This is a genomic window from Rhodococcus sp. Z6_132 (assembly GCF_058133635.1).
Genome location: NZ_JBYUNP010000002.1, coordinates 1,186,505 through 1,242,161 on the forward strand (window position 1 = coordinate 1,186,505; position 55,657 = coordinate 1,242,161).

A 55,657-nucleotide genomic window follows, 5' to 3' on the forward strand; every position below is an offset into this window, starting at 1 on the left:
CCCAGGACAGGTTGGCGTCGGAGAGCCGGATGGCGGGGTCGTCCTGCAGGTGCGGCAGCGCGATGTTCACGATGCTGCCGTCGAGCACGAGCATCAGCTGCACGGCGCCGAGGATGACGATGGCCAGGCCGAAGACCGAGGTGGCGAGCGGGCGCTGCGGCTGCTCCTCGGCGGCGACGGGGCCGGTGACCGGCGGGGCGGACTCAGACATCGCCGCCACCGCCCAGGCCCGCAACCGCACCGATCACAATTATCGCCGGGGGGCGGATGTCGCGAGCGTCGGTGGCCGCGCGGGCCAGGCTGGTGCACACCACCCGCTCGGTGCGGGTGGTGCCCTCCTGGATGATCCGCACCGGGGTGTCGCCGGCGCGGCCGTGGGCCATCAGCACCTCGGCGAACTGCGCCAGCCGCTTCACCGCCATGAGCAGCACCAGCGTGCCGCTCAGCCGGCCCAGCGCCGGCCAGTCCACCAGGCTGCGCGGATCGTCCGGCGCCACGTGCCCGGAGACCACCACCACCTCGTGCGCGACCCCCCGGTGGGTGACCGGCACGCCGGCGGCGGCAGGAACCGCGAACGCGCTGGTGAGGCCGGGCACCACCGTCACCGGCACGCCGGCCTCGGTGCACGCGAGCAGCTCCTCGTAGCCGCGGCCGAACAGGTAGGGATCGCCGCCCTTGAGCCGGACCACGAACTTGCCCGCCCGCGCCCGGTCGATCAGCACGGCGTTGATGTCCTCCTGGGCCATGGCCCGCCCGTAGGGCACCTTGGCCGCGTCGATCACCTCGACGTCCGCCCCCAGCTCCTGCAACAGGTCGGTGGCCCCGAGCCGGTCGGTGACCACCACGTCCGCCTGCCCCAGCAGCCGTCGGCCGCGCACGGTGAGCAGCTCGGGGTCGCCCGGACCGCTGCCCACCAGCGCCACGCCGACGGGGCGTTCCGGCGCGGTCTCGGTGAGCATGCCCCGCTGCAGCGCCCGCCGGATGGCCGACACCGCGGCCGAGGAGCGGCGCGGGTGCCCGCCGGAGAGCACCCCGACCATCAGCCCGTCGTGCTCGGTGGTCGCTGGGGTGACGGCGGAGCCACGGGCGGCGTCGTCCGCCCGGACGCAGAACACCCGCCGCCGCTCCGACTCCGCCACCACGGCCGCGTTCACCGCAGGCTCGTCGGTGCAGGCCAGCACGTACCAGGCGTCGTCCAGGTCGCTGACCTGGAAGCTCCTGCGCTCCCAGCGCAGCTGGCCGGTGTCGGCCATCGCCTGCACCGTCGGAGTGGCTGCCGGCGCCACCACCACCACGTCGGCGTCCACGGCCAGCAACCGGACGAGGCGACGCTGAGCCACCGTCCCGGCACCGACGACGACCACGCGGCGGCCGCGCAGGTCCAGACCGGCCAGGTAGTAGGTTCCGGCGGGCTCAGCCACGGGCTTCCGCGCTGCTCACAGTCGACTCCTCGGTCACGGACGGCGCGGTGAACCGTCGCAGTCTGGTCATCATTCCGGCTACCGACAGACCCGTCAAAGACCCGGGCGCCCAACGTGTCGAGGGCCACAGCCCTCAGTCCTGCAGCACCGCGCGCGGCTCGGCGAAGTGGCAGGCACTGGGGTGCCCGGTGCGGTCCACCAGGGCCGGCACCTCGGTGGCGCAGATGTCCTGGGCCTTCCAGCAGCGCGTGCGGAACCGACACCCCGACGGCGGGTTCACCGGGCTGGGTGGGTCGCCCACCAGCCGGATCACCGTCTTGCGCTCCCGCGCGGCGGGGTCGGGCACGGGCACGGCCGAGAGCAGCGCCTGGGTGTACGGGTGCGAGGCCTGCTCGTAGATCTCGGCGTCCGTGCCGACCTCGGCGATCTTGCCCAGGTACATCACCGCCACGCGGTCGGAGAGGTGCCGCACCACGGAGAGGTCGTGGGCGATGAACAGGTAGGACAGCCCGAAGTCGTGCTTGAGGTCGCCCAGCAGGTTCATCACCTGCGCCTGGATGGAGACGTCCAGCGCAGAGACCGGCTCGTCACAGATGATCAGGTCCGGCTTGAGCGCCAGCGAGCGGGCGATGCCGATGCGCTGGCGCTGGCCGCCGGAGAACTGGTGCGGGTAGCGGTTGATGTACTCCGGGTTGAGGCCCACCACGTCCAGCAGGTCCTGCACGGCCTTGCGGCGCGAGCTCTTCGGGGCCACCTCGGGGTGGATCTCGAAGGGCTCGCCGATGATGTCGCCCACCGTCATGCGGGGGTTGAGCGAGGTGTAGGGGTCCTGGAAGACCATCTGCACCTTGCGCCGCATCCGCCGCAGGCCGGCGCCGGAGAGCTTGAGGATGTCCTCGCCCTCGAAGAGCACCTCGCCGGCGGTGGCCGGCTCCAGCCGCATGAGCACCTTGGCCAGGGTGGACTTGCCGCAGCCGGACTCCCCCACCACGCCCAGGGTCTCGCCGTGGTCCAGGGTGAAGCTCACACCGTCGACGGCGTGCACCTGGCCCACCGCTCGCTTGAGCAGCACGCCCTGGGTGACCGGGTAGTGCTTGACGAGGTCGCGCACCTCCAGCAGCGGCGTGCCGGAGCTGGCGGGCTTGGTCAGGTCAGCCATGGTGGACCACGTCCTTGCCCTGGTAGAGGTCGTCGGCGAACAGGCACGCGCTCGAGCGCACCTCGCCCAGGGTGATCAGCGGGGGAACCTGCCGGGTGCACACGTCCTGCGCCATCGGGCAGCGCGGGTGGAACGCGCAGCCCGGCGGGACACGCATCAGGTTCGGTGGCAGCCCGGCGATGCTCCGCAGCTTCTGGCCCTTGAGGTCGACCCGCGGGATCGACTCCAGCAGCGACACGGTGTACGGGTGGCAGGGGTTGGCGTAGAGGTCGTGCACCTCCGCCTGCTCCACGATGCGCCCGGCGTACATCACCGCGATCTTGTCGGCGACGTCGGCGACCACGCCGAGGTCGTGGGTGATGAGGATGAGCCCCATCTGGCGCTCGGCCTGGATCTCCTTGAGCAGGTCCATGATCTGGGCCTGCACGGTGACGTCCAGGGCGGTGGTGGGCTCGTCGGCGATGAGCAGCTCGGGGTCCAGGGCCAGCGACATCGCGATCATCACCCGCTGGCGCATCCCGCCGGAGAACTGGTGCGGGTACTCCTTCACGCGCCCCTTGGCGTTGGGGATCTTCACCTGGTCCAGCAGCTCCACGGCGCGGGCCGTGGCGTCCTTGCGGCTCATCCCGCGCCGCACCCGGAACTGCTCGGCGATCTGGAAGCCGACGCTGAACACCGGGTTGAGGGCGGACAGGGCGTCCTGGAAGACCATCGCGATGCCCTCACCGCGGATGAGGCGGCGCTGCTCGTCGGTCATGGCCAGCAGGTCCTCGCCCTTGAACCGCACCTGGCCGCCGGTGATGGCACCCGGTGGCTGGTCCAGGATGCCCATCACCGTCTGTGCGGTGACGCTCTTGCCCGAGCCGGACTCGCCGAGCACCGCGAGGGTCTCCCCCGACCGGACGTCGTAGGACACGCCGTTGAGCACCTTGGCCACGCCGTCGCGGGTGCGGAACTCCACGTGCAGGTCGTCCACCTCCAGCAGGGCCGGGGAGCGGAAGGTGCCGTCGGGCAGGTACGGGTGCAGCGGGTCGGCAGCGGTCGAGCCGGGCACCGCGCTGGTGCCCGGGGCAGCCGTGGCCTTGCCGGAGGTGACCGAGGAGGTGCCTGCCGCGGTGGCGGCCGGCCCGGTGTTGGTCGGCTCGGTGGCAGTCGGGTCGGGGGTGCCCTGGTCGGGGCGCTTGCGGTGGAAGAACACGACTCTCCTAACGGAGCTTCGGGTCGAGGGCCTGGCGCACCGCGTCACCGAGCATCACGAAGGCGAGCACGGTGATGGACAGGAAGCCGGCCGGGAAGAGCAGGGCGAAGGGAGCCGTGCGCAGGTAGGTCTGGGCGTCGCTGATCATCACGCCCCAGGAGACGACGGGGGCGTGCAGGCCGATGCCCAGGTAGGACAGGGTGGCCTCCGCACCGATGAACGCACCCAGGGAGATGGTGGCGTACACCAGCGTCGGGGCCAGGCAGTTGGGCAGCAGGTGGCGGAAGATGATCCGCCTGGTGCCGGCGCCCATGGAGCGGGCGGCCACCACGTAGTCGGCCTGCTTGGCCTGCATCATCGACGAGCGCATCACGCGGGTGGGCACCGGCCAGCCGAGCAGGATCAACGACCCGATCACCAGCGCCACGATGCCCACGGTGGAGGACACCGTGAACGTGGTGAGCACCACGATGGCGCCGAGCACGAAGGGGATGCCCAGGAAGATGTCGGCGATCCGGGAGAGCAGGGCGTCGAGCCAGCCGCCGTAGTAGGCCGCCACGATGCCCACCGCCACGCCCACCAGGGTGGTCCCCAGGGTGGCCAGCACGCCCACGATCAGCGAGTACCGCGCACCGTAGATGCAGCGCGCCAGCACGTCGTGGCCCTGCACGTCGGTGCCGAACCAGTGCGCCGAGGACGGGCCCAGGTTGCTCTGGCTCAGGTCGGCCGCCTGCGGGTCGACGTTGGTGAACAACCCCGGCCACAGCGACATCAGCAGCATCACCAGGATGATCACCGCGGAGACCAGGAACAGCGGGCTGCGGCGCAGGTCGCGCCAGGCGTCGGAGCCCAGGCTGCCCACCCGTTCCACCGGCGCCGTGCCGGCCGCGTCCTTGCCCGTCGGCTGGGGGTCGGCGGGGGCGGCGCCCGTGCCCACCTGGCTGGCGCCGAGCTGGGGTTCACTCATAACGGATCCTTGGGTCGAGTAGTCCGTACAGCACGTCCACCAGCAGGCTCATCAGCAGGTACACCAGCACCAGCACCACCACCAGGCCGGTCACCGTGGCGCCCTCCTTGACCTGGATGGCGCGGTAGACCTGGCGGCCGATGCCGTTGATGTTGAAGATGCCCTCGGTGACGATGGCACCGCCCATCAGCGCGCCGAAATCGGTGCCGAAGAACGTCACCACCGGGATCAGCGAGTTGCGCAGCAGGTGCACGCCGATCACCCGGCGCTGGGGCAGGCCCTTGGCGACGGCGGTGCGCACGTAGTCCGCCCGGCGGTTCTCCACGATCGAGGTGCGGGTGATGCGGGTGGCGTAGGCCAGCGAGAGGCTCGCCAGCACGAAGGCCGGCATGATCAGCTCGTTCCACGGGGCCTTCGGCGAGACGGTCGGGTTGACCACGCCCCACTTGACGCCCAGCAGGTACTGCAGCACGAAGCCGGTGACGAACACCGGCAGCGAGATCAGCAGCAGGGTGGAGATGAGCACCAGGTTGTCGAAGAAGCCCTTGCGGCCCAGGCCGGTGAGCACGCCGGCCGCGATGCCGATCACGATCTCGATGACCAGCGCCAGCAGCGCCAGCCGGATGGTGATCGGGTACGAGGTCGAGATGATCTGGCTGATCGGCACGCCCGAGAAGGTGCTGCCGAAGTCACCCTGCAACAGGTTGCCCAGGTACTTGAAGTACTGGACGAAGATGTTGTCGTTCAGGTTGTACTTCTCGGTCATCTCGTTGATGAACGACTGCGGGCAGGCCCGCTGGCCGCACTTGCCGGCGAAGGGGTCACCGGGCACTGCGTAGACGAGGCAGTAGATGAGGAACGTCGTGCCCAGGAACACCGGGATCATCTGCAGCAGACGTCGAAGGATGTAGCGGCCCATGGGGATCTCCGAGTTGGCTCTGACTGGCCACGCGCACCACAGGCCGGCCACCCAGCAGGGTGAGCCGGCCTGTGGCGGGTGTCAGCTGTTGACCCTGACCTGCGTCAGGTCGAGCTCGAGGGTGTAGGACAGCTTGGCGTTGCTCAGGCGCTCAGAGTAGCCCGCCTTCTGCGTGACGCTCCACAGCGGGATCGCCGGCAGGTCCGCGACCAGCATCTTCTCGGCCTCGATGAACGCCTTGTTCGACTCCGCGGTGTCGCTGATGGCAGCCGCCTTCAGCAGGGCCGCGTCGAACTCGGGGTTGCTGTACTTCGAGTCGTTCGCCGAGCCGGTGGTGGAGTACAGCGGGCTGAGGCCGTTCTCCAGGTTCGGGAAGTCGTAGGACCACGCGGACCGGAACAGGCCGGACATCTGCTTGGCGTTGATGGACTGGCGCAGGACGCTGAAGGTCGGCGTCGGGGTGGCCACGCAGTCGATGCCGATGCTCGACTTGATGCTGTTGCACACCGCCTCGGACCAGTCCTTGTGCCCGCCGTCAGAGTTGTAGGTCAGCGTGAGCGGGCCGCTGAAGCCGCCGGCCTTGGCCAGCAGGTCCTTGGCCTTGGCCGGGTCGTACGTGCAGGCCTCCCCGCAGGTGTCCGCCTCGTAGCCGGTGATGGCCGGCGAGGAGAACGAGGTGGAGGGCACGTAGGTGTCGTTGAAGATGACCTTGGCGATCTGCTCGCGGTTGATCGACATGGAGATGGCCTTGCGCAGGTCGGCGTTGGCGAAGCGCTGGTCGTACATCGGCAGGCTCACCGTGGTCAGGCGCGGCGCGTCCTTGTCGAGCGTGCGGTCCATCAGGTCGGACTGGTACTTCTCACCGGCCAGTGCGGACGGCGGGAGCAGCTGCTGGAAGTCCAGGTTGCCCGAGACGAGGTCGGCGTAGGCCGCCTCCGAGCTCTGGTACAGCTTGATGGTGACGTCCTTGACCTGGGGCTTCTCGCCCTTGTAGTCGTCCCACCGGGTGATCTTGATGTCGGTGTTGTCGTTCCACGCGACGAACTTGAACGGACCGTTGCCCACCGGGTTGCGGCCGAAGGCGACCGGGTCGGCGTAGAAGCTCTGCGGCAGCGGCGCGAAGGCGTGGTAGCCCAGCTTCTGCTTGAACGGGCTGTACGGCGCGACCAGCTCGACCTTGATCTCGGTCGGGCTCACCACCGTGAGGCCGCTCATCGTCTTCGCCGTGGGCGCGGGTGCGTCCGTGCTGCCGGCGGGGGGCGTCGGGTTGACGTCCTGGTAGCCCTTGACCTGCTCGAAGAAGCTGGCGTTGAGCGCCGCGTTGGGGGCGTAGGCCGCCCAGTTCCACGCGTCCACGAAGCTCTTGGCGTCCACGGGGGTGCCGTCGTGGAAGGTGTAGCCGTCCTTGAGCTTGATGTCGTAGTGCTGCGCGTCGGTGGTGGTGATCGACTCGGCGATCTCCATCTTCAGGTCCGAGGTGTCGGTGTCGTAGCTGACGAGCCCGGTGAACATGACGTCGAGCGGGATGGACCCGCCCTCCTCGTTCGTGTTCGCCGGGACCAGCGGGTTCTCCGGCTGGGTGCCCTGGATCGAGATGGCGGCGTTCGGGTCGCTGCTTCCCCCACTTGAATCACTGCTGCTGCCGCCGCAGCCGGCGATCAACATCACCGCTGCCACGGGGAGCGCGACTGCCGCCGCGAACCGCTTTACCCGCATAGGTCGAGTCCTCTCGAAGTCAAGGCACGCCCGCTCGCCGATCGCGTTCCGGGCTCGCGCCCGAGCCATGTGCGGCTCAGACGGAGGGAACTTTAGTCCTCTGCTTACCCAGACTTTTTTCGCCGGCCTAACGAGATCGTGGCTGACGGTGCTCGGGTGACCACTACGGGTAGTGGTCAGAGCACCGGTTCCCGGCTCACGCTCCGGACCGGAGCATGGGCAGGTGCTTGATCCCATCTTCAACGAAAACTGAACCGTCCGAGGCGAATCCGTGCGTCTCGTAGAAGCCGACCATCGGCACCTGGGCGTTCAGCCGGCACGGCTGAGAACCCACCTCGGCCAGGGCCGCCTGCATCAGCCGACGGGCGTGACCGTGTCCCCGTGCGTGTCGAGCAACACACAGCCGACCGATCCGGAAGTCTCCCCCGTCACCGTCGGGCTGCATCAGCCGAACCGTGCCCAGCACGTTCTCGCCCTCCTGCAGCCACAGGTGGCGGGTCTGGGGCAGCAGGTCAGCGCCGTCCAGCTCGGGGTAGGGGCAGGCCTGCTCCACGACGAACACCTCGACGCGCAGGGCGAGGAGCCGGTAGAGCGTGGGGGTGTCCAGGTCGGCGGACCACGATCGGTGCACAGGAGTCATCCCCGATGGGTACCACACCTGCCCCTAGGATCGATCCCCATGACCGACTGGGAGCCCGACGTCCTCGGTGCCGACTACCAGCAGCTGGTGCTGCCGCTGGGCACGGATCCGGACGGGGAGTCCCCGGTCGTGGCCACCCTGGTGCGACACGCCACAACCGGGGCAGCACCGCGGGGTGCGTTCCTGCACGTGCACGGCTACACCGACTACTTCTTCCAGACCGGGCTGGCCGAGCACCTCACCGCGCTGGGCTACGCCTTCTACGCCCTCGACCTGCGCAAGTGCGGGCGGTCCATCCGGCCGGGACAGACGCCGCACTTCGTCAGCGACCTCGCCCTCTACGACGCCGAGCTGGACGAGGCGCTGCGGATCGTGCAGCAGGAGTCCGGCGGCGACCGCGTGGTGGTGGGCGGGCACTCCACCGGGGGTCTCGTCGTGCCGCTGTGGCTGGATCGCCGCCGACAGGCCGGGCTGCCCGCCCCGGACGGCCTGGTGCTCAACAGCCCGTGGTTCGACCTGCAGGGACCGGCGTACTACCGCAGCGCGGCGGGCACCGCCCTGATCGACACCGTGGGCCGGCTCGCGCCGAAGCGGGTGATCCCGGTGGGCAGCGCCGACGCCTACGGCACCAGCCTGCACCGCTCCGGTGGTGGCGAGTGGGACTACGACCTCTCCTGGAAGCCGCTGGTGGGCTTCCCCGCCCGCTTCGGCTGGATGCGCGCCGTGCGGCACGGCCAGGCCGCGCTGCACCGGGGCCTGGACGTGGGCTGCTCGTCGCTGCTGCTGCGCTCCACCCGCAGCCACTTCGCCGCGGCGTACTCCCCCGACGTCGACACCGCCGACGCAGTGCTCGACGTGCGCCAGATCGCCCGCTGGGCGGGGTGCCTGGGCGGCCGGACGCTGGTCGCCCCGATCGACGGCGCCCGCCACGACGTGTTCCTCTCGCAGGCCCCGGCGCGGGAGGCCGCCTACGCCGAGCTGGACGCCTGGCTGGCGGCGCTCCACGAGCAGGTCGACCTCGCGCGGTAGCGTTCACCGGGTGAAGCACTTCGACCTGGCAGTCATCGGCAGCGGCTCGGGCAACACGATCCTGGACCACCGCTTCGACGATCTCGACGTCGCGGTGCTCGAGCGGGGGATCTTCGGCGGCACCTGCCTCAACGTGGGGTGCATCCCCACCAAGATGTACGTCTACGCCGCGGACGTGGCCCGCACGGTGCAGCACGCCGAGCGCTACGGCATCGACGCCCACGTGGACCAGGTGCGCTGGCCGGACATCGTGGACCGGGTGTTCGGCCGGGTCGACCCCATCTCCGCCGGCGGACGGCGCTACCGCAGCGAGGGCACCCCCCGCACCACCGTCTACACCGGCGAGGCGCGCTTCACCGGTCCGCACACCATCGACACCGGTACCGGGGAGACCATCACCGCCGACCGCATCGTGATCGCCGCCGGGTCCCGGGCGATCGTGCCCGACGAGGTCCTCGACAGCGGGGTCACCTTCCACACCAACGACGACGTGATGCGGCTGCCCCGGCTGCCGGAGCGCCTGGTGATCGTGGGAGCCGGCTACATCGCCACCGAGTTCGCGCACGTCTTCTCCGCCTTCGGCAGCGCCGTCTCGCTGATCGGGCGCAGCGACGTCCTGCTGCGCCAGCTCGACCGCGGCATCGCCGAGCGCTTCACCGCCCTGGCCCAGGAGAAGTGGGACGTGCACCTGGGGCACGGCCTGGCCAAGGTGCGCCAGGGCAGCGACGTCGACGGCCACCCCGACATCGAGGTGGAGCTGACCAACGGCGACGTGGTCAGCGGCGACGCACTGCTGGTCGCGGCCGGGCGGCGCCCCAACTCCGACCTGCTGGACCTGGGCGCCGCCGGGGTCGGCACCCACCCGGACGGCCGGATCATGGTCGACGAGCAGCAGCGAGTGCTGTCCACCAACGGCGAGGTGGTGCCCGGCGTGTGGGCGCTGGGTGACGTCAGCTCGCCCTACCAGCTCAAGCACGTGGCCAACCACGAGGCGCGGGTGGTGCAGCACAACCTGCTGCACCCGGAGTCCCCGCGCACCACCAGCCACGCCCACGTGCCCGCCGCGGTGTTCACCGACCCGCAGATCGCCACCGTCGGGCTCACCGAGGAGCAGGCGCGCGAGCACGGGCTGGACGTCACCGTGAAGGTGCAGGCCTACGGCGACGTGGCCTACGGCTGGGCGATGGAGGACGTCGAGGGCGTCTGCAAGGTGATCGCCGAGCGCGGCACCGGCCGGCTGCTGGGCGCCCACGTGATGGGCGCGCAGGCCTCCACCGTGATCCAGCCGCTCATCCAGGCGATGTCCTTCGGCCTCTCGGCCACCGAGATGGCCACCGGCCAGTACTGGATCCACCCCGCGCTGGCGGAGGTGGTGGAGAACGCCCTGCTGGGCCTGGAGGTCTAGCTGGCCCGGGACTGCTGCTTGGCGGACTGTGGCTTGCCGGACTGCTGCTTGGCCTCGCGCTGGCGGGCGCTCTCCGCGCGCACCCCAGCCTGCAGGCGCTGCTCGGCCTGCAGCCACTCCGGCGCCTCGGCGACCAGCGCGTCCACCTGCTCGGTGGTCAGCGCCTCGGTCACCCCGCCGCGGGCCAGCCCGGCGATGGAGATCTTCAGCTTGCGCGCGAGCACGCTGCGCGGGTGCGGGCCGGCCTGGCGCAGCTGCTGCAGCCACTCCGGCGGGTTGTTCTGCAGCTCCTCGAGCTCGGTGCGCGAGACCGTGCCCTCACGAAACTCCGCCGGGGCAGCAGGCAGGTAGATCTCCAGCTTCTTCGCCGCCGTGGCGGGCTTCATCGTCTGCTGCTTCTTCACCGGGGGTTCCTCGCTGCGATCACCACGTCAGCCTATCTGCAACGATCGACCCTGCTTCACCCCGCAAGCCTCGCTCCACCGACGAAGGGACTCCCCCGGTGCCCGCCGACCCCCGCCAGCTGCGCCACTTCGTGGCCGTGGCCGAGCAGCCCAGCTTCACCAAGGCCGCCCGGTCGCTGGGCGTCGCTCGCACCGAGCTGAGCCGCAGCCTCGCCGCGCTGCAGGAGCAGGTCGGTGAGCCGCTGGTGGTGCCGGGCGAGCAGCCCACCCGGCTGACCGCGGCCGGCGAGGCGCTGCTCGCCCAGGCGCGGTCCGCGCTGGCCGAACCGGATCCCCGCGGCCCCGAGACCGCCGAGGACGCGCCACGGGAGCAGAGCCTCACCGTGGGCTACGTGCCCGGGGTGACGCTGGCCAAGTGGAGCCGCGTGTGGTCCGAGCGGATGCCCACGGTGCCCCTGCGCGCAGTGGGGGTGGAGGTGGCCGAGCAGGTGGACGCGCTGCGGTCCGGGCAGGTGGACGTGTGCCTGGTGCGGCTGCCCGTGCAGCGCGAGGGGCTGAGCGTGGTGCGCCTCTACGAGGAGGTGCCGGTGGTGGTGGTGCCCAAGGACCACCCGGTGGCGCTCTTCGATGCGGTGGGGGTGGCCGACCTCGCCGACGAGCACCTGCTGCAGGACCCGGACACCGTGCCGGAGTGGCGCGACGTCGCCTCGGAGCTGCGCACGGGCGAGCGCCCGGCCGTGGCCGAGGAGCTGACCGACGCCCAGCGCATCGAGCTGGTGGCCGCCGGGCTGGGCATCGTCGTCGTCCCGCAGTCGATCGCCCGCCTGCACGCCCGCCGCGACCTCGTCTACCGCCCGGTGCACGACGTGGCGCCGTCCCCGGTGGCGCTGGCGTGGGTGCCCGAGCGCAACAGCGACCTGGTGGAGACCTTCTTCGGCGTGGTCAAGGGCCGCACCGCCCGGAGCTCCCGCGGCGCCGACCCGGCACCCGCCGAGCCGGCCCCGCGAGCAGGACGCACCAGGCAGCCCCAGAAGCAGGCCGGCGGTGCCCGGGGTGGCAGGTCCGGTGCCCGTGGGGGTGCGCGCAAGCCCCGCCGCGGCTGAGCGGGCCCGGCTCCTACCAGGGGCTGGAGCGCAGCACGATCTCCGCGGCCAGCTCGGCGGCGGCCTCCTCGGGGATCCAGTGCGTCACCCCGGGCAGCTCGACGAAGCGGTAGTCGGCCAGCACGTGCCTGCGGCTGGCCTCGGCCTGGGTGCGGCCCAGCGCCGTGTCCCCGGTGCTCCACAAGTAGGTGGTGGCCACTTCCACCGCCGGGCACTCGCGGTAGTCCTCCCCGCGCATGGCGCGGTACCAGCTCAGCGCGGCGGTGAGCGCACCCGGCTCCAGCAGCGGCTCGACGCTGGCGGCTACCTGCTCCGCGGTCTGCCCCCCGGTGGCCACCATGGCCCGCAACCGCCGCCCGTCGTCGGCCAGCAGCAGGTCCTCGGCCTTTCCGGGCTGGGCGAACAGCTGCATGTAGCTCGAGGACTCCTTCTGCGCGGAGTCGTTGCGAAGCGCGTCGGCGAAGGCCACCGGGTGCCCGACGCTGGCCACCACCAGGCTGCTGACCCGGCTGGGGTGCCGGGCGGCCACCTGCCACGCCACCGCCGCACCCCAGTCGTGGCCCACCAGGTGCGCCCAGCCCACGTCCATGGCGTCCAGCAGGGCGATGACGTCACCGACCAGGTGGGGCATGCGGTAGTCCTCGACCCCGGTCGGGCGGGCCCCCGGGGAGTAGCCGCGCTGCGCGGGGACGATGGTGCGCAGCCCTGCCGCGTGCAGCCGCGGCAGCACCGCGTCGTAGCAGTGCGGACTCTGCGGGAACCCGTGCAGCAGCACCACCGGGGTGTCCGCCGGGTCACCCCCGAGGTGGACGTCGAAGGTGTGCTCACCACAGGTCACCTGTTCCACCGACATGAGCCGACGCTACCCGTCGGCTCCCCGGCACCCCCGGAGCGTCGGGCGTACCGTCGCGGCTGACGCGCATGCCTGGCCACGGGGAGGCGGAACGACCGATGAGCACCGGAGCCACGAGCAGCACCCCCGCCCGGTCCGAACCACCCGCCGGAGGAGCTAGCGTCGCCCACGCCCTGCTGTTCTCCCTCGCGGCCGCGCTGGGCGGTTTCCTCTTCGGCTACGACACCGCCGTGATCAACGGTGCGGTCAAGGCGATCCAGTCTCGCTTCAACGCCGGCACCGCCGCGACCGGGCTGACCGTGTCCCTCGCCCTGATCGGCGCCGCCCTCGGGGCCTGGGTCGCCGGGGCGGTCGCGGGCAGGTTGGGGCGGCTGTGGACGATGCGCATCGCCGCGGTGCTGTTCATCGTGAGCTCGGTGGGCTCCGCCCTGGCCTTCTCGGTGGTCGACCTCGCCTGTTGGCGGGTCGTGGGTGGTGTCGCGGTAGGCATCGCGTCGGTCATCTCCCCCGCCTACATCGCCGAGATCTCCCCGGCCGCCTACCGCGGGCGGTTGGGATCGATGCACCAGCTGGCCATCGTGCTGGGCATCGCCGTGTCGTCGCTGGTCAACTACGCCCTCGCCGAGGCCGCTGGTGGCTCGCGCGGTGAGATCGCCGGGCTCGAGGCCTGGCGGTGGATGCTGATGGCCGCGGCCTTCCCCGGTGCGCTGTACCTGCTGATGACCTACACGCTGCCGGAGTCGCCGCGCTTCCTGGTGGCCAAGGGCAAGACGGCGGTGGCAACGAAGATCCTGGCCAGCCTGGAGGGCGGGAACACCGAGCAGGTGGACCACCGCATCGAGGAGATCCGGGTGTCGCTCAAGCTGGAGGAGCGCTCCCGGGTTCGCGACCTGTTCACCGGCCAGCACAAGATGGTTCCGCTGGTGCTGCTCGGCGTGGCGCTCGCCGCGCTGCAGCAGCTGGTCGGCATCAACGTGATCTTCTACTACTCGGCCTCGCTGTGGCAGTCGGTCGGGATCGGCGAGGACCGCTCCCTGCTCATCAGCGTGGTGAGCGCGGTGGTCAACATCGTGGGCACCTTCGTGGCCATCGCGGTGATCGACAAGATCGGGCGCCGTCCGCTGCTGGCCATCGGCTCGGTGGGCATGACCGTGGCCCTGGGCATCGCCTCGTGGTGCTTCTCCCACGCGGAGGCGGTGGCCGCCTCCACCGACGGCACCGCCGCCGCGGCCGAGCTGCCCTCCCCCTACGGCACCATCGCGCTGGTCGCCGCCAACGGCTTCGTGTTCTTCTTCGCGCTGTCCTGGGGCCCGGTGGTGTGGGTGCTGCTGAGCGAGATGTTCCCCAACCGCTCCCGCGCGGCCGCGGTGGCGGTGGCCACCTCGGCCAACTGGATCGCCAACTTCGCGGTGACGGTGACCTTCCCGACCTTCTCCGCGGCGAACCTCTCGCTCACCTACGCCGGCTACGCCGCGATGGCCGCGGTCTCCCTGGTGGTGGTGATCTTCTTCGTCAAGGAGACCAAGGGCCGCACCCTGGAGGAGAACGGCTAGCCCCTGCCCTGCCCTGCCCGCGGTCAGGGCAGGGTGAGGATCTCCGCGCCGGTGGCGGTCACCACGATGGTGTGCTCGAACTGCGCGGTCCAGCTCTTGTCCTTGGTGAGCACCGTCCAGCCGTCGTCCCACTGGTCGTAGTCGATGCCGCCCAGGGTGATCATCGGCTCGATGGTGAAGGTCATGCCCTCCTCGATGACCGTCTCCACGCTGGGCTGGTCGTAGTGCAGCACCACCAGGCCGCTGTGGAACGACCGCCCGATGCCGTGGCCGGTGAAGTCCCGCACCACGCCGTAGCCGAACCGGCTGGCGTAGGCCTCGATCACCCGGCCCACCACGTTGAGCTGGCGCCCCGGCTTGACCGCCTTGATCGCCCGCATGGTGGCCTCGTGGGTGCGCTCGACGAGGTCGCGCACCTCGGGCGCGACGTCGCCGGCGAGGAAGGTGGCGTTGGTGTCGCCGTGCACGCCACCGATGAACGCGGTGACGTCGATGTTCACGATGTCGCCGTCCTGAATCACCGTGGTGTCCGGGATGCCGTGGCAGATCACCTCGTTCAGCGAGGTGCAGCAGCTCTTGCTGAAGCCGCGGTAGCCCAGCGTGGAGGGGTAGGCGCCGTGGTCGACGAGGAACTCGTGCACCACGCGGTCCACCTCGTCGGTGGTGACGCCCGGCGCCACCACCTTGCCGCCCTCCTGCAGCGCCTGGGCCGCGATCTTGCTGGCCACCCGCATCGCCTCGATGACCTCCGGCGGCTGCACCCAGGGGTCGTTGCTCGGCGTCGGCGCCGGCTTGCCGACGTACTCCGGACGCGGGATCGACTGGGGAACCGTGCGGATCGGGGTGGGGTGCCCCGGGGTCAGGGGCGGACGGGCGGTGGTGAAGACAGACATGGGCCCAGCCTAGTCAACGCCCCGGTCAGTAGCCCGCGGGCAGCGCAGCGAGCACCTGGCCGGTGACGCCCACGGCGCCGGCCGAGCTTCCTCCCCCCACCACGAGGGTGGCGAAGGCGACGTCGCCGCGGTAGCCGATGAACCAGGAGTGCGACCGGGTGCCGTCTCCGAACTGCGCCTCGCCGGTCTTGCCGTGCACCTGCCCCTGCTCGGCCACGCCACGTCCGGACCCACCGGTGACCACCTCGCGCATCATCACCCGCAGCTGGTCGAGCACCGGGGCCGGCAAGGCCGGAGCGCTGCCCGCCACCGCGGTGGGCGCGCCCTGCACCAGCACCGGCACCGGGGTGGTGCCCCGGGCCACCGTGGCGGCCACCAGCGCCATGCCGAACGGGCTGGCCTGCACGTCACCCTGACCGATGGAGTCCTCGGCGCGCTTGACCAGGTCGGCGGTGGGCGGCACCTTGCCGGTGACGGTGGTCATCCCGGCCGCGGTGTAGTCCATCCCGATGCCCAGCGAGCGGGCCGTGGTGCTCAGCGCATCGGCTCCCAGCGCGCCGGACAGCTGGGCGAAGGTGGTGTTGCAGGAGGCGGCGAAGGCCGTGCGCAGGGGGACCTCGCCGAGCGCGAAGTCGTTGTAGTTGGGGATCACCCGGACCCCGCCGACCACCGTGGTGGCCGGGCACGCGCTGGGGGTCTCGGCGGTGACGGTGCCCGCCTGCAGCACGGCGGCGGCAGTCACCGTCTTGAAGGTGCTGCCCGGCTCGTACAGGCCGGTCAGCGCCACTGGTCCGGCGGCGTCGGCCGCGGCGTTCTGGGCCACGGCCAGCACCTCCCCGGTGGACGCCTTCAGCGCCACCGTCATCGCCGGCTCCGGCTTGCTGCGCACGGCGTTCTGCGCGGCCTGCTGCACGCCGTGGTCGAGGGTGAGCCGCACCGCCGCGGCAGGCTCCGCGGCGGTGGTGGCCAGGGTCTCCACCTGTGCGCCGTTGGGTCCCACGGTGACCACGCGCCAACCGGCCCGCCCGGCCAGGTCGTCCTGCACCGTGGAGCTGACCTCGCGGAGCAGGGTGGGCGCCACGGTGGGGTCGACGCTGAGCAGCGCGGCCTGGCTGCTGAAGCTCACGCCCGGCAGCTCGTAGATCGCGGCCTTCACCGCCAGGTAGTCGTTCTCCCGCAGCGTCACCACCGGGTAGGGCGCCGCCCCGCCGGTGGCCACCCCGTCCACCATGGACTGGGTGGTGATCGCGGGGTCGAACCGGCTGACCGCTGCGGCGAGGTCGCGGGCCACGGCAGGCACGTCGCCGGCCGCGGCGGGGTCGAGGGTCACCCGCACCACCACGCCGGGGTTGAGCAGCGCCTGGCCGTTGCGGTCGAGCACCGACGCGGTGGGCGCGGGGTCCGCCCGAACGGCCAGGGACTGGTTGTCGGCCAGCCGCGGGTGCAGGTTGGCGCTGCTCCAGCGGACCGTCCAGTCCCCTCCCGTGCGGCCGAGCTTCAGCTGGCCGGTGTGGGTCCAGGTGCGTTGCTGGGCCAGGTGCCAGTGCGCGGTGAAGTCGGCGGTGGCGGTGCCGTCGGAGGTGCGGACCTCCCCCAGCTCGGTGTCCACCGACTCCGCCCCCAGACCGGTGCGGGTCGTCTCGATCGCCGCACGCGCCGCGTCGGGCTGGTCGGTGGCGGCTCCGGCCACGGCCAGGTCACCGGCGGAGAGCGCCTGCAGGAACCGGGACGCTGCGTCGGCGGCGCTGGGCCCGCTGGTGCAGGCGGTGAGCGAGCCGGTGAGCAGCAGCACCGCCAGCAGCACGGCCGCCAGCAGTCGCGGGCCAGCCAGGGTGCGGGGTCGCGCAGAGACGGTGACCATCGCCGCCCAGCATAAGCACCGGCACACCGAAACCCGTGGCCCCCAGCAGCCGTGCCGGCTCTCGTGCAGGAGCACGGTGCTGGCTCTAGTGCAGGAGCACGGTGGCAAACGTGGCCACCTCGTGGAAGCCGATCCGCTCGTACACCCGTCGTGCGGTGGCGTTGAAGTCGTTGACGTACAGGCTGGGCAGCCGGTGGGAGCTGCGGATGGCGGCAGCCACCGCGGCGGTCCCCGCTCCGGCGAGCCCGCTGCCGCGCCGCTCCGGGGCCACCCACACGCCCTGGATCTGCCCGGTGGTGCTGGAGCTGGCGCCCACCTCCGCCTTGTAGACCACTGCACCGTCCTCGAACCGCGCGTAGGCCCGGCCCTCGGCGATGTGCTCGACCACCCGACGGAGGTAGGCAGCGCCACCGTCGGCGGCGGTGGGGTCGATCCCCATCTCCTCGATGAACATCGCCACGGACGCGGGCAGGTACGCGGGCAGGTCGCTGGGACAGACCCGGCGCACGTGCGGGTCGGGCGTCACCAGCGGCGCACCCGGCAGCGCCAGCAGCGGCTGCCGCGCACGCACCTCACGAGCGGGACCCCACCAGTCCTCCAGCAGCTCCCACATGGGCAGCACGAGGTGCGCCATGCCCACCAGTGACGAGCAGGCGCGGGGCTGGCGCCGGGCCAGCTCGGCGAACATCGCCACCGCCTCCGGCGAGCCGTGCACCGGGATGAGGTTGGCGCCGGAGTAGCACAGCGACCGCCCCGGCTGGTCGACCGTCCACAGCTCGGCGCCGAGCCGGTTGGGGGTCACTCCGTGGGCCTCCACCCGGGCGAGCACCATGCAGTTGGCCACCGGGTCGGTGCCCAGTCCGCGCAGCACCTCGTCGGCGTCGGCCTGTCCCAGCCGGCGCACGACAGCCCGGCGGTCGTCCCACGGTTGCGCGCCCGCACCGACCCGGAGCACGGCTCAGCCCGCCGCGCGGCGGCCCAGCGGGCCCAGCGTGCACATCAGCCGACGGTCACAGCAGGCTCGCCGGAGGTGGCACCGCTGTCCTTCATCTGATCCGCGATCTTCATGGCCTCCTCGATCAAGGTCTCCACGATCATCGCCTCGGGAACGGTCTTGATCACCTCGCCCTTGACGAAGATCTGGCCCTTGCCGTTGCCCGACGCCACGCCCAGGTCGGCCTCGCGGGCCTCGCCGGGCCCGTTGACGACGCAGCCCATCACCGCCACGCGCAGCGGCACCTCCATGCCCTCCAGGCCCGCGGTGACCTGGTCGGCCAGCGTGTAGACGTCCACCTGGGCCCGCCCGCAGGACGGACACGAGACGATCTCCAGCTTGCGCGGGCGCAGGCCGAGGGACTGCAGGATCTGGTTGCCGACCTTGACCTCCTCGATGGGAGGGGCAGACAGGGACACGCGGATGGTGTCGCCGATGCCGCGGGAGAGCAGCGACCCGAAGGCCACCGCCGACTTGATCGTGCCCTGGAAGGCCGGTCCGGCCTCGGTGACGCCCAGGTGCAGCGGGTAGTCGCACTGCTCGGCGAGCAGCTCGTAGGCACGAACCATGGTGACGGGGTCGTTGTGCTTCACCGAGATCTTCAGGTCGTTGAACCCGTGCTCGGCGAACAGCCCGGCCTCCCACAGCGCCGACTCCACCAGTGCCTCCGGGGTGGCCTTGCCGTGCTTGGTGAGGATGCGCGGGTCCAGCGAGCCGGCGTTGACGCCGATGCGGATGGGGATGCCGGCGTCCTTGGCCGCCAGCGCCACCTCCTTGACCCGGCCGTCGAACTCTTTGATGTTGCCGGGGTTGACCCGCACGGCGGCGCAGCCGGCGTCGATCGCGGCGAAGATGTAGCGCGGCTGAAAGTGGATGTCGGCGATCACCGGCAGCTGGCTCTTGGCCGCGATGGCCTTGAGCGCCTCGGCGTCCTCGGTGCGCGGGCACGCCACCCGGACGATGTCGCAGCCCGCGGCGGTCAGCTCGGCGATCTGCTGCAGGGTGGCGTTGACGTCGTGGGTGCGGGTGGTGGTCATGGACTGCACCGACACGGGAAAGTCGCTGCCCACCCCCACGTCACCGACGTGCAGCTGGCGGGTGGGGCGACGCGGGGCGAGCACCGGCTGGGGTGCCTCCGGCATGCCGAGCGTGACGGGTGTGGTCACGATCGTCCTTCCTCGAAGAGTGTGCTGCTCACGGGAACAGCTGGATCGGGTTGACGACGTCGGCGATCACCGTGAGCACGGTGACGCCGCCGCCGATGATGAGCACCACGTAGGTCAGCGGGAGCATCTTGGTGTAGTCCACCGGTGCCGCCTTCGCCTTGCCGAGCGCCCTGCGGACCATGTCCCGGACCTTCTCGTAGGTGGTGATGGCCATGTGGCCGCCATCCAGGGGCAACAGCGGCAGCAGGTTGAAGATGCCGATGAAGAAGTTGAGGCTTGCCAGCAGCAGGATGAAGACCTCCCACAGCCCGCGCTCGGCGACCTGCCCGCCGATCACGCTGGCGCCGACCACGCTGATCGGCGTGTCCGCGCTGCGCTCCTCGCCGCCGATCGACCGCACCACCGCGGGCACCTTCTCCGGGAACTTGAGCAGGCTCTCCCAGGTCTTCTCGAACATGGTGCCGGTGAACGCCACGGTGGCCGGGATCGCGGAGACCGCGTTGTGCTCGGTGGGTGCGTAGCTGACCGGCGAGACGCCGATGGCGCCGACGGTGGCCGGCTGGGGCTCGGGGTCGCCCGGCCGGACCACGTAGCGCTGCACGGGCTCGACCTCGATGGTGAGGGTTACCTCGCGCCCGTCCCGCTCGACGGTGAACGGCGCCGGGCCGGTGAGCGCCTGGGTGGCTGCGATGACGTCGGCGAAGGTGGGGGTGGGCTTGCCGTCGACGGCGACGATGGTGTCGCCCGCCTGCAGCCCGGCCCGCTGTGCCGGTCCCTCGCCGGTGCACTCGGCGTAGCTGCCGTCCGCGGACTGGGTGGGGGCCACGCAGCCCACCGCACCGGCCACGGCCTTGTCGGTGGCGTTGAGGTTGGGCAGGCCGAAGCCGACGGCCAGCACGTAGATGAGCACCATGCCCAGGGCGAAGTGCGAGATGGGCCCACCGAGCATGACCGCGATCCGCTTCCAGGCGCTCTGCTTGTACATCGCCCGGTCGACCTCGTCCGGGTCGAGCTCGTCCAGGGCGGTCATCCCGGCGATGTCGCAGAACCCACCGGCCGGGATGGCCTTGAAGCCGTACTCGGTCTCACCGCGGCGGAAGGAGAACAACCGGGGGCCGAAGCCGATGAAGTAGCGCCGCACCTTCATGCCGAAGGCCTTGGCGATCAGCAGGTGACCGAACTCGTGCAGGGCGATCGAGAAGCCGATCCCCAGCGCGAACAGCACCACGCCGAAGGCAAAGACCATCTCCACAACTCCTATTGTCCGCCTTGCCGGGTGCCGTCGCGCTCAACGGTACCGGCTGAGCCCGGTGGCGCTGGCTCTCCGTGACCAGATCGGCGGTGCTGTGTCACCGCCGACGCTGCTGGGCCAGCTCCCGGGCCCGGGCGCGGGCCCAGTCCTCCGCCGCCAGCACGTCGGCCACCCCGCTCGGCACCGCCCGGTGGGCGTCCGCCTCGCCCAGCACCGCCGCCACGGTGCGCACGATGTCGGGGAAGCTCACGGCGCCGGCCAGGAACGCCGCCGCGGCCTCCTCGTTGGCGGCGTTGTACACCGCGGGCAGGCACCCGCCGCCGGTGCCGGCCTCCCGGGCCAGGGCCACCGCGGGGAACACCTCCTCGTCCAGCGGCTCGAAGGTCCAGGTGGCGGCGGTGCTGAAGTCGCACGCGGCGGCGGCACCGGCGATGCGGTCGGGCCAGCCCAGCGCCAGGGCGATGGGCAGCCGCATGTCCGGCGGGCTGGCCTGGGCCAGGGTGGAGCCGTCGGTGAAGGTGACCATGGAGTGCACGATCGACTGCGGGTGCACGGTGACGTCGATGCGGTCGTAGGGCGTGCCGAACAGCAGGTGCGTCTCGATGAGCTCCAGGCCCTTGTTCACCAGGGTGGCGGAGTTGAGGGTGTTCATCGGACCCATCGACCAGGTGGGGTGCGCACCCGCCTGTTCCGGGGTGACGCCGCGCAGCTGCGCCGCGCTCCAGCCGCGGAAGGGCCCACCCGAGGCGGTGAGCACCAGGCGCGCCACCTCCCCGGCGGCGCCACCGCGCAGGCACTGGGCGAGCGCGGAGTGCTCGGAGTCCACCGGCACCAGCTGGCCGGGCGCCGCCGCTGCCAGCACCAGCGGTCCGCCCGCCACCAGCGACTCCTTGTTGGCCAGCGCCAGCCGCGCCCCGGTGGCTAGCACGGCCAGGGTGGGGCGCAGGCCCAGCGAGCCCACCAGGGCGTTGAGCACCACGTCGGCCGGCACCGCCTGGACCAGCTCGGTGGCCGCGTCCGGACCGTCGAGCACCTGCACCGCGCCCAGGTCGTGGGCAGCGAGGGCGGCGCGCAGCTCGGTCGCCGCGGTGCGGTCGGCCACCGCCACCGCGGCGACCCCGGTGGCGCGCACCTGGGCCAGCAGCGCGTCCACGTTGCCCCCACCGGCGGCCAGGCCCACCACGGTGAAGCGCCCCGGGTTGGCGGCGATCACCTCGAGGGCCTGCGTGCCGATGGAGCCGGTGCTGCCCAGCAGCAGCACCCGGGCCGGAGCGGCCGAGCCGGCGGCCGCGTAGGCACCGGGTGTGCCGGCGCTGGCGGAGGTGCTGGTTCTGGTGCTGGTGCTCACGGGGGTGCCACTGGTGTTCACCCCCGCATCATCCCCGATGCCCCCCGACACAGATCACACGATCTCCCCGGCACCAACGCCGTGCCGTGAGCACCGCCGGGAGTCGCGTGTGCCACGATGGTCGCCAACACAGCCCGCTCGCGGAGCGCGCAGGATCGAGCAGGAGGAGCCAACCGTGGCCGGCAAGCAGCTTGAGAAGCCCGAGGCGCAGTCCACAGTCACCGCCGTGGACCTCGTGGACGAGCCGTCTGCCGAGTGGGGCTGGCACGGCGAGTTCCCCAAGGCCACCCGCATCGGCGGCTGGGTCGTCGCCGCAATCCTGCTGCTCATGCTGATCGGCAACCACCAGGGCCGGGTAGAGGACCTGTGGCTCATCGGCCTGGCCGCGCTGCTGGTGTTCATCCTGGTCCGCGACACCATGCGCCGCCGCACCTCCTGGCGCAGGTAGCTCCCCCCGCCCGTAGGCGAGCAGCACCCGTACCACCCGAACAGCCGACCGCACGGCAGCAGCCACCGCGGTCGGCTGTTCGTCGTTGCGGGGCCTAGCCCTCGGCGGCGAGCTGGCCGCAGGCCGCGGCGATCTCCTGGCCGCGGGTGTCGCGCACCGTGCAGGACACGCCGCCGTTGCGCACCCGCCGGACGAACTCCCGCTCCGCCGGCTTGGGGCTGGCGTCCCACTTGCTGCCCGGGGTGGGGTTCAGCGGGATCAGGTTCACGTGCACCAGCGGGCCCAGCGCGGCCTTGAGCTTCTTGGCCAGCAGGTCGGCGCGCCACGGCTGGTCGTTGATGTCGCGGATCAGGGCGTACTCGATGGAGACCCGCCGGCCGGACTTGTCGGCGTAGTAGCGCGCGGCCTGCAGCACCTCCGCCACCGACCACCGGTTGTTCACCGGCACCAGCGTGTCACGCAGCTCGTCGTCCGGGGTGTGCAGCGACACCGCCAGCCGCACGGAGAGGTTCTCGTCGGCGAGCTTGCGGATGGCCGGGGCCAGCCCGACGGTGGACACCGTGACCGCGCGCTGGGAGATGCCCAGGCCGTCCGGTGCGGGGTCGGTGATGCGGCGCACCGCGGCCACCACCCGCTTGTAGTTGGCCAGCGGCTCGCCCATGCCCATGAACACGACGTTGGACAGCCGGCCGGGGGTGCCGCCCACCTCGCCGTCGCGCATGGCGGCCGCGGCGGCGCGCACCTGGTCCACGATCTCGGCGGTGGAGAGGTTGCGGTCGAGGCCGCCCTGCCCGGTGGCGCAGAACGGGCAGGCCATGCCGCAGCCGGCCTGGCTGGAGATGCACAGGGTGGCGCGCTCGGGGTAGCGCATCAGCACGCTCTCCACCAGCGTGCCGTCGTGGGCTCGCCACAGCGTCTTGCGGGTGGTGCCCTCGTCGCAGGAGAGGTGGCGCACCGGGGTGAACAGGGGCGGCAGCAGCGACTGTCCGACCTTCTCCCGCACGGCGGCGGGCAGGTCGGTCATCTGCGCGGCGTCGCCCTGCAGGCGCACGTAGTACTGGCGGGCGACCTGGTCGGCGCGGAAGGCGGGCAGCCCGAGCTCGGCGACTGCGGCGCGGCGACCGTCGGCGTCGAGGTCGGCGAGGTGACGGGGCGGCATGCCCCGCTTGGGGGCGTCAAAGACGAGAGGCAGGGAGGTCATGATGTCTCCATTGTCGCACTACCCCAGCGCGGCGCGGGTGCGCGTGCGCCGCGGAAGGGCCATGATCTGGACATGCACCCCAACCCAGACTCCCCCGACCGTCCGGCGATGGCGCAGGAACCGGTGCGCCCCAGCGAGACCAGCGGCGCCTCCGCGCTCGGCTCGGGCACGGCGGGAACCGGTGCCGGGACGGCGGGCACCGCGCCGGCGGCCCCCAAGCGGCGCAACCGGGCCGCGGCGGCCTGGACCGGGCTGATCGCCGGGGCGCTGATCCTGGTGGTGCTGCTGGTCTTCATCCTGCAGAACAACGACAGCACCGAGTTCGCCATCTTCTTCTGGGACTTCAGCCTCCCGCTGGGCGTGAGCATCCTGTTCGCCGCGATCGCCGGGGCGTTGATCATGGCGCTGGTGGGTGGCGCCCGCATCCACCAGCTGCGCAAGGCCGACAAGAAGCGCCGCTAGCGGGGCTGGTGCAGGGGCACGTGCAGGCCCTTGTGCCGCCAGTGCACCCGGTAGGCCACGTCCACGGTGAGTCCCGACACCTGCGCCACGGCCTGCTCCGCCACCCGCGGAGACAGCTCGATGCCCAGCACCGCCCGCAGGTCCTCCCGGGTCTCGAAGCGCCACACCGTGTCCACCCGCCGCAGGGCGAAGCCCTGGTCGGCGAAGAACGCCTCGACCTGCTCGGCCCGGTAGCCGGGTGGCAGGTCCTGGCGCATCCAGGAGCCGTAGCGGGAACGGGTGACGTCGAGGTCCACCACCACCTGCACTCCCCCGGTGCGCAGCACCCGCGTCGCCTCGGCCAGCCCGGGCTCGCAGCCGGGGCCGAAGAAGTACGCGGTGCGGGAGTGCACCACGTCCACCGAGTCACGGGGCAGCGGGAGCGCCTCGGCACCCGCCTGGTGCACCTGCACGTGGGCCAGCCCCCGGGTGCGGCGCCGGGCCAGCTCGGCCAGCGGCGGGTGGGGCTCCACCCCGTGCACCGACCGCGCGGCGTCGGCGAAGCTGGGCAGGTGAAAACCGGTGCCGCAGCCGACGTCGAGCACGTCGCGGCCGTGCCAGTCGGCCACCTCGCGCAGCACCGCGTCCACCGCGCCGTGCACGTCCTGCACCCGGTTCTCCCGCTCGTAGAGCTGGGGGTGGTGCCACACGTTGGGGCTGGGGATCACGCTCACCGGGGCGCCGGGCCGGGCGGGTGGGCTAGACCAGCGCGCTGAGCAGCAGCCAGGCCGCGACCGCCGAGGGCAGCACGGAGTCCAGCCGGTCCATCAGCCCGCCGTGGCCGGGCAGCAGCGTGCCCATGTCCTTGATGCCGATGTCGCGCTTGACCTGTGACTCGATCAGGTCGCCCACGGTGGCCACCACCACGAGCACGGCGCCGAAGAGCAGCCCGGCCCATGGGTTGGCGTCCAGCAGCAGCCAGAAGGTGAGCACCCCGCCGACCACGCCGAGGGCCAGCGAGCCGGCGAAGCCCTCCCAGGACTTCTTGGGGCTGATGCTCGGGACCATGGGGTGCTTGCCGAACAGCGCGCCCATTGCGTATCCGCCGACGTCGGAGCAGACCACCGCGATCATCAGGGCGGCGATCTTGGCCGCCCCGTCGGGCTGCACCACCAGCGCGACCGAGGTGGCCCCGAACAGCGGCACCCAGGCGACGACGAACACCGACACGGCGGTGTCGCGCAGGTAGTGCTCGGTGCTGCCCCACAGCCGCCACACCATGCAGGCGACGACCGTGACGGCGAAGGCCGCGAGGGCGGCGGTGACGCTGTGCCAGGCCAGCCACACCACGGCCTGCCCGCCCAGCAGCACCGGGACCAGGCTGATGCTGAGGCCGGTCCTGCGCAGGGCGGTGCCCAGCTCGAAGGTGGCGATCGCCATCGCCACGGCGACGATGCCGATCCAGGCCCGCGGGTAGAAGACCAGGGCGCAGATCACCAGGGCGCCCAGGCCGCCGCCCACGAGCAGGGCCGCGGGCAGGTTGCGCCCGGCGCGCGAGGTGCGCTGCACGGGCGGGGCCTGGCCTCCACTGGTCGACACGTCGTGATCGGTCACCACTGGATCCCGCCCTCCCTGCTGCTCGACCTGGTGTGCTGGTGCTGGTTCGTGCTGGTGCTCGTCCGTGCTGGTGCAGGCCGGGTCAGACCTCCATCAGCTCGGCCTCCTTGTTCTTCACCATCTCGTCGATCTGCGCCACGTAGCGGGCGGTCACCTTGTCCAGCTCCTTCTCGGCACGGTTGACGTCGTCCTCGCCGGCGTCACCGTCCTTCTGGATGCGGTTGAGCTCGTCCATCGACTTGCGGCGCACGTTGCGCACGGCGACCTTGGCGTCCTCGCCCTTGCCGCGCGCCTGCTTGGCGAACTCCCGGCGACGCTCCTCGGTGAGCTGGGGCAGCGAGATCCGGATGATGTGGCCGTCGTTGGACGGGTTCACCCCGAGGTCGGAGTTGCGGATCGCGGTCTCGATGTTGCGCAGCATGGCCGCCTCGTAGGGCTTGATCACGGCCATCCGGGCCTCGGGCACCGTGACGCTGGCCAGCTGGGTCACCGGGGTCATCGCGCCGTAGTACTCGACCACGATGCGGTTGAACATCCCCGGGTTGGCGCGACCGGTACGGATCGAGGAAAGGTCGTCCCTGGCCACGGAGACGGCCTTCTCCATCTTCTCCTCGGCCTCGAAGAGAGCTTCGTCAATCACAGCAGTTCCTCCGGTCTCGTTGCACTGATGCCAGTCTCCGCACCACACGGCTGTCCGCCGCTCGCGGTGTCAGCGTGTCACTTCGGTGAGCGCACCAGGGTGCCGATCTTCTCCCCCGCCACCGCGCGGGCGATGTTGCCCTCGACCAGCAGGTTGAACACCAGCATGGGCATCTTGTTGTCCATGCAGAGGCTGAAGGCGGTGGCGTCGGCGACCTTGAGGCTGCGGTCGAGCACCTCGCGGTGGGTGATCTCGGTGAACATGGTCGCGGTGGGGTCGGTCTTGGGGTCGGCGGTGTACACCCCGTCGACGCCCTTGGCCATCAGCACCACCTCGGCATCGATCTCCAGCGCCCGCTGGGCGGCGGTGGTGTCGGTGGAGAAGTAGGGCATGCCCATGCCGGCGCCGAAGATGACCACGCGCCCCTTCTCCAGGTGACGCTCGGCCCGGCGCGGGATGTAGGGCTCAGCGACCTGACCCATGCTGATCGCGGTCTGCACCCGGGTGTCCACCCCGGCCTGCTCCAGGAAGTCCTGCAGGGCCAGGCAGTTCATCACCGTGCCCAGCATGCCCATGTAGTCGGCGCGGGCGCGGTCCAGACCGTGCTGCTGCAGCTCGGCGCCGCGGAAGAAGTTGCCTCCACCGATGACCACGGCCACCTGTGCGCCGGTGCGGACCACCTCGGCGATCTGCGCGGCGACGTTGCGCACCACCTTGGGGTCGACCCCCACGCCCCCACCGCCGAACATCTCCCCGCCGAGCTTGAGCAGCACGCGGCGGTAGCCGCCTCGCGTGGTGTGGGTGTCCTGGACGGTCATCGGGCTCCTCGAGGTCTCGCCGGGGTTTGACGCCGCCGGGCGTCCGTGGGGGCGTCCGGCGCTGGGTGTGCACACGACGGCGGGGTCATCTCAGCCGGCACCGATCGTCTCGGTGCGGCTGGGACGACCCCGCCATCCTGCCTCATGCTGTTTCGGTCAGGCCTGACCAACCTCGAAGCGCGAGAAACGCGTGATGGTGGCACCTGCGGCGTCCAGCACGGCCTTCACCGTCTTCTTCGACTCCTGCACGGACGCCTGCTCCAGGAGCACGGTGTCCTTGAAGAAGCCGTTGACGCGACCCTCGATGATCTTGGGCATGGCCTGCTCGGGCTTGCCCTCCTCGCGGGCGGTCTCCTCGGCGATGCGACGCTCGGCGGCGACGATGTCCTCGGGAACCTCGTCGCGGGTGACGTAGCGCGGGCGCATCGCGGCGACCTGCATCGCGGCACCGTGGGCGGCCTGCGCGGCCTCCTCGGAGTCGCCGGTGTACTCCACCAGCACGCCGACGGCGGGCGGCAGGTCGGCGGAGCGCTTGTGCAGGTACACGGCCACCGGGCCGTCGTAGCTGACCACGCGGCGGATCTCGAGCTTCTCGCCGATCTTGGCGGAGAACTGCGCGACCAGGTCGGCCACGGTGGTGGCACCGTCCACGGCCTGCAGGTTCAGGGCCGCGACGTCGGAGGTCTTGCCGGCAGCGGCAGCGGTGACCACGCGGTCGGCCAGCTCCTGGAACTCGGCGTTCTTGGCGACGAAGTCGGTCTCGCAGTTGAGCTCGACCATGACGCCGTCGGCCGCGGCGACGAGGCCGTTGGCGGTGGCCCGCTCGGCCCGCTTGCCCACGTCCTTGGCGCCCTTGATGCGCAGCAGCTCGACGGCCTTGTCGAAGTCACCCTCGCTGTCGGTGAGCGCGTTCTTGCAGTCCATCATTCCGGACCCGGTCAGTTCGCGGAGTCGCTTGACGTCCGCGGCGGTGTAGTTCGCCATGTGCGGCGAGCCTCCTTGGTTTGGTGCGTTCGACGGGGGGCGGGTTCAGCGAACCCGGGGCGCGGTGTGCCGGTGCGGCACTCGACGCGCTGCGACGACCGCCAGAGCCGGGCACCGGGGTGGGGTGCCCGGCTCTGGCGGGACGTCAGGAGTTGTCCGCGGGGGCGTCGGTCTCGGAGACCGGCGCACCGCCGATGGCGGACTCGGCCGCAGCGGTCTCGGGGATCTCCGCGACCTGCTCGACGACCTCGGTGACCGCGGTCTCGGCGGCGGGGGTCTCCGCAGCAGCCTCGGCGACGACCTCGGTGGCCGCGGCGGCGGTGGCGGACTGCGCGAGCAGCTCCTGCTCCCACTCCGCCAGCGGCTCGGCGACGCCACCCTCGGGCTTGGCGTCACCGTCGCCGCTGCGTCCGGCCCGGGCCTGCAGGCCCTCGGCCACCGCGGTGGCGATGACCTTGGTCAGCAGGGCGGCGGAGCGGATCGCGTCGTCGTTGCCCGGGATCGGGTAGTCGACGAGGTCGGGGTCGCAGTTGGTGTCCAGGATCGCGACGACCGGGATCTTCAGCTTGCGGGCCTCGGCGACGGCCAGGTGCTCCTTGTTGGTGTCGACGATCCACACCGCGCTCGGAACCTTGGACATGTCGCGGATACCACCGAGGGTGCGCGCCAGCTTGGTCATCTCACGCGTGAGCATGAGGATTTCCTTCTTGGTGCGACCCTCGAAGCCACCGGTCTGCTCCATCGACTCAAGCTCCTTGAGTCGCTGCAGGCGCTTGTGCACGGTCTGGAAGTTGGTGAGCATGCCGCCCAGCCAGCGCTGGTTCACGTAGGGCATGCCGACGCGGGTCGCCTGCTCGGCGATGGACTCCTGCGCCTGCTTCTTGGTGCCGATGAACATCAGGGTGCCGCCGTGCGAGACGGTCTCCTTGACGAACTCGAACGCCTGGTCGATGAAGACCAGCGTCTGCTGCAGGTCGATGATGTAGATGCCGTTGCGGTCGGTGAAGATGAACCGCTTCATCTTGGGGTTCCAGCGTCGGGTCTGGTGCCCGAAGTGTGCGCCGCTGTCGAGCAGCTGCTTCATGGTGACGACTGCCATAGTGGTGGTCGAGGGTCGCCCCTCGTCCTTTCTTGCTCAGTGCGCGCCAGGGGCCAAGACCCGCTGGCACGCGGCCGGTTTGTCGCGCTGGCCGGGTGGACCAGCGCCCTGGCGCCCGAGAAGGATGCCGGACCCGCTCCTGCGGGACCGCCGGCAACCGTCCACCTGGTGGAACGGGTGGGACTCAGGCGCGCGAAGTCGGCCTGTGCACGCACAGGTCGCGGGCCCAGTGTACGACCTGCCGGGCACGACCTGCACCACCGACCTGCGCGACCCCCGTGGCTGTGCACAGCGACCAGCCCTCGTGCACAGCACACCGCGCGCGCCTGGGCTCTCGGACGCAGGTGGGTGAGGGTCGTCCGGTGGGGCGACGGAGCTGGGTGCTGGCGGTGGTGGCGCTGCTGTGCGCGGTGCTGGTGCCGCCGTCGGCAGCGGCCAGCGCCGTGCCCACCCAGGCCCCCGACGTGCCGGCTCCCCGGGGCACCTACTCCTGGCCGCTGGGCGGGTGGCCGCTGGTCGCGCGGCCGTTCCAGCCGCCGGCCAGCGTGTACGGGCCGGGACACCGCGGGGTCGACCTGCGTGCCGCAGCGGGGGCGCCGGTGCTGGCCGCCGGTGCGGGCACCGTGGTGTTCGCCGGGCCGCTGGCCGGGCGCGGGGTGGTGTCGGTGCAGCACCCCAGCGGGCTGCGCACCACCTACGAGCCGGTGACGGCGCAGGTGGCCGCCGGTGCGCCGGTGCAGCAGGGCCAGGTGCTGGGGGTGCTGCAGGCCGGGCACGCGGGCTGCCCCGGCGCGGCGTGCCTGCACTGGGGGGTGCGCCGGGGCGAGACCTACCTCGACCCGCTGCGCCTGGTGGGCAGCTGGCCGGTGCGGCTCAAGCCCTGGGCGGAGTGAGCGGGCCTCAGGCGCGGGGGTGAGCCTGCTCGTGCACCGCGCGCAGCCGGCCGACGCTGACGTGGGTGTACAGCTGGGTGGTGGCCAGGGTGGAGTGCCCCAGCAGCTCCTGCACCACCCGCAGGTCGGCGCCGCCCTCCAGCAGGTGGGTGGCCGCGGAGTGGCGCAGCCCGTGCGGGCCCAGGTCGGGCGCGCCGGGCACGGTGCCCACCACCTGGTGCACCGTGCGGCGCACCGCCCGCTGGTCGAGGCGGCCACCGCGGGCGCCCAGCAGCAGGGCGGCGCCGCTGCGCGGACCCGCCAGGTGCGGGCGCCCGTGCTGCAGCCAGGCGTCCAGCGCCCGCGCCGCGGGCACGCCGTAGGGCACCGACCGCTCGGTGCCGCCCTTGCCCAGCACCCGCAGCACCCGGCGCTCGGCGTCCACCGACTCCAGGTCCAGCCCGCACAGCTCCCCCACCCGGATGCCGGTGGCGTAGAGCAGCTCCATCACCAGGTGGTCGCGCAGCGCCTGCGGGTCGTGCTGCTCGGCACCCAGCGCGGCAGCGTCCACCGCCTGGGCCGCCTGGTCGGGGCGGAGCACGGCGGGCAGGGTGCGGTGCGCGCGCGGGGAGGCCAGCCGGGTGCCGGGGTCGCTGGTGGTGCGGCCGGTGCGCAGCGCCCAGGCGGTGAAGCTGCGCACGGCCGCCGTGCGCCGCGCCAGGGTGGTGCGGGCGACGCCCGCACCGGACTGTGCCGCCAGCCAGGAGCGCAGCACCTGCACCGTCAGCCCGTCCAGGCCCGTCACCGCCGGTTCGGCCCCGCACCAGTGGCGGAACAGGGACCGGACGTCACCCTGGTAGGCCCGCACGGTGTGCCGCGACCGGCCGCCCTCCAGCTCGAGGTGCTCACCGAAGGCCTGCAGCGCCTCGCGCAGCGGCACGGGCAGGGACTCGTCGGAGCCAGGCACCTTCGCGGACGGAGCATTCACCCGCACACCGTGCGGCAGCGCTGACGCTGGGTCAAGCGCCACGCCGCTGGCGCCGGGGCCGGGGCCGGGGCCGGGGCGCACCCGACCACCGGGACTTCCGCGGTGCGTGGCCGGGCGGTGCGGCGACACTCCAGGCTTCCCCGCTGAGCACACCCCGGAGGCAGCCCTGATGGACAGCACCGCGCCCACCACCACCAACGCCGGCCCGTTCCGCGGCTTCGTCGGGTCGGTGCAGCCGGAGTGGATCGACGTCAACGGGCACATGAACTCGCGCCACTACGGGCTGCTCATCTACGAGTCCAACGCCGCGCTCACCGAGCACCTCGGCCTCGGCGACAGCTACGTGGCGCAGCGGCACTGCGGAAAGATGGTCGTGGACGCCCACATCGCCTACGAGCGCGAGCTGCGCCTGGGCGAGGAGATCGCGGTGGACTCCTGGCTGGTCGGGGTGGACGCGAAGCGGCTGCACACCTTCCACGAGCTGTACTCGCTCACCGGTGGCTACCGTGCCGCCACCGGTGAGCAGCTCGACCTGCACGTGAGCCTGCAGACCCGCGGGGTGAGCCCCTTTGCCGCCGACACCCTGCAGCGGCTGCAGGAGATCGTGCGCCGGCAGTGCGCCGACGGCCTGCCCACCGGGCTGGGCCGGCGGGTGCGGGGCATCGCCGGTCCCTCCTAGCGGGCGTCGCGCCAGGCGATCGCGTCGCGCAGCTCGGTCAGGTCGTAGTCCGGCCCGCCGACGCCCACGGTGAACAGGCTGACGCCCTCGTTGACGAAGTCCTCGGCGACCGCGCCCCCTTCCTTGGGGAACGACACCGAGCGGGCGATGGCGGCCGGGTCGCGCCCGACGTCCTGGCAGTGCGCCGCGAGCACCTGGTTCTTGTGCCGCAGGGCCTCCAGGTCGGCGAAGCTGTGCCAGATGTGGGCGTGCTCGGCCACCAGCCGCAGCGTCTTGCGCTCGCCGCCGCCGCCGATGAGCACCGGGATCTCCCGGATGGGGGCCGGGTTGAGCAGCGCGAAGCGGCGCTCGATGCGGTCCAGGTTCTCCCCCAGGGTGCGCAGCCGCGAGCCGGGGGTGCCGAACTCGTAGCCGTAGGCCTCGTAGTCCTTCTCGAACCAGCCGCCACCGATGCCCAGGATCAGCCGTCCACCGCTGATGTGGTCGACTGTGCGGGCCATGTCGGCGAGCAGGTCGGGGTTGCGGTACCCGCCGCCGGTGACCAGGGCGCCGAGCTCCACCCGCTCGGTCTGCTCGGCCCAGGCGGCGAGCATCGTCCAGCACTCGAAGTGCGGGCCGTCCGGGTCGCCGTACAGCGGGAAGAAGTGGTCCCAGTTGAAGACGATGTCGACCCCGAGCTCCTCGCTGCGCAGCACGGCGTCGCGGATCATGCCGTAGTCAGGAGCCTGCTGCGGCTGGAGCTGGACACCGATGCGGACGGGTTGTGTTGCGGCTGTAGTCACGTCGCCTGTAGTCATGTCATTGACGGTACCGGCCCACTGCGCCGTGGGGCCGGACGAAGACCGTCCACCCCACCGGCGAGCAGCAGATGTCCGTGCGGCGGTGCGCCCGCGTCCCGGACTCCTCTGGTTGGCGGGACCAGGTTCTGCGGCCAGCCCGCTAGCGGGCCCGGTTCCACCCCTGCTCCGTCCACTCGACCAGGCCCGCCATCTCCAGCAGCGGCAGTGCCCCGCGCACCTGCGCCAGCGGCAGCCCGGACTGCTGCGCCAGCTGCCGCTCGTTCACCGCACCGCGGGCCGGGAACGCCTCGAGGACCTGGGCGCTCACCCGGTCGAGCCCGTCGGTGGGCCGCAGGTCCAGCTCGCCCTGCCGCGGCCCGGCCAGCTCCCCGATGCGCCCGGCCTCCTCGATCACCTCCGCGGCACTGGTGGCCAGCACCGCCTCCCCGGTGCGGATCATCCGGTGGCACCCCGCCGAGCTGAGCGCGGTGACCGGGCCCGGCACCGCCAGCACCGGACGCCCGAGGTGTCGTGCCCAGGTGGCGGTGTTGCGGGCCCCGCTGCGCCAGCCGGCCTCCACCACGACGACACCGTCGGCCAGGCCCGCCACCAGCCGGTTGCGGGCCAGGAAGCGGTGCTTGGCGGGGGTGGTGCCCGGCGGGTACTCGCTGAGCACCACACCCTCTCGCGCGATCTCCCGCAACAGGGCCGCATGGCCAGCGGGGTAGGCGCGGTCCACCCCGCAGGCGAGCACGGCCACCGTGCGTCCTCCCGCGGCCAGCGCCGCGCGGTGTGCGGCACCGTCGATGCCGTAGGCCGCGCCCGAGACGATCGTCCACCCCTCGGCCACCAGGTCGTGGGTCAGCTCGGCGGTGACGTGCTCGCCGTAGCCGCTGGCCGCCCGGGTGCCCACCATGGCCACCGCCCGACGGGTGAGCTCCTCCACCGGCGCCGTGCCCAGCACCCACAGCGCCAGCGGAGCCACCGCGTCGCGCACCCCGGTTGCGGTCGCCGTGCTGAACGCCAGCCACCGCCAGCTGGGCCACTCCTCGTCGTCCGGGGTGACCAACCGGCCGCCAAGGACCGCGAGCAGGTCCAGGTCAGCGCGGACGGTGTCGCGGTGGCGCCGGCTCTGGGTAGGCCCGTCCAGCGCCGGTGGCAGGGTGCGCTCCCGCAGGGCCCGCGCCGCCTGCTCCGGGCCCACCTCCGCCACGAACGCCGACAGCGGCGCGCACGGCGCCTCGGCCACCCCCGACAGGTACGCCCAGTCGCGCAGCCTGCTGTCCACCGCCCGGGTGCTCATGCCGCCCTCCGGTCCCGGAAGCCCAGCGCGGTGGACACCTCGGCCGCCCCGGGGCTCGCCGCGCCGGCCAGGTCGGCCAGCGTCCAGGACACCCGCAGCGCCCGGTCGGCCCCGCGTGCGGTGATCTGGCCCTTGCGCAGCGCTTGCTCCAGCGGGGCCAGCGCTGCCCGGTCGAGCCGGAAGCGTTGGCGCAGGGCGGGGCCGGGCACCTCAGCGTTGGTGCGCCAGCCGTGCCCGCTCCACCGCTGCGCCGCAGCCTCCCGCGCCTGGCCCACCCGCTCGCGCACCGCGGCGGTGCTCTCCGGCGCCTCCGCGCTCAGCGCGCTCGACGCCAGCGCCCGCATCCGGACCCGCAGGTCCACCCGGTCCAGCAGCGGCCCGGACAACCTGCCCAGGTAGCGCCGCCGCGCGGTGGGCGGGCACACACAGTCCAGCTCCCGAGCGGGGGCGCACGGGCACGGGTTGGCGGCGAGCACCAGCTGGAAGCGGGCCGGGTACCGCGCCACCCCGTCGCGGCGGGCGATGCGCACCTCCCCGTCCTCCAGCGGGGTGCGCAGCGCCTCCAGCGCGCGGGCGGAGAACTCCGGGCACTCGTCCAGGAAGAGCACGCCGCGGTGGGCCTGGCTCACCGCCCCTGGGCGGGCGAGCCCGGAGCCGCCACCGACCAGCGCGCTCACCGAGGCGGTGTGGTGCGGGGCCACGAACACCGGTCGGGTGATGAGCGGCTGCTCGGCGCTGAGCAGCCCAGCCACCGAGTGGATGGCGGTGACCTCCAGCGCCTCCTCGTCGCCCAGCGGGGGCAACAACCCGGGCAGGCGCTGCGCCAGCATGGTCTTGCCGGTGCCGGGCGGTCCGGTGAGCAGCAGGTGGTGCGCGCCGGCGGCGGCGACCTCCAGCGCCCACCGGGCCTCGGGCTGGCCCACCACCTCGTCCAGGTCGGTGCTCAGGTGCTGCTCGGCGACCACCCGAGCACCGGGGCGCTGCAGCTCACCGGCGCCGCGCAGCCACGCCAGCGCTGCTCGCAGCGTGGGGGCGGCGTACACCTCGATCCCGTCCACCAGGCCCGCCTCGGCGAGGGTGTCGGTGGGGACCAGCGCTCGTTGCCAGCCCGCGCTGCGGGCGGCGAGCAGGGCCGGCAGCACCCCGCGCACCCGGCGCAGCCGCCCGTCCAGGGCCAGCTCGCCCAGCAGCACGGTGGTCTCCATCGCCCGCGCCGGCACCTCCCCCGACGCTCGGAGCACCGCGCAGGCCAGCGCCACGTCGTAGACCGAGCCCACCTTGGGCAGCGTCGCCGGCGACAGCGCCAGCGTGATGCGCCGGGTGGGCCACTTCTCCCCCGAGTTGGCCACCGCCGCGCGCACCCGGTCGCGCGACTCCTGCAGCGCGGTGTCGGGCAGGCCAACCAGATGCACCCCGGGCAGCCCGTTGCCCAGGTAGGCCTCGATCTCCACCAGCTGGCCGTCCACCCCGCTCACGGCCACCGAGTGCGCCCGCCCCAGCGCCATCAGTAGACCCCCGGGAAGTGCTCGACCTCCACCGGACGGCCGGGCCGCACCAGCACCGACACCACGTCGAAGCGCACCTCCACCCAGCCCACCCGGTGCGCGGCCAGCCACAGCTGGGCCAGGCGCCGCAGCCGCAGCAGCTTCTCGCGGGTGACCGACTCGGCGGGATGGCCGAACGCGACACCGGTGCGGGTCTTGACCTCCACCACCACCAGCGTCTTCCCGTCCACCGCGACCAGGTCGAGCTCGCCCTGGCGGCAGCGCCAGTTGCGGTCCAGCACCACCAGGCCCCGCTCGGTGAGGTAGCGCGAGGCCACGTCCTCCCCGTGGGCACCCAGCACCGCTCGCGGGTTGGGCACCGCTCGTGAATTGGGCACCGCTCGTGAATTGGGCACCGCTCGTGAATTGAGCACCGCTCGTGAATCGAGCACCGACTGCTCACCGTCGGCGGGTGGTTCGGGCGGGTGTGTCTGCGCAGCGTTCACGGCGGTCCCCGGTGCGTCGCGTCGCCGAGGGTCTCGGCCACTGAGGACCGCCAGCGTGCCGAGGTGCCACCCACCGCGTGCACCGTTCACCGCAGCTGGGGACAGCGGGGCGTGCTTGTGCACAGCTGCGCTCAGGTGATGCGGTCGCCGCCCACCAGCCTCTGGCCACCCTCTGTGGTGTCGATGGCCTGGCGCAGGATGGCTGCCCCGGCAGGCGCCTGCGGCTCGAGCGTCTCCGCCAGCAGCTGAGCGGTGCCGGTGATCACCGACGCCGGCGCGAACCCGCGCAGCAGCGTGCACAGCCAGGTGAGGGCATCGCCCACGATGCTCGCGTCGTCGGTCAGCAGAGCAGCAGCCGTGTGCCGAACGATCCACCCGAGGTCCTCCCGGGTACGCGCGTGCTGGTACGACGTCATGCTCGACAGCCGGGGGAACGCACCGAGCATCCGGTCGTGGGCCCGCCCGATGATCGCGTCGTCCACGGTGTCGAGCAGCAGCACCTCGGTGGGCACGTCCCTGCTGCGTCCGGTGAGCGCGGGCGGAGGTTCCAGGAGCACCCCAGCGTCGACCGCCCAGGCATCGGCCCCGATGGCCTGCGCCCGGCGCGGGTGGGCACCGAGAGCCCGGCCGCCGACGACGACAGGCACCTCCAGGTCGTGCGCCACCGCGATGCAGCGGGCGGCGCCGACGAGGTTGGTCGGCATGGAGCAGGACAGCGCCACCACGTCGATGTCGCCGACGGAGAGCCGACGGTGCAGCTGCTCGGCCGGCATGGACGGTCCGAGCATGGTGACCCGCAGCTCACCCGTCGCTCCCGCGATGGCAGCCGCCATCCGGGCCGGCAGGCTGTGCCACTCCCCCTCCACGCAGGCCACGGCCACGTGCCGGGTGTGCTCGCCCCGCCGGGGCACCGCCGCGTAGGTCAGCGCGGCGAGCGCTGCCTCGGTGACCGAGGTGGCCACGTGCTCGTCGGCGACGGACCACTGGCCCGACTCCCATCGCTGACCGACGCTCACCTGCGCCGGTGCAAGGACCTCGGTGATGATCCGGTCCACCGGCATGCCGTCGTCCAGGAGCCCGACCACGAGGTCACTGGCTCCGTGGAGGTCGAACTCCTCGACCGTGCGGAAGTAGGCCGCGCACGGGTCGGCGGGTGCACTCACGTGGGTCCACCTCGACCAGACCCAGCGGTGCAGCCCAGCTCCGTGCGGTTGCGGCCCGCGCTCTTGCCCCGGTACATCGCCGCGTCCGCCAGCTGCAGCGCTGCCCGACCGCCGTCCTCGCCCACCTCTGCCACCCCGATCGTGAGCCCGATCAGCGCCGCAGCTGCTGGTTGCTCCGACTCCCAGCGTTGCCGAACCTGCTCACCCATCGCCACCAGGCCCGGCCCGGCCAGCCCGGGCGTCAGGCACACGAACTCGTCACCGCCGTAGCGTCCGCAGGCGTCGTCCCGGCGGAAGGTGCGGAGCATCAGGGCACCGAACGCACGCAGCACCTTGTCGCCCGCCGCATGCCCGCCGGTGTCGTTGACGGTCTTGAAGTGATCGAGGTCGATCAGGCAGACGCCATCGCCTGGCGCCGCGCTGGACAGACGCCGCATCCAGGCTCGCCGCGTCAGGACACCCGTCAGGTGGTCGCGCGTCGCCTCCTCGTCTCGCCGCTCCTGGTCTCGCATGCGGGAGAGCACGAGCCGCGCCGCCTCGAGGAACTCCGGCAGCACCGCTCGCAGGCGCATCGCCGCGACGCTGACGGGGTCGGCGCAGGGCAGCAGCGGCTCCGCCAGACCGAGCGCGACGTCGAGGGGGACTGCTGTCGCCGGGTCGGCGTAGCGGGCCACCACGAGAGCCCCGCCGAGGTCGTGGACGAGCGTCGACACGATGGCGCTCACCTCCGCCGCTGACCCCGCGCGCAGCAGTGCCTGGGTGGCGGCGAGCTCAGCGGCCACGGCGGTCGGATCGGGCACGGCGGCGTTCAGCGGGTACGCACGCCCGCTGGCCTGGTGTGCAGGGCCGGCCAGTCGCGCGGCCGCCACGGACGGTGGCGCCGCGGGCTCGCTCGTCGTCCCCCTCTCGTCCGTCCCCCTCTCGTCCGTCATCGTGGTGTCCGCGGCCCGGCCGACGTCCGGGGCGTCCGGGACCGCGCCGAGGCGACCGGGACGTCACCGCAGGCGGCGATGGCTGCACCGAGCTGGTCGACCGGGACGGGCCGCGACCACAGGAAGCCCTGCCCGTGCTGACATCCCAGCGAGTGGAGGAAGGCGTACTGCTCCGCCGTCTCCACCCCCTCAGCGATGGTCGCGGCACCCACGGCGGCGGCAAGGCCGACGATGCTCTCGCAGATCGCCTCGTCGTCCACGTTGGTCCCGATGCCGGCAACAAACTCGCGGTCGATCTTGATGGTGTTGATGGGGTAGCGGCGCAGGTAGTGCAACGAGCTGTAGCCGGTGCCGAAGTCGTCGATGGCGACGTTGACCCCCAGCTGCGACAGCGCCTCCAGGGTTCGGACCACGGCATCCTCGTCCTCGACGAAGGCCGACTCGGTCACCTCGATCATCAGACGCCCTGCCCGCAAGCCGCTGGTCTCGAGCACCTGCTGCACCTGCCGGACCGCGTCGTCGTTGAGCTGCAGCACAGAGAAGTTGACCGCGACGTCGAGCTCGCGACCCTCGTGCGTCATGGCGACCGCGTCCCGGACGGCCTGGTCCAGCACCCAGCCTCCCAGCACGTGGATGAGGCCGGTCGCCTCCGCCATCGGGATGAATCGATCCGGCCCCACCCGGCCCAGGACCGGGTGCTCCCACCGCACCAGCGACTCGACCGCCACGACCGTGCCGGTCGTGAGGTCGACGACCGGCTGGTAGTGCAGGACGAACTGGGTGACGTTCCCCGCCAGCGCCTTCCGCAGCTCCGTCTCCAGGGTCGTCCGGCCGATCACCGCCTCCTCGAGCTCCTGCGTGAACAGGGCGACGCTCCTGGGGCCTCGGGTCTTGGCGTCAGCGAGGGCCAGGCGGGCCGCGCTCAAGGTTCGCTCGGGATCGCGACCCGTGACGTGTAGCGCCATGCCGACGCTCCCGGTGACCGGTATCGGCAGGTCGGCGGCGCCAAAGGGCTGCTCCAGCGCCGTCACCAGCCCCGCGCCCAGGGCGAGCACCTCCTCCGGGTCGTCGAGGTCCAGGTCCCGCCACAGCACCAGGAACTCGTCCCCCGACACCCGAGCCAGGGTGTCGCCGGGCCGAAGCTGCGCGAGGAGGCGCTGGGCGACCTGGACGAGGACGCGGTCTCCTCCGCTGTACTGCACCCGGTGGTTGACCCTTTCGAAGTTGGTCAGGTCCAGGTGGGCCACCGCCACTCCGAGCCCGCGGCGGTCGGCGTCGCAGATCGCCTGCTCCAGACGGTCCACCAGCAGGGCCCGGTTGGGCAGGTCGGTCAGCGCGTCGTGCATCGACTGGTACGCCAGGGTCTGCTCGATCTCGCGCACGTTCGTGGTGTCGAGGTGGGTGATCACGGCTCCCCGTCCGCCGTTGATCGTTGCCGACGTCACCTGGACGCGGAACCACCGGCTCTCGTCGGGCGAGCGCCACGCGTAGTCGTGCCGGAACAGCTCCAGCGTGCCGGCGAGCACCCGCCGGAGTCCTCCGACCACGATCGCCGCGTCCGGCGTCCCGCTGCCCCGGCGGTCCAGGTCGGCCCGGTCGCAGGTGTCCAGGTAGCTGACCCCCACTCCGCAGAGCTCGTCCGTTCCGCCGTTGCGCCCGGTGACGTCGCGCCACGCCAGGTTGACGGCGACGATCCGACCCTCCGGGTCGACAGCGCAGGTGGGTGCGTCCTGGGCGTCGAGGAGCCCCCGGGCCAGGTCCAGGTACCGGAGCGCTCGATCCTCGGCGCGGTCGCCGGGCAGCGCGCTCACCATGGCCTGCGCTCCATCCACCCGGGCCCACAGGGTCATGTCGCTGTCGGTGGAGCCGGTGACGATCAGCAGCGGGGTGGCGGGGTGCGCGGCGCGCACTTCCTCGGCGGCGGCCGCGCCCGGAGCCCGGTGCTGCGGCACGTGCACGAGGACAACGTCGAAGGGGTCTTCGGCCAGCCGGGCCAGCGCAGCAGCCTGGCCGACCTCGACCTGCAGCTCGAGGAAGGCGTGCGGAAAGCGGTTCGTGAGCAGCACCAGCACGAGAGCCGTGTCGGTCGAGGGCTCCGCGACGAGCAACAGCCTCAGCGGCGCGCCCGCACCGTGCAGCGCCAGCCCGTCCCCCGCTCCACGCAGGGTCATCGCGGCCTCATCGCCGAGATGGCGGGTCGTCCGAGTGTCGTCATGAGGTGCCCAGTGTTGGTGGTGGTGGCCCTCGCACTGCACCACGGGTCGCGGCGCAGCAGACGCCGGCACGTGCTGAAGGACGAGCAGGTCGTTCGGTAGCCCGGCTGACCCCTGCGGGCCCCGTGGCTTTGCGTCCCCGACTTCCGTCGGGTTTGCCGTTTCGCGCTGGCGCCGGTGCAGGTCCGCCGCCACGATCAGGAGTACAGCACGCTGTTCACCATCTCGGCCCTAAGCGTATCCCACACGCGGCCAACCTGTTTCGGCCCTGACAGTGGGCGAAGGGGCGAGAAGGGCCACAACCGCGAGATGCTGGAGGTCAGGCCCGCACCCGACCGGACCGTGGAGAGGTGACCACGTGGTGAGCTTCGACGTGAAGAAGGAGCTGCGCAGCCTCTACGCGCCCAAGGCCGACGGCTTCAGCGTGGTCGACGTGCCCACGCTGTCGTTCCTCATGATCGACGGCCACGGCGACCCCAACACGGCGGCCGCCTACCGCGACGCCGTCCAGACGCTCTACCCCCTGTCCTACGCGGTGCGCGCCGAGGCCAGGCGGCAGCTGGAGAAGGTGCACACCGTCGCTCCGCTGGAGGCCCTCTGGTCCGCCGAGGACCTGACGGCGTTCACCCGGCGGGACAAGGGCGCCTGGGACTGGACGGTGATGATCGCCCAGCCCCAGTGGATCACCGCTGACCTGGTTGCCGAGGCCACGCGCGCCGCGGCCGAGAAGGACCTGCCGGCGCTCGAGCTGGCCCGCTTCGAGCCCTACCCCGAGGGCCGCAGCGTGCAGATCCTGCACGTGGGCTCCTACGACAGCGAAGGACCCACGCTGCAGCGCCTGCACCAGGAGTTCCTGCCCGCACAGGGGCTGCGCCCCTCCGGGCGCCACCACGAGATCTACCTGTCCGACCCGCGCAAGACCGAGCCCGCACGCCTGCGGACGATCCTGCGCCAGCCCGTGGTCGCCGCGGGCTAGCTGACGGCTGCGCCGACCCCGGGGTGGATCGCTTCCTCGGCCATCACGCCCGCGATGAACTTGCCCACCTGCCGGTACACCGTGCGGCTCTCCTGCGCCCAGGGCAGCAGGAACGGGAAGACGTGGAACATCTCCGCCACCTCGTGCGCCTCGTGCGGCACGCCGTGCTCGGCCAGCCGCTGCACGAAGCTGCGGATGGCGTCCCGGAAGATCTCGTCACTGCCGTAGGAGACGAACGTCGGCGGCCACAGCGACAGGTCCTGGTGCAGCAGCGACACCGACGGGTCCTCCGGGTTGTGCCCGTGCAGGTAGGGGTTGGTGGGCACGTTCCAGGGCAGCACGTCCAGGGCGGCGTTCTCCTGCACCGAGGGCTCGTTGAGCACCATGCTCACCTCGGGCGAGAACAGCACCACCCCGGCCGGCAGCGGCAGCTCGTCCAGCACCAGGTCGTTGAGCACGCTGCCGGCCAGTCCCCCGCCGCCGGAGTCGCCGGCGAGGAACAGCCGGTCCGGGGAGACCTCACCCTCCGCCAGCAGCTCGCCGATCACCGCGACGACGTCCTCGGTAGCCGCGGGGTAGGGATACTCCGGCGCGAGGCGGTAGTCGGGCACGAAGACGTCGCAGCGGCTGGTGCGGGCCAGGTAGGCCATGAACACCGCGTACATGGTGGGCGAGGTGCCGATGTAGCCCCCACCGTGCAGGTAGACGATGGTCCCGACCGGCTCGGTGTCCGGGGCGCGGAACCACAGCCCGGGCACGTCGGCGACGGCGACGGCCTCCATGCGCACTCCCTGGGCCCGCACGAACGGCGGCAGCGCGACCCCGCTGATCCCGTCCAGCACGCGCTCCAGGGCGCGGAACTCGTCGATGGGCAGGGAGGTCATGTAGCCGATCAGCGAGCGCACGCACTCCCGCGTGGTGGACACCGCGACGTTGCGCACCACCGAGGCGTTGCCCCGCCACGGGGCGCGCAGCGCGGTCCGTGCCAGCGCCGCGGCGAAGGTGCCGCCCAGCCCGACGACGTCCACCACGGCGATGGGCGCACTCGCCACCGCCACGCCGACCCGTGCTCCCATCACCATGCTGCACTGCTCCCTCGGCTCGACCCGGCAACTCACCTCGCGCTGATGCCGGGCAGACAGTTGCCGCAGACAACGACCAGTGGCTCCAGGATGCACCTCGCCGCCCGGCTGCTGTCACGAGGGGGTGCACAGGGTCACCGGACAGCGGCTCCCTGACCAGCACCTACGGGTGCGGCACGACCGGGGACGGGATCAGGCCGTCGGGCTGGCGGACCCCGCGCGGCGCCGTCGGGCCGGCTTGGTGGTGGCCGCCACGGGCGGGGTGTTCACCAGCGGCTCGGCGGTCCGGTGCGGCGCGGTCTGGGACACCATCGCGATGAAGTCCCCCACCTGCCGGTACACCTCGCGGCTCTCGTAGGCCCAGGGCAGCAGGAACGGGAACACGTGGAACATGTGCTCCACCTCGTGCGCCTGGTAGGGCACCCCGGCAGCGCGCAGCCGCTCCACGAAGTCACGGATGGCGTCGCGGAACACCTCGTCGCCGCCGTAGGAGACGAACGTGGGCGGCCACAGCGACAGGTCCTGCACCAGCAGGTCCACCGCGGGGTCCTCGGCGCTGTGCCCGTGCAGGTACGGATTGGTGGGCACGTTCCACGGCAGCACGTCCAGGGCGGCGTTCTCCCGCACCGACGGCTTGCTCAGCCTCAGGCTGACCTCCGGGGAGAACAGCACCACCGCGTCCGGCAGCCGCACCCCGCTCAGCACGCACGCGTTGAGCACGCTGCCCGCCAGCCCACCACCGCCGGAGTCGCCGGCCACGAACAGCCGGTCGTCGGGCACCCCGGCCTTCAGCAGCGCCCGCATGACGGCGAGGACGTCGTCAGTGGCCGCCGGGTAGGGAAACTCCGGGGCCAGCCGGTAGTCCGGCGCAAAGACCTGGCACCGGGTGACCCGCGCCAGGTGCGCCATGAACACCGAGTACATGGTGGGCGAGGTGCCGATGTAGCCACCGCCGTGCAGGTAGAGGAGCGTGCCCCTGGGGTCGGACTGCGTGCTGCGGAACCACATGCCCGGCACCCCCGCCACGCTGCTGTGCTCGGCGTGCACCCCCTGCACCGCCACGAACGGCGGCAGCGCGACCTGGCTCAGGTCGTCCAGCACCTTCTCCAGCGCACGGAACTCGTCGATCGGCAACGAGGTCATGTACCCCATCAGCGAGCGGACCAGCTCTCGGGTGGTGGCCACCGCGACGTTGCGCACCGGGCCCTCCGGTCCGCTCCACGGCCGCCGGCAGGCGGTGCGGGCGAAGGCCGAGAGGAACGCCCCTCCCAGCCCGACGGTGTCGATCGCCGCGATCGGGGTGCTCGCGACCTGCACCCCCGGCCTCGATGCCATGACCATGGCCGCCCCCCTCGCTCGTTTGTCCACGGTAACCCCGTCCCCGCCGCTGCTCAGGGGCTGTGCGAGCCCTGGACGGGCCGCCCCGGGCGGACCGACAATGCGCTATGGACCAACCGAGCCCGCGCACCCCGCCGCACAGCAGCACCGAGGTCGACAACGCCCTGACCGCGGTGCGCGCCGCCTGCCTGGGGCTGCCGGAGGTCTCGGAGCGGCTCAGCCACAGCAGCCCGGCGTTCTTCGTCCGGGGCAAGAAGACCTTCGTCATGTTCCTGGACAACCACCACGGCGACGGGCGGCTGGCCATCTGGTGCGCGGCTCCAGCCGGCGTGCAGGAGGAGATGGTGGAGACCGAACCCACCCGGTTCTTTCGCCCGCCCTACGTAGGCCACCGCGGCTGGCTGGGTGTGCACCTCACCGAGGTGCAGTCCCCCGAGCTGGACGCGATCGTGCGCGACGCCTATCGCACCGTCGCGCCCCGCACCCTGGCCGCCCAGCTGGACGACTGAGCGCCCGGCCCACGCAGCCGCATACTGGATGAGGTGGCGGCCCGGGCGGGCACCAGACGACCGGACCGATGGTCACGCACAGCAGCGGGAGCCGGTCGTCAGAGCGTCACCCCGCCCATGTCGGAGGTGGCTCATGCCCGCACAGAACTGGCTCCCCCGCCCCACCAACGGTCAAGGACGCAGTCGGTGGGTGGCGCTGGCGGTGCTCGCCGTCGGGCTGTCGATGATCATCCTGGACGCGACGATCGTGAACACCGCGCTGCCGGTGCTCATCGCTGACCTGAACCTCAGCCTGGACCTCGCCCAGTGGGTCAACAGCCTCTACACCTTGGTGTTCGCCTCCCTGCTGCTCACCACCGGGCGCCTGGGCGACATGTTCGGCCGGCGGCTGTTCTTCGCCCTCGGCGTGCTGGTCTTCATGGCGGGCAGCGCCCTGGCCTCCGCCGCGGACGGCGGCAGCTGGCTGCTGTGGGCACGCCTGGTGCAGGGAATCGGCGGGGCGCTGGTCCTGCCGTCCACCCTCTCGGTGGTCAACGCCACCTTCCGCGGCCGCGACCGCGTCATCGCCTTCGCCGTATGGGGCGCGGTGATCTCCGGGATGGCCGCCGTCGGCCCGCTGCTCGGCGGCTGGATCACCACCCAGTTCACCTGGCCGTGGATCTTCCTGGTGAACCTGCCCATCGGGGCGCTGGTGCTCCTCGGCACCTGGTGGGTGGTGCCGGAGTCACGCGATCCCGCTCGGGGCCGGGGGCTGGACTACGGGGGGCTGGTGCTCAGCATCATCGGCTTCTCCACCGTCATCTTCGCCATCATCCAGGGCCCCAAGCTGGGCTGGTGGACGCCGACGGCCGAGCTGCGGCTGCTGGGCCTCACCTGGCCGGCCACGGCGGCGCTGTCCGCGGTGCCGGCGTGCGGGCTGGTCGGGGTGGTGGCGCTGGCCGCGTTCGTCGGCTGGGAAGCCCTCCTCGGCCGGCGGGGTAAGTCGGTGATCCTCGACCTGAGCCTGTTCCGGCTGCCCACCTTCAGCGGCGGCACCCTCACCGCCACCATGATGTCCGTCGGCGAGCTGGGCGCCCTGTTCGTGCTGCCGCTGTACCTGGTGAACGTGCTGCGCCTGTCCACCCTGGGGGCCGGCTACGTGCTGGCCATCATGGCCGTGGGCACCTTCCTCGCCGCTGGGCTGTCCCGGCGCCTGGTCTCGCTGATCGGCGTCGCCTGGACGGTGGTGATCGGGCTGGTGGTGGAGATCGTCGGCATCGTGGCGGTGGCCCTGGTGCTCAGCGCGACGGTGCCCACCTGGCAGGTGACCGTGACGCTGCTCGTCTACGGCTTCGGGCTGGGCCTGACCACCGCCCAGCTGACCGGGCTCACGCTGTCGCAGGTCCCCGCCGCGGAGTCCGGCCAGGGCTCGGCCACCCAGAGCACCGTGCGCCAGCTCGGTGGCGCCATCGGCACCGCGGTGGCCGGCACCATCCTCTCGGTGGGGGTGGCCAGCGCCGGCGCCTCCCGCCTGGAGGAGCAGGGCGTGGCGGCGCCCGCGGCACAGGACCTGGCCGACGCCGCCCGCAGCTCCGCCGGCGGGGCGATCAGCGCCCTGCGCGAGCAGGGCACCACCGGCGAGCTGGGCCCGCGCGGCCCGGAGGTGGTCACCGCGCTGTCCGAGGGCTTTGCCGACGCCTCCGCCTACGCCCTCTACGGCGGGGCGGGTTTCCTCGCGCTCGGCCTCCTCGGCGCGGTGGCGCTGGCGCTGCGCCCCCGGGCGGGACAGGAGCCGAGCAGGGGCAAGGAGGCGGCGAGCAAGCACTTCACCGTCCACCCCACGGTGCACACCGCCTGAGCGGCGTGGCACTAGCCGCCGAACGGACCGTCCTCGGGCAGCCGCAGGTCCGGCTTGTCCAGCTCTTCCACGTTGACGTCCTTGAAGGTGATCACCCGCACGCTCTTGAGGAAGCGGGCCGGCCGGTACATGTCCCACACCCAGGCGTCGGCCATCCGCAGCTCGAAGTAGACCTCGCCCTCGGAGTTGCGCGGGTGCACCTCCACCGAGTTCGCCAGGTAGAAGCGTCGCTCGGTCTCCACCACGTAGGTGAACTGCGCCACGATGTCCCGGTACTCGCGGTAGAGCGACAGCTCCATCTCGGTCTCGTACTTCTCGAGATCTTCCGCACTCATTGCTGTGACGCTCCTGCTCGTTGGTACCGGATGGCCGCTTCAGCCTTCGTCCCCATCATGGCGCACATTCGATCGCCAGACTCCCCGCGGCGACCAGCGTGGCCGTCCCCGCGCGGGCTGCAGACACATTCGCATACGACATCCGGTGCTGCACACACGGACCCAGTGCCCGCATGGCCCGCGCGTGTGCCGGGGTGGAGTACCCCTTGTGCGCCGCGAAGTCGTAGCCAGGCAGCTCGGCGTCCATCTGCACCATGATCCGGTCGCGGGTGACCTTGGCCAGCACGCTGGCCGCGGCGATGCACAGCGCCGTGGCGTCCCCTCCGATCACCGGCAGCGAGGGGGCGGGCAGCCCCGGCACCCGGAACCCGTCCAGCAGCACGTAGTCCGGCGGCACGGACAGCGCGCACACGGCTCGACGCATGCCCTCGATGTTCATCACGTGCACGCCCTTGGCGTCGATCTCCTCGGCCGGGATCACCACCACGCTGCTGGCCACCGCCACCCGCTGGATCACCGGGAAGAGCCGCTCGCGGGTGGCCTCGCTGAGCTTCTTGGAGTCGGTGAGCCCGTCCAGGCGGGGCTGCGGACCCGGCGGCAGCACGCAGGCGGCCACCACCAGCGGACCCGCGCAGGCCCCCCGGCCGGCCTCGTCCACCCCGGCCACGTGCTCCAGCCCGACGCGCTGCAGGGCCGCCTCCAGCGTGCGCAGGCCCTGCGACGGCCGGACCAGGGCCCGCGGGGGCCACTTCTGTGCCTTCACCACTGAGTGCTCACCGCTGTCGTGCAGAACCCTGTCGTTCGGAGTCCCGGCGGGCGGCACCCAGGCGAAGCCCGGCCACCGGCAGCACTGCCAGCGCGCCCACCCCGAGCGCGCCCAGCGGGCCCGTGCCCTGGTCGTCGGCCGGCTGCGGGGCCGTGACGCTGGCCTGGGCCATGGCGCTCGCCTCGGCCGTGGAGGTGATGGTGGGCGAGTCGATCACCTGCCACCGGGACAGCGGCGAGACGATCAGCCAGGCCTTGCCGAGCACGTTGTCCACCGGCACGGTGCCGCGGGCGTCGTCGGCCACGTGGTAGCGGGAGTCGGCCGAGTCGCTGCGGTTGTCCCCCATCACCCAGAGGTTGCCCTCGGGCACGGTGACCGGCTCGAAGCACCGCGCCGACTGCACCGGGGTGGTGCAGTCGAGGACCCCGGGGACGAACTCGAAGTCGTTGACCACGTAGGGCTCGGTCAGCGGCTTGCCGTCCACCAGCACCCGGCCCTCGGCGTCGCAGCACTCCACCGTCTGCCCACCGGTGGCGATCACCCGCTTAATGAAGTCGCGCTCGTCCGGCGGCGCCAGGCCCACCAGCGAGCCGAACTGCTGCAGCCCGCGCACGACGACGTTGCTGGAGCGGTTGCTGGTGAAGTCGTTGTCCCAGGACTCCGGACCACGGAAGACGATCACGTCGCCCTGGCGCGGCTCGTGGAAGCGGTAGGTGATCTTGTCCACCAGCACGCGGTCGTTGGTGCAGTCCACGCAGCCGTGCAGGGTGGGCTCCATCGACTGCGACGGGATCACGTACACCCTGGCCACGAAGTTCTGGATGACGAAGCTCAGCGCCAGCGCCACCACGATGAGGATGGGCAGCTCACGCCAGAAGGAGCGCTTCGGCTTCTGCTTGGTCTGCTGGTCGCCGCCCTGGCCACCGTCGTGCTGGCCGGTCTGCCGGCGGCGCCGCCACGGCCGAGAGCTCTCCGCGGTGGGTGCATCGTGCTCGTCGTCAGACACGGGTCAAGGCTAGAGCACGCCACGCCGCCCGCTCACGGACGGCGGGAGCCGATCGGTGTCAGCGCGGTGCGTCCGCGGCCCGGGGCTCGTGCGCGTCGATCACCTGCCAGCGCCCCACCGGCAGCACCACCAGCCGCGCACGGCCCACCACGTCGGCCACCGAGATGGGTCCGTGCACCCGGGAGTCGGCCGAGCTGCTGCGGTTGTCCCCCATCACCCACAGGCTGCCCTCCGGCACGGTCACCGGGTCGAAGCAGCGTCCCGAGCGCAGCGGGGTGCTGCAGCTGGCCTCCCCGGTGGGAAACGGGAAGTCGTTGACCACGTACGGCTCGGCCAGCGGCTGATTGTCCACCACCACGTGCCCCAGGTCGTCGCAGCAGTGCACGGTCTGCCCGCCGGTGGCGATCACCCGCTTGACGAAGTCGCGCTCGTCCGGTGGCGCCAGCCCCACCAGGGACCCGGCCTCCTGCAGCAGGCGCAGCGCGCCGTTGCCCGAGCGGTCGGCCTGGAAGTCGTTGGTCCAGCTGGGCGGGCCGGTGAAGACCACCACCTCGCCGGAGGTGATCTCGCCGAAGCGGTAGGTGAGCTTGTCCACCACCACGCGGTCGTTGGAGCACCCCGGGCAGCCGTGCAGCGTGGGCTCCATCGACGCCGACGGGATCACGTAGACCCTGGCCACGAAGTGCTGCACGGTGAGGCTGATCAGCAGCGCCACCACCAGCAGCACGGGCAGCTCACGCAGAAACGACCGAGGCCGACCCGGTGTGCGGGTCAACCTCGGTCGTCTGCGCCGGCGCTCCGAGACCGTCTCCTGCGGGGCAGGCTCGGTGTTCTCGGGCGACGCGGCAAAGAAGCTGTTGTCGCTGTAGACCCCGGGCACGGAGGAAGGCTAGCCCCTCCCCGGCCCACAAGGCCTGTAGGTCAGCGCTTCTCCTTGATCTTGGCGGCCTTGCCGCGCAGCTCGCGCAGGTAGTACAGCTTGGCGCGACGCACGTCACCGCGGGTGGCGACCTCGATCTGGGCGATGTTGGGGCTGTGCACCGGGAAGGTGCGCTCCACGCCGACGCCGAAGGAGACCTTGCGGACGGTGAAGGTCTCGCGGATGCCACCGCCCTGACGACGGATGACGACACCCTTGAAGACCTGGACCCGCTCGCGGGTGCCCTCGATGACGCGCACGTGCACGTTGAGGGTGTCGCCGGGGCGGAACTCCGGAATGTCGCTGCGCAGCGACTGGGCGTCCAGGGAGTCCAGGGTGTTCATCGGTGGTCCGTCCTCAAAGTAGTGACGTCGGCAGGTGGGTCGCGCACCGAGGTGCACGCCGCGCTCCCTGCTCGGTAATTTCGGGCAATGGAATGAGTCTCGAGATTGCTGCCTGCACGAGGCAACCACTCAAGTGTGCCAGACGGCCCCCCGCTCCGCGAAACTGCGGGGTCCCGCGACGAGGCCCTAGCCGCCCCGGACCGGATCGCCGTCAGGGACTGCGGGCAGGCCGAGCTGCTCCCGGGCGGCCGCGTCGAGCAGGTCCGGGCGACGCTCGGCCGTGCGACGCAGCGACTGCTCGCGCCGCCAGGCCGCGATCCGGGCGTGGTCACCGCTGCGCAGCACCGCGGGCACCTCCAGGTCGCGCCAGGTCTCCGGCCGGGTGTAGCTGGGGCCCTCGAGCAGCCCGTCGGAGAAGGAGTCCTCCAGCGCCGACTGCTTGTTGCCCAGCACCCCGGGCAGCAGCCGCACCACGGCCTCCACCATCACCAGCACCGCGACCTCGCCGCCGATGAGCACGTAGTCGCCGAGGGAGACCTCCTGCACGCGCATCCGGCGGGCGGCGTCGTCCACCACGCGCTGGTCGATGCCCTCGTAGCGCCCGCACGCGAACACCAGTCGCGGCTCGGTCGACCACTGCTGGGCCAGCTGCTGGGTGAACGGGATGCCCGCCGGGGTGGGCACCACCAGCAGCGGGGGCGGGTCGCCGGCGCACACGTCGTCCAGCGCCGGCCCCCACACCGTGGGCTTCATCACCATGCCCGGCCCGCCCCCGTAGGGCGAGTCGTCCACGGCCTTGTGCACGTCGTGGGTCCAGTCCCGCAGGTCGTGCACGCCGACCTCCACCAGGCCGCGCTCGATCGCCCGGCCCAGCAACGACGTCCGCAGCGGCTCGAGGTACTCGGGGAAGATGGTGACCACGTCCACCCGCACCGCTCAGACCTCCAGCAGGCCGTCGGGCGGGTCGATGGTGACGGTGCCCGCCTGCAGGTCCACCTCGGTGACGATGGCTGCGACGAACGGCACCAGGTGCTCCCCCTTGTCCGCCCCGGCCGGGCGCACCGACAGCAGTTCGCCGCCCGGGGTGTGCAGCACCTCCCGGACGGTGCCCACCGCGGAGCCGTCCGCCAGCACCACCGACAAGCCCTCGAGCTCGTGGTCGTAGAAGGCGTCGGGCTCGTCCGAGGGCGGCAGCTCGGCGGAGTCGACGAGGAACAGCGTGCCGCGCAGCTCGTCGGCCGCGGCGCGGTCGGCCACCTCTTCCAGACGCAGCAGCAGCCGCCCGGAGTGGTTCCGGGCGGCTGCCACCGTGTAGCTGGCACCCTGCTTGGCACGGGGCTTGCGCCCGTGCAGCACGGTGCCGGCAGCGAAGCGCTCCTCCGGGTCGTCGGTGCGTACCTCGACGACCACCTCGCCGTGCACGCCGTGAGCGCGCGCGACGCGGCCGATGACCAGCTCCACTACTTGTCCCTGCTTCGTTGCTGAACCGCTGGAGTGCTCAGCGGTCGGTGTCGACGACGTCGACGCGGACGCCGCGACCACCGATGGCGCTGACCAGGGTGCGCAGCGCCGTGGCGGTGCGACCACCACGGCCGATCACCTTGCCGAGGTCGTCCGGGCTCACGTGCACCTCGATGGTGCGACCCCGCCGCCCCGTCACCATGTCGACGCGGACGTCGTCAGGGTTGGAGACGATGCCGCGCACCAGGTGCTCCACGGCGTCAGCGACGACGGTCACTTCGCGTCGGCGTCCTTGGCCTCGGTGGCCTTGGCATCTGCGGCCTCGGAGTCAGCCTTCTTGGCCTTCTTCTTGGGCGTGGTGGCCTCGCCGGCAGGCTCCTGGTCGGCCTGGGCGAGCGCCGCCTGGAAGAGCTCCAGCTTGGAGGGCTTGGGCGCGGCGGTGCGGAGGGTGCCCTCGGCGCCGGGCAGGCCCTTGAACTTCTGCCAGTCACCGGTGATCTTCAGCAGCGCCTCGACGGGCTCGGTCGCCTGCGCGCCGACGCCCAGCCAGTACTGCGCCCGGTCGGAGTCGATGTCGATGAGGCTCGGCTCCTCCTTGGGGTGGTACTTGCCGATGGTCTCGATGGCGCGGCCGTTGCGGCGGGTGCGCGAGTCGGCGACCACGATGCGGTAGTGGGGCGAGCGAATCTTGCCGAGTCGCATGAGCTTGATCTTGACAGCCACGAAGTAGTGCTCCTAGCAGTTGGTCACGGTGCAATTCAGCGATGCGCACGAGCGTGCCCATCCGGTTTTGCAGTTGGGGGGTGTGACCGCCCCGCCAGGTCACAGGTGGCCTGGCGCGGCGAGCAGCCTCCCATCTTGCCACGTTGCCCCGCGACAGCCGAATCCCGGCCTGTCGCCGCGCTGGGGCGGGTGGGCGCGCTCAGGCGTGCCGGCGTCCCCGCAGCAGCACGTGCGCCGGGCTGCGCAGCACGTCCAGGTCGGTGCGCGGGTCGGTGTCGTACACCAGCAGGTCCGCCGAGGCGCCGTGCTGCAGCGCGGGGCGGCCCAGCCAGGTGCGCGCGTCCCAGCTGGCCGAGCCCACGGCGTCGTGCGCGCTGAGCCCACAGCGGTGCAGGGCGACGACCTCGTCCACGATGCGGCCGTGCTTGATGCCGCCGCCGGCGTCGGTGCCCGCGTACACCGGCACGCCCGCCTCCACGGCGCTGCGCACCGTCGCACCCACCCGGGCGTGCAGGTCGCGCATGTGCGCGGCGTAGCGCGGGTACCTCGACGCCCCGTCGGCGATGGACGGGAAGTTCTCGATGTTGATGAGGGTGGGCACCAGCTCGGTGCCGTGCTCCACCATCAGGTCGATGACGTCGTCGGTGAGCCCGGTGCCGTGCTCCAGGCAGTCGATGCCCGCCCGCACCAGCCCGGGCAGCGCCTCCTCGCCGAAGACGTGCGCGGTCACCCGGGCGCCGGCGTCGTGGGCGGCACGGATCGCCGCCACCAGCACCTCGTCGCTCCAGAGTGGAGCGAGGTCGCCGGTCTCCCGGTCGATCCAGTCCCCCACCAGCTTTACCCAGCCGTCTCCGGCGGCGGCCTGCGCGGCCACTGCCTCGGGCAGCAGCGCCTCGTCGTCCAGCTCGATGCCGAGGGTGGGGATGTAGCGCTTGGGCCGGGCGAGGTGGCGGCCGGCGCGGATGATGCGCGGCAGCTCGTCGTGGGCGTCGAAGCCGCGGGTGTCCACCGGCGAGCCGGCGTCGCGCAGCAGCAGCACCCCGGCGTCGCGTTCGGTCTCCGCCTGCGCGTAGGCCTCGTCCAGCTCCACCGGGCCCTGCGGGCCGATGCCCACGTGGCAGTGCGCGTCCACCAGCCCCGGCAGGATCCACCCGGAGGTGCACAGCGTCTCCGCGCCGGCCACCGGCTCGGTGCTGATCCGGCCGTCGGCCACCCACAGCTCGGTGGGCTCGCCGTCCGGCAGGGCCACGCCCTGCAGGTGCCACCTCGGCGCTCCCCCCGCCACGGTCACTTCTTCGGTGACTTGGGCAGCTTCAGCTGGGAGGGGTCGAACCCGGCCAGGCCCGGCGGGAGCTCGTTGATCGACCCGGCGGGACCGGAGCCGGCCAGGCCCGGCAGGTCCAGCCCGGCGGGCAGGCCACCCGGCATGCCCGGGAAGCCACCGCGCACCTTGGGCTGGGTGGGCCCGCGCCCGCCCTTCTTGCCCTTCTTGCCCTTCTTGCCGCGCACCGCCTTGCGCTGGCCGCCACCGGAGCCGGGCAGGCCGAAGCGACCGGACATCTGGGCCATCATCTTGCGGGCGTCGAAGAAGCGGTCCACCAGCTGGTTGACGTCGGAGACCTTGACGCCGGAGCCGTTGGCGATGCGCAGCCGGCGGGAGGCGTTGATGATCTTCGGGTCGGCCCGCTCGGCCGGGGTCATGCCGCGGATGATCGCCTGGATGCGGTCCAGCTGCTTCTCGTCGACCTGGCCCAGGGCCTCCTTCATGTCGCCCGCCCCGGGCAGCATGCCCAGCAGGTTGGCGATGGGCCCCATCTTGCGCACAGCCATCATCTGCTCGAGGAAGTCCTCCAGCGTGAGCTGGCCGGATCCCATCTTCGCCGCGGTGGCCTCGGCCTGCTCCTGGTCGAAGACCTGCTCGGCCTGCTCGATGAGGCTGAGCACGTCGCCCATGCCGAGGATGCGGCTGGCCATCCGGTCGGGGTGAAAGACGTCGAAGTCCTCCAGCTTCTCCCCGGTGGAGGCGAACAGGATGGGCTGGCCGGTGACCTCGCGCACGCTCAGCGCGGCGCCACCGCGGGCATCGCCGTCGAGCTTGGTGAGCACCACGCCGGTGAAGCCCACGCCGTCGCGGAAGGCGTTGGCGGTGGTGACGGCGTCCTGGCCGACCATGGCGTCGAGCACGAACAGGGTCTCGTCCGGCTGCACGGCGTCACGGATGTCCGCCGCCTGCTGCATCAGCTCGGAGTCGATGCCCAAGCGGCCGGCGGTGTCCACGATGACCACGTCGTACTGGCGGGCGCGGGCGTCGGCGATGCCGCGCCGGGCCACGTCCACCGGGTCACCCACGCCGTTGCCGGGCTCGGGGGCGAACACCGGCACGCCGGCACGCTCACCGACCACCTGCAGCTGGGTGACGGCATTGGGGCGCTGCAGGTCGCAGGCCACCAGCATCGGGGTGTGGCCCTGCTTGCGCAGCCACGCGGCGAGCTTGCCGGCCAGCGTGGTCTTTCCCGCACCCTGCAGGCCCGCCAGCATGATCACCGTCGGCGGGTTCTTGGCGTAGGTCAGCCTGCGGGTCTCGCCACCGAGGATGGTGACGAGCTCCTCGTTGACGATCTTGACGACCTGCTGTGCCGGGTTCAGCGCGCCGGAGACCTCCGCGCCCTTGGCGCGCTCCTTGACCTTGGCCACGAAGGCACGCACGACGGGCAGCGCGACGTCGGCCTCGAGCAGGGCCAGGCGGATCTCGCGGGACGTGGCATCAACGTCCGCGTCGGAGAGCCGGCCCTTGCCACGCAGGTCCTTCAGCGTGCCTGTCAGTCTGTCGGAGAGGGATTCGAACACCGAGCGCGCTCCCGTTGCAATTGCTGGGCGGGGGTCCCCCCGGCGGTGACGCCGGGCGGGTTGGTGACGACAGCCTAGTCGGCCCACCTCACCCCGGGTGTTCCGCGCGGGCCCGCACCACCGGACGGCACCCGCGCGCCCCCCGTCGGCCCGCCGTAACGAACACTGGTGTCACGAATGTTGTTAGGTTGGGCGTCATGCCTCACTCCGAGCCCTCTGACCTCAGCGGACGCCGCGTCCTCATCTCCGGAGCCGCCCGCGGCATCGGAGCCGCGCTGGCCCGGCGGCTGCACGAGCGCGGGGCGCGGGTGGCCCTGATCGGCCTGGAGCCGGCGCTGCTCGCCGAGGTGGCCCGCGGCTGTGGGGACGCGCCCTGGCTGGAGTGCAACGTCGCGGTGCAGGCCGAGGTGGATGCCGCCGTCGCCGAGGTGGTGCAGCGCCTCGGTGGACTGGACGTGGTGGTCTCCAACGCCGGCGTGGCCGCCCAGATGCCGATGCTCGGGGGCGACCCGTCGGTGCTGGAGCGCACCCTGCAGGTCAACGTCCTGGGCACCTACTACCTGCTGCGCGCGGCGGGCCCGCACATCAGCCACGACCGCGGCTACGCAGTGGCGGTGTCGTCCCTGGCGTCGGCCGTGCAGGCCCCGCTGCTCGGCGCCTACAGCGCCTCCAAGGCCGCGGTCGAGGCGCTGGGCAACACCCTGCGGGTGGAGCTGGCCGCCTCGGGCGCCAAGGTCGGCCTGGCCTACTTCGCCGAGCTCGACACCGACATGACCAGCCGCGGGTTCGGCACCGAGGCAGCCACGGCGCTGAGCAAGAAGAAGCCGCTGTCCAAGGTGGCACCCCTGTCGCTGGGCGTGGACGCCCTCGAGCGGGGCATCGCCCGCCGCTCCCGCCGGGTGGTGGCGCCTGGCTGGGTGGGACCGGTGCTGCACATCCGCTCGCTGGCCCAGCGGGTGACCGACCGCGCCACCCAGAACGGCCTGCAGGACAGCCTGCGGATCGCGCGCACCGAGAACGCCCCGCTCACCACCGCCCAGCCCGGCGACCACGCGTGAGCACGCCCCGCGTCGCTCCCGGTGGCCGCACGGACATCGGGTTCGCGACCTGGGGCTTCGCCCAGCTCGCTGGGCTCACCGCGGGCACCTCTGCCCCACACCTGCTCACCACCCTGGGTCGCCACCGCCGGCTGTTCCGCGGCTGGCTGCACTTCGCCGGGAGGCTGATGCCCGGCGGCACCCTCCCCCGGCGGGAGAGCGAGCTGGTGATCCTGCGGGTGGCCCACCTGCGCGGCAACCGCTACGAGCACGAGCACCACGTCCGGCTGGGCCGCCGCGCCGGAGTCACCGACGCTGACCTGCAGCGCGTGGCCGACGGCCCCGACGCGCCGGGCTGGTCGGCCCGCGAGCGCACCCTGCTGCACGCAGTGGACGCCCTGCACACCCACCTGGACCTCGACGACGCCA

General features: G+C 72.2%; 56 protein-coding genes, 1 pseudogene and 1 riboswitch (2 of these 58 cut by a window edge). Of the genes and pseudogenes, 13 read left to right on the forward strand and 44 right to left on the reverse strand.

All coding sequences use genetic code 11. From position 1 onward, the window contains the following. The 8 genes from AC3YO9_RS12295 to AC3YO9_RS12330 form a co-directional block, all read right to left on the reverse strand. Nucleotides 1-211 carry the start of an MFS transporter gene (locus tag AC3YO9_RS12295; protein WP_127782765.1) on the reverse strand. It extends 1,223 nt beyond the left edge of the window, so only the first 211 of its 1,434 coding nucleotides appear in the window; the start codon lies at nt 209-211; its stop codon lies beyond the left edge, outside the window. Beyond that, the gene (gene cobA / locus AC3YO9_RS12300) at nt 204-1,421 is read right to left on the reverse strand and encodes a uroporphyrinogen-III C-methyltransferase (protein WP_489983340.1); all 1,218 of its coding nucleotides are present in this window, start codon (nt 1,419-1,421) and stop codon (nt 204-206) included. The genes AC3YO9_RS12295 and cobA overlap by 8 nt, the downstream gene beginning before the upstream one ends. A 133-nt stretch (nt 1,422-1,554) precedes the next feature. Further along, nucleotides 1,555-2,580, reverse strand: coding sequence for an ABC transporter ATP-binding protein (locus AC3YO9_RS12305; RefSeq protein ID WP_127782763.1), 1,026 nt, complete (start codon nt 2,578-2,580; stop codon nt 1,555-1,557). After that, nucleotides 2,573-3,778 (reverse strand): ABC transporter ATP-binding protein, encoded by a 1,206-nt coding sequence (locus tag AC3YO9_RS12310; RefSeq protein ID WP_489983341.1) that lies wholly within the window; start codon nt 3,776-3,778, stop codon nt 2,573-2,575. The genes AC3YO9_RS12305 and AC3YO9_RS12310 overlap by 8 nt, the downstream gene beginning before the upstream one ends. Before the next feature lie 7 nt (nt 3,779-3,785). Further along, complete coding sequence (locus AC3YO9_RS12315) at nt 3,786-4,745, reverse strand: ABC transporter permease (RefSeq protein WP_127782762.1); 960 nt, start codon at nt 4,743-4,745, stop codon at nt 3,786-3,788. After that, the gene (locus tag AC3YO9_RS12320) at nt 4,738-5,664 is read right to left on the reverse strand and encodes an ABC transporter permease (protein WP_489983342.1); all 927 of its coding nucleotides are present in this window, start codon (nt 5,662-5,664) and stop codon (nt 4,738-4,740) included. The genes AC3YO9_RS12315 and AC3YO9_RS12320 overlap by 8 nt, the downstream gene beginning before the upstream one ends. Before the next feature lie 81 nt (nt 5,665-5,745). Beyond that, nucleotides 5,746-7,380, reverse strand: coding sequence for a peptide ABC transporter substrate-binding protein (locus AC3YO9_RS12325; protein ID WP_489983343.1), 1,635 nt, complete (start codon nt 7,378-7,380; stop codon nt 5,746-5,748). 196 nt (nt 7,381-7,576) lie between these two features. Further along, the gene (locus AC3YO9_RS12330) at nt 7,577-8,020 is read right to left on the reverse strand and encodes a GNAT family N-acetyltransferase (protein ID WP_127782759.1); all 444 of its coding nucleotides are present in this window, start codon (nt 8,018-8,020) and stop codon (nt 7,577-7,579) included. 39 nt (nt 8,021-8,059) lie between these two features. Between AC3YO9_RS12330 and AC3YO9_RS12335 the strand changes: the two genes are divergently transcribed. Together AC3YO9_RS12335 and AC3YO9_RS12340 are read left to right on the forward strand one after the other, a co-directional pair. After that, nucleotides 8,060-9,049: an alpha/beta hydrolase gene (locus AC3YO9_RS12335; RefSeq protein WP_489983344.1), complete on the forward strand. Its 990-nt coding sequence runs from the start codon at nt 8,060-8,062 to the stop codon at nt 9,047-9,049. A gap of 10 nt (nt 9,050-9,059) precedes the next feature. Continuing rightward, nucleotides 9,060-10,454: a mycothione reductase gene (locus AC3YO9_RS12340; RefSeq protein ID WP_127782757.1), complete on the forward strand. Its 1,395-nt coding sequence runs from the start codon at nt 9,060-9,062 to the stop codon at nt 10,452-10,454. Here the strand turns inward: AC3YO9_RS12340 and AC3YO9_RS12345 are convergent. Further along, nucleotides 10,451-10,840 carry a DUF5997 family protein gene (locus tag AC3YO9_RS12345; RefSeq protein ID WP_489983479.1) on the reverse strand — a complete coding sequence of 130 codons (390 nt, stop codon included), beginning with the start codon at nt 10,838-10,840 and terminating at the stop codon, nt 10,451-10,453. The genes AC3YO9_RS12340 and AC3YO9_RS12345 overlap by 4 nt on opposite strands. A gap of 116 nt (nt 10,841-10,956) precedes the next feature. On the opposite strand from AC3YO9_RS12345, the gene AC3YO9_RS12350 reads away from it, so the two are divergent. Then, the gene (locus AC3YO9_RS12350) at nt 10,957-11,961 is read left to right on the forward strand and encodes a LysR family transcriptional regulator (protein ID WP_489983345.1); all 1,005 of its coding nucleotides are present in this window, start codon (nt 10,957-10,959) and stop codon (nt 11,959-11,961) included. A 13-nt stretch (nt 11,962-11,974) separates the two neighbouring features. Here AC3YO9_RS12350 and AC3YO9_RS12355 read toward each other — a convergent pair whose 3' ends face one another. Next, entirely contained in the window at nt 11,975-12,814 is an 840-nt protein-coding gene (locus AC3YO9_RS12355) for an alpha/beta fold hydrolase (protein WP_489983346.1), read from the reverse strand. Between the two features lie 98 nt (nt 12,815-12,912). Between AC3YO9_RS12355 and AC3YO9_RS12360 the strand changes: the two genes are divergently transcribed. After that, nucleotides 12,913-14,367, forward strand: coding sequence for a sugar porter family MFS transporter (locus AC3YO9_RS12360; RefSeq protein ID WP_127782754.1), 1,455 nt, complete (start codon nt 12,913-12,915; stop codon nt 14,365-14,367). Nucleotides 14,368-14,390: 23 nt separating this feature from the next. On the opposite strand, the gene map is transcribed toward AC3YO9_RS12360, so the two are convergent. The 6 genes from map to dxr all read right to left on the reverse strand — a co-directional run bounded on the left by map (nt 14,391) and on the right by dxr (nt 21,794). Beyond that, nucleotides 14,391-15,260: a type I methionyl aminopeptidase gene (gene map, locus AC3YO9_RS12365; protein ID WP_127782753.1), complete on the reverse strand. Its 870-nt coding sequence runs from the start codon at nt 15,258-15,260 to the stop codon at nt 14,391-14,393. Nucleotides 15,261-15,285: 25 nt separating this feature from the next. Beyond that, nucleotides 15,286-17,121 carry a penicillin-binding transpeptidase domain-containing protein gene (locus tag AC3YO9_RS12370; protein WP_489983347.1) on the reverse strand — a complete coding sequence of 612 codons (1,836 nt, stop codon included), beginning with the start codon at nt 17,119-17,121 and terminating at the stop codon, nt 15,286-15,288. 85 nt (nt 17,122-17,206) lie between these two features. After that, nucleotides 17,207-18,025, reverse strand: coding sequence for a GNAT family N-acetyltransferase (locus AC3YO9_RS12375; RefSeq protein WP_489983348.1), 819 nt, complete (start codon nt 18,023-18,025; stop codon nt 17,207-17,209). Between the two features lie 95 nt (nt 18,026-18,120). Next, complete coding sequence (gene ispG / locus AC3YO9_RS12380; protein WP_127782751.1) at nt 18,121-19,281, reverse strand: flavodoxin-dependent (E)-4-hydroxy-3-methylbut-2-enyl-diphosphate synthase; 1,161 nt, start codon at nt 19,279-19,281, stop codon at nt 18,121-18,123. 28 nt (nt 19,282-19,309) lie between these two features. Continuing rightward, nucleotides 19,310-20,527, reverse strand: a complete 1,218-nt coding sequence (locus AC3YO9_RS12385; protein ID WP_489983480.1) for a M50 family metallopeptidase — start codon at nt 20,525-20,527, stop codon at nt 19,310-19,312. Between the two features lie 103 nt (nt 20,528-20,630). Then, a complete protein-coding gene (gene dxr, locus AC3YO9_RS12390; RefSeq protein WP_489983481.1) occupies nt 20,631-21,794 on the reverse strand; it encodes a 1-deoxy-D-xylulose-5-phosphate reductoisomerase in 1,164 nt (387 codons plus the stop codon). A gap of 262 nt (nt 21,795-22,056) precedes the next feature. Here dxr and AC3YO9_RS12395 point away from each other — a divergent pair, with 262 nt between their 5' ends. Then, nucleotides 22,057-22,329 (forward strand): DUF2631 domain-containing protein, encoded by a 273-nt coding sequence (locus AC3YO9_RS12395; RefSeq protein ID WP_489983349.1) that lies wholly within the window; start codon nt 22,057-22,059, stop codon nt 22,327-22,329. Nucleotides 22,330-22,423: 94 nt separating this feature from the next. Here AC3YO9_RS12395 and rlmN read toward each other — a convergent pair whose 3' ends face one another. Next, nucleotides 22,424-23,533 (reverse strand): dual-specificity RNA methyltransferase RlmN, encoded by a 1,110-nt coding sequence (gene rlmN, locus AC3YO9_RS12400; protein ID WP_127782749.1) that lies wholly within the window; start codon nt 23,531-23,533, stop codon nt 22,424-22,426. A gap of 69 nt (nt 23,534-23,602) precedes the next feature. On the opposite strand from rlmN, the gene AC3YO9_RS12405 reads away from it, so the two are divergent. Continuing rightward, complete coding sequence (locus tag AC3YO9_RS12405) at nt 23,603-23,992, forward strand: LapA family protein (RefSeq protein WP_489983350.1); 390 nt, start codon at nt 23,603-23,605, stop codon at nt 23,990-23,992. Here the strand turns inward: AC3YO9_RS12405 and AC3YO9_RS12410 are convergent. From AC3YO9_RS12410 to rpsB, 6 genes are all read right to left on the reverse strand, one after another. Beyond that, the gene (locus AC3YO9_RS12410; protein WP_489983482.1) at nt 23,989-24,699 is read right to left on the reverse strand and encodes a class I SAM-dependent methyltransferase; all 711 of its coding nucleotides are present in this window, start codon (nt 24,697-24,699) and stop codon (nt 23,989-23,991) included. The two genes, AC3YO9_RS12405 and AC3YO9_RS12410, sit on opposite strands and share 4 nt — an antisense overlap. Before the next feature lie 31 nt (nt 24,700-24,730). Then, nucleotides 24,731-25,570, reverse strand: a complete 840-nt coding sequence (locus AC3YO9_RS12415) for a phosphatidate cytidylyltransferase (RefSeq protein WP_241249817.1) — start codon at nt 25,568-25,570, stop codon at nt 24,731-24,733. A 100-nt stretch (nt 25,571-25,670) separates the two neighbouring features. Next, nucleotides 25,671-26,228: a ribosome recycling factor gene (gene frr / locus AC3YO9_RS12420; protein WP_127782746.1), complete on the reverse strand. Its 558-nt coding sequence runs from the start codon at nt 26,226-26,228 to the stop codon at nt 25,671-25,673. A 77-nt stretch (nt 26,229-26,305) separates the two neighbouring features. Next, on the reverse strand, nt 26,306-27,046 hold the full coding sequence (gene pyrH / locus AC3YO9_RS12425) for a UMP kinase (protein ID WP_127782745.1): 741 nt from the start codon (nt 27,044-27,046) through the stop codon (nt 26,306-26,308). Nucleotides 27,047-27,202: 156 nt separating this feature from the next. Continuing rightward, nucleotides 27,203-28,030 (reverse strand): translation elongation factor Ts, encoded by an 828-nt coding sequence (gene tsf / locus AC3YO9_RS12430; RefSeq protein ID WP_127782744.1) that lies wholly within the window; start codon nt 28,028-28,030, stop codon nt 27,203-27,205. A gap of 145 nt (nt 28,031-28,175) precedes the next feature. Then, the gene (rpsB, locus tag AC3YO9_RS12435) at nt 28,176-29,129 is read right to left on the reverse strand and encodes a 30S ribosomal protein S2 (protein ID WP_127782743.1); all 954 of its coding nucleotides are present in this window, start codon (nt 29,127-29,129) and stop codon (nt 28,176-28,178) included. Between the two features lie 362 nt (nt 29,130-29,491). Between rpsB and AC3YO9_RS12440 the strand changes: the two genes are divergently transcribed. Next, nucleotides 29,492-30,022 (forward strand): peptidoglycan DD-metalloendopeptidase family protein, encoded by a 531-nt coding sequence (locus tag AC3YO9_RS12440; RefSeq protein WP_489983351.1) that lies wholly within the window; start codon nt 29,492-29,494, stop codon nt 30,020-30,022. A gap of 7 nt (nt 30,023-30,029) precedes the next feature. Here the strand turns inward: AC3YO9_RS12440 and AC3YO9_RS12445 are convergent, their stop codons facing one another. Continuing rightward, complete coding sequence (locus AC3YO9_RS12445; protein WP_489983483.1) at nt 30,030-30,947, reverse strand: tyrosine recombinase XerC; 918 nt, start codon at nt 30,945-30,947, stop codon at nt 30,030-30,032. A 211-nt stretch (nt 30,948-31,158) separates the two neighbouring features. Between AC3YO9_RS12445 and AC3YO9_RS12450 the strand changes: the two genes are divergently transcribed. Beyond that, nucleotides 31,159-31,668 carry a thioesterase family protein gene (locus tag AC3YO9_RS12450; RefSeq protein ID WP_489983352.1) on the forward strand — a complete coding sequence of 170 codons (510 nt, stop codon included), beginning with the start codon at nt 31,159-31,161 and terminating at the stop codon, nt 31,666-31,668. On the opposite strand, the gene AC3YO9_RS12455 is transcribed toward AC3YO9_RS12450, so the two are convergent. The 7 genes from AC3YO9_RS12455 to AC3YO9_RS12485 form a co-directional block, all read right to left on the reverse strand. Further along, nucleotides 31,665-32,465, reverse strand: coding sequence for an LLM class F420-dependent oxidoreductase (locus tag AC3YO9_RS12455; RefSeq protein ID WP_489983353.1), 801 nt, complete (start codon nt 32,463-32,465; stop codon nt 31,665-31,667). The genes AC3YO9_RS12450 and AC3YO9_RS12455 overlap by 4 nt on opposite strands. Nucleotides 32,466-32,607: 142 nt before the next feature. Further along, nucleotides 32,608-33,750 carry a DNA-processing protein DprA gene (gene dprA, locus AC3YO9_RS12460; RefSeq protein ID WP_489983354.1) on the reverse strand — a complete coding sequence of 381 codons (1,143 nt, stop codon included), beginning with the start codon at nt 33,748-33,750 and terminating at the stop codon, nt 32,608-32,610. Continuing rightward, complete coding sequence (locus AC3YO9_RS12465) at nt 33,747-35,255, reverse strand: YifB family Mg chelatase-like AAA ATPase (protein WP_127782737.1); 1,509 nt, start codon at nt 35,253-35,255, stop codon at nt 33,747-33,749. The genes dprA and AC3YO9_RS12465 overlap by 4 nt, the downstream gene beginning before the upstream one ends. Then, nucleotides 35,255-35,614, reverse strand: a complete 360-nt coding sequence (locus tag AC3YO9_RS12470; RefSeq protein ID WP_489983484.1) for a YraN family protein — start codon at nt 35,612-35,614, stop codon at nt 35,255-35,257. The genes AC3YO9_RS12465 and AC3YO9_RS12470 overlap by 1 nt, the downstream gene beginning before the upstream one ends. A gap of 257 nt (nt 35,615-35,871) precedes the next feature. Further along, on the reverse strand, nt 35,872-36,903 hold the full coding sequence (locus AC3YO9_RS12475; RefSeq protein WP_489983355.1) for a cobalamin B12-binding domain-containing protein: 1,032 nt from the start codon (nt 36,901-36,903) through the stop codon (nt 35,872-35,874). Further along, nucleotides 36,900-37,703, reverse strand: a complete 804-nt coding sequence (locus AC3YO9_RS12480) for a GGDEF domain-containing protein (RefSeq protein ID WP_489983356.1) — start codon at nt 37,701-37,703, stop codon at nt 36,900-36,902. Before AC3YO9_RS12480 ends, AC3YO9_RS12475 begins: the two co-directional genes overlap by 4 nt. Nucleotides 37,704-37,831: 128 nt before the next feature. Continuing rightward, nucleotides 37,832-40,006: a putative bifunctional diguanylate cyclase/phosphodiesterase gene (locus AC3YO9_RS12485; protein WP_489983357.1), complete on the reverse strand. Its 2,175-nt coding sequence runs from the start codon at nt 40,004-40,006 to the stop codon at nt 37,832-37,834. A gap of 136 nt (nt 40,007-40,142) precedes the next feature. Then, a riboswitch (cyclic di-GMP riboswitch) is annotated at nt 40,143-40,218 on the reverse strand. 191 nt (nt 40,219-40,409) lie between these two features. Between AC3YO9_RS12485 and AC3YO9_RS12490 the strand changes: the two genes are divergently transcribed. Further along, entirely contained in the window at nt 40,410-41,024 is a 615-nt protein-coding gene (locus tag AC3YO9_RS12490) for a GyrI-like domain-containing protein (RefSeq protein ID WP_489983358.1), read from the forward strand. On the opposite strand, the gene AC3YO9_RS12495 is transcribed toward AC3YO9_RS12490, so the two are convergent. Next, the gene (locus tag AC3YO9_RS12495) at nt 41,021-42,106 is read right to left on the reverse strand and encodes an alpha/beta hydrolase (protein ID WP_489983359.1); all 1,086 of its coding nucleotides are present in this window, start codon (nt 42,104-42,106) and stop codon (nt 41,021-41,023) included. The two genes, AC3YO9_RS12490 and AC3YO9_RS12495, sit on opposite strands and share 4 nt — an antisense overlap. Before the next feature lie 192 nt (nt 42,107-42,298). After that, entirely contained in the window at nt 42,299-43,441 is a 1,143-nt protein-coding gene (locus AC3YO9_RS12500) for an alpha/beta hydrolase fold domain-containing protein (RefSeq protein ID WP_489983360.1), read from the reverse strand. Nucleotides 43,442-43,551: 110 nt separating this feature from the next. Here AC3YO9_RS12500 and AC3YO9_RS12505 point away from each other — a divergent pair, with 110 nt between their 5' ends. Together AC3YO9_RS12505 and AC3YO9_RS12510 are read left to right on the forward strand one after the other, a co-directional pair. Continuing rightward, nucleotides 43,552-43,953 (forward strand): MmcQ/YjbR family DNA-binding protein, encoded by a 402-nt coding sequence (locus AC3YO9_RS12505; protein ID WP_489983361.1) that lies wholly within the window; start codon nt 43,552-43,554, stop codon nt 43,951-43,953. A 133-nt stretch (nt 43,954-44,086) separates the two neighbouring features. Then, entirely contained in the window at nt 44,087-45,790 is a 1,704-nt protein-coding gene (locus AC3YO9_RS12510) for a DHA2 family efflux MFS transporter permease subunit (RefSeq protein WP_489983362.1), read from the forward strand. A gap of 11 nt (nt 45,791-45,801) precedes the next feature. Here AC3YO9_RS12510 and AC3YO9_RS12515 read toward each other — a convergent pair whose 3' ends face one another. The 11 genes and pseudogenes from AC3YO9_RS12515 to ffh all read right to left on the reverse strand — a co-directional run bounded on the left by AC3YO9_RS12515 (nt 45,802) and on the right by ffh (nt 54,191). Continuing rightward, nucleotides 45,802-46,125: a DUF2469 domain-containing protein gene (locus AC3YO9_RS12515; RefSeq protein ID WP_127782729.1), complete on the reverse strand. Its 324-nt coding sequence runs from the start codon at nt 46,123-46,125 to the stop codon at nt 45,802-45,804. Between the two features lie 55 nt (nt 46,126-46,180). Then, nucleotides 46,181-46,888 (reverse strand): ribonuclease HII, encoded by a 708-nt coding sequence (locus tag AC3YO9_RS12520; RefSeq protein ID WP_489983363.1) that lies wholly within the window; start codon nt 46,886-46,888, stop codon nt 46,181-46,183. A 199-nt stretch (nt 46,889-47,087) separates the two neighbouring features. Beyond that, nucleotides 47,088-47,897: pseudogene (lepB, locus tag AC3YO9_RS12525) on the reverse strand (signal peptidase I); the annotation flags it as partial. 58 nt (nt 47,898-47,955) lie between these two features. Continuing rightward, nucleotides 47,956-48,672: a signal peptidase I gene (lepB, locus tag AC3YO9_RS12530; protein ID WP_489983485.1), complete on the reverse strand. Its 717-nt coding sequence runs from the start codon at nt 48,670-48,672 to the stop codon at nt 47,956-47,958. Between the two features lie 146 nt (nt 48,673-48,818). Beyond that, nucleotides 48,819-49,160 carry a 50S ribosomal protein L19 gene (rplS, locus tag AC3YO9_RS12535; protein WP_127782727.1) on the reverse strand — a complete coding sequence of 114 codons (342 nt, stop codon included), beginning with the start codon at nt 49,158-49,160 and terminating at the stop codon, nt 48,819-48,821. Between the two features lie 186 nt (nt 49,161-49,346). Next, nucleotides 49,347-50,093 carry a tRNA (guanosine(37)-N1)-methyltransferase TrmD gene (trmD, locus tag AC3YO9_RS12540; protein WP_489983364.1) on the reverse strand — a complete coding sequence of 249 codons (747 nt, stop codon included), beginning with the start codon at nt 50,091-50,093 and terminating at the stop codon, nt 49,347-49,349. A gap of 3 nt (nt 50,094-50,096) precedes the next feature. After that, nucleotides 50,097-50,621, reverse strand: a complete 525-nt coding sequence (gene rimM, locus AC3YO9_RS12545; RefSeq protein WP_127782725.1) for a ribosome maturation factor RimM — start codon at nt 50,619-50,621, stop codon at nt 50,097-50,099. Between the two features lie 37 nt (nt 50,622-50,658). After that, complete coding sequence (locus AC3YO9_RS12550; protein WP_127782724.1) at nt 50,659-50,898, reverse strand: RNA-binding protein; 240 nt, start codon at nt 50,896-50,898, stop codon at nt 50,659-50,661. After that, nucleotides 50,895-51,344 carry a 30S ribosomal protein S16 gene (rpsP, locus tag AC3YO9_RS12555; RefSeq protein WP_489983365.1) on the reverse strand — a complete coding sequence of 150 codons (450 nt, stop codon included), beginning with the start codon at nt 51,342-51,344 and terminating at the stop codon, nt 50,895-50,897. The genes AC3YO9_RS12550 and rpsP overlap by 4 nt, the downstream gene beginning before the upstream one ends. Before the next feature lie 199 nt (nt 51,345-51,543). After that, complete coding sequence (locus AC3YO9_RS12560) at nt 51,544-52,629, reverse strand: amidohydrolase family protein (protein WP_489983366.1); 1,086 nt, start codon at nt 52,627-52,629, stop codon at nt 51,544-51,546. 2 nt (nt 52,630-52,631) lie between these two features. Further along, a complete protein-coding gene (gene ffh, locus AC3YO9_RS12565) occupies nt 52,632-54,191 on the reverse strand; it encodes a signal recognition particle protein (RefSeq protein WP_127782721.1) in 1,560 nt (519 codons plus the stop codon). A 197-nt stretch (nt 54,192-54,388) separates the two neighbouring features. Here ffh and AC3YO9_RS12570 point away from each other — a divergent pair, with 197 nt between their 5' ends. Next, complete coding sequence (locus AC3YO9_RS12570) at nt 54,389-55,249, forward strand: SDR family NAD(P)-dependent oxidoreductase (protein ID WP_489983367.1); 861 nt, start codon at nt 54,389-54,391, stop codon at nt 55,247-55,249. Continuing rightward, nucleotides 55,246-55,657, forward strand: the 5' portion of a protein-coding gene (locus AC3YO9_RS12575; protein WP_489983368.1) for a carboxymuconolactone decarboxylase family protein. 179 nt of this gene lie beyond the right edge of the window; only the first 412 of its 591 coding nucleotides appear in the window; the start codon lies at nt 55,246-55,248; the stop codon falls past the right edge of the window. Before AC3YO9_RS12570 ends, AC3YO9_RS12575 begins: the two co-directional genes overlap by 4 nt.

Coding starts and splice junctions, on each gene's coding strand:
- dprA (WP_489983354.1), bottom strand. CDS start 33,750: ATGAGCACCCGGGCGGTGGACAGCAGGCTGCGCGACTGGGCGTACCTG.
- AC3YO9_RS12510 (WP_489983362.1), top strand. CDS start 44,087: ATGCCCGCACAGAACTGGCTCCCCCGCCCCACCAACGGTCAAGGACGC.
- AC3YO9_RS12385 (WP_489983480.1), bottom strand. CDS start 20,527: ATGGTCTTTGCCTTCGGCGTGGTGCTGTTCGCGCTGGGGATCGGCTTC.
- AC3YO9_RS12360 (WP_127782754.1), top strand. CDS start 12,913: ATGAGCACCGGAGCCACGAGCAGCACCCCCGCCCGGTCCGAACCACCC.
- rpsB (WP_127782743.1), bottom strand. CDS start 29,129: ATGGCAGTCGTCACCATGAAGCAGCTGCTCGACAGCGGCGCACACTTC.
- rplS (WP_127782727.1), bottom strand. CDS start 49,160: ATGAACACCCTGGACTCCCTGGACGCCCAGTCGCTGCGCAGCGACATT.
- map (WP_127782753.1), bottom strand. CDS start 15,260: ATGTCTGTCTTCACCACCGCCCGTCCGCCCCTGACCCCGGGGCACCCC.
- AC3YO9_RS12465 (WP_127782737.1), bottom strand. CDS start 35,255: ATGGCGCTGGGGCGGGCGCACTCGGTGGCCGTGAGCGGGGTGGACGGC.
- AC3YO9_RS12305 (WP_127782763.1), bottom strand. CDS start 2,580: ATGGCTGACCTGACCAAGCCCGCCAGCTCCGGCACGCCGCTGCTGGAG.
- AC3YO9_RS12335 (WP_489983344.1), top strand. CDS start 8,060: ATGACCGACTGGGAGCCCGACGTCCTCGGTGCCGACTACCAGCAGCTG.
- AC3YO9_RS12515 (WP_127782729.1), bottom strand. CDS start 46,125: ATGAGTGCGGAAGATCTCGAGAAGTACGAGACCGAGATGGAGCTGTCG.
- tsf (WP_127782744.1), bottom strand. CDS start 28,030: ATGGCGAACTACACCGCCGCGGACGTCAAGCGACTCCGCGAACTGACC.
- AC3YO9_RS12450 (WP_489983352.1), top strand. CDS start 31,159: ATGGACAGCACCGCGCCCACCACCACCAACGCCGGCCCGTTCCGCGGC.
- AC3YO9_RS12370 (WP_489983347.1), bottom strand. CDS start 17,121: ATGGTCACCGTCTCTGCGCGACCCCGCACCCTGGCTGGCCCGCGACTG.
- pyrH (WP_127782745.1), bottom strand. CDS start 27,046: ATGACCGTCCAGGACACCCACACCACGCGAGGCGGCTACCGCCGCGTG.
- AC3YO9_RS12320 (WP_489983342.1), bottom strand. CDS start 5,664: ATGGGCCGCTACATCCTTCGACGTCTGCTGCAGATGATCCCGGTGTTC.
- AC3YO9_RS12325 (WP_489983343.1), bottom strand. CDS start 7,380: ATGCGGGTAAAGCGGTTCGCGGCGGCAGTCGCGCTCCCCGTGGCAGCG.
- AC3YO9_RS12315 (WP_127782762.1), bottom strand. CDS start 4,745: ATGAGTGAACCCCAGCTCGGCGCCAGCCAGGTGGGCACGGGCGCCGCC.
- AC3YO9_RS12570 (WP_489983367.1), top strand. CDS start 54,389: ATGCCTCACTCCGAGCCCTCTGACCTCAGCGGACGCCGCGTCCTCATC.
- AC3YO9_RS12485 (WP_489983357.1), bottom strand. CDS start 40,006: ATGACCCTGCGTGGAGCGGGGGACGGGCTGGCGCTGCACGGTGCGGGC.
- AC3YO9_RS12355 (WP_489983346.1), bottom strand. CDS start 12,814: ATGTCGGTGGAACAGGTGACCTGTGGTGAGCACACCTTCGACGTCCAC.
- AC3YO9_RS12405 (WP_489983350.1), top strand. CDS start 23,603: ATGCACCCCAACCCAGACTCCCCCGACCGTCCGGCGATGGCGCAGGAA.
- AC3YO9_RS12455 (WP_489983353.1), bottom strand. CDS start 32,465: ATGACTACAGGCGACGTGACTACAGCCGCAACACAACCCGTCCGCATC.
- AC3YO9_RS12500 (WP_489983360.1), bottom strand. CDS start 43,441: ATGGCATCGAGGCCGGGGGTGCAGGTCGCGAGCACCCCGATCGCGGCG.
- AC3YO9_RS12345 (WP_489983479.1), bottom strand. CDS start 10,840: ATGAAGCCCGCCACGGCGGCGAAGAAGCTGGAGATCTACCTGCCTGCT.
- AC3YO9_RS12330 (WP_127782759.1), bottom strand. CDS start 8,020: ATGACTCCTGTGCACCGATCGTGGTCCGCCGACCTGGACACCCCCACG.
- AC3YO9_RS12505 (WP_489983361.1), top strand. CDS start 43,552: ATGGACCAACCGAGCCCGCGCACCCCGCCGCACAGCAGCACCGAGGTC.
- AC3YO9_RS12495 (WP_489983359.1), bottom strand. CDS start 42,106: ATGGTGATGGGAGCACGGGTCGGCGTGGCGGTGGCGAGTGCGCCCATC.